Origin of the sequence: Zestosphaera sp., assembly GCA_038843015.1 — an archaeon.
Lineage (GTDB): Archaea > Thermoproteota > Thermoprotei_A > Sulfolobales > NBVN01 > Zestomicrobium.
Genome location: JAWBSH010000002.1, coordinates 115,343 through 173,013, shown reverse-complemented (window position 1 = coordinate 173,013; position 57,671 = coordinate 115,343). Strand labels below are relative to the sequence as shown.

Below are 57,671 nucleotides of genomic sequence, written 5' to 3'. Positions count from 1 at the left end.
CTGAGTGGTCAAAGCTATAGTCTATTCTACGAAAAACATCATAGACTACAGCATAAGAAACATCTCCTATAGTTGGGTCTTCGCCGTCTAGCGGGGCTACAGCTATGGAGATAGATACCCAAGGTATTTGAGCGTCGTAGTTCATAGACCCGTCTACCGGGTCTACTACAACGACCCATTCAGGCTCACCACAAAAGCGACGTACGCCTGACTCCTCACTAACGAACAAGAAACACTCTTTAATTCTTCTTCTTAACTCATCGAAAATAATGTTTTCTGCTTCTATGTCAAAGACCTTACTAGTATCTCCACTAGAGTTAACCCTAACTATAGCAGATGGTCTGTGAGTCTCTGTCAAGTAGTTGGCAACCTTCTCAGCCGCAGCGATTAACGTGTCTTTCAAGTTATTCACTCAAATCTAAATCTAGGTCGCAATTTTTAAGTGTACGTTATTTATGTGAAGTGGGAGGCTAGGGAATGTCATGGCACTCGAAAGAAGTTCAGGAAGTCTTCAAAGAACTAAATACAACCCCAGAAGGTCTCTCGTCAAGTGAGGTTAGGAAGAGGCTTACCGTGTATGGTTTAAACGAGATAAGAGGTAAGCCTAAATCCCCACTCAAGTTGTTTCTTAAGCAGTTCACCAACTTCTTAATACTGATTTTGTTAATAGCTACGTTAATCTCAGGTTTTCTAGGAGAGTTAGTTGATGCTTTAGCTATACTACTCATAGTCCTCATAATGGGTGTTTCCGGCTTTCTTCAAGAGTTTAGAGCTGAGAAAGCTATAGAAGCTCTGAAGAAGCTAGTTGTTTCTGAGGTTAAAGCCGTTAGAGACGGGAAAGTCGTCGTAGTTCCTTCAACTGAGTTAGTGCCGGGTGACGTCATTCTTTTAGGTGAAGGCGATAAGGTTCCTGCTGACATTAGACTCATAGACTCCGTAGACTTGAAGGTTGATGAGTCCCCCCTCACAGGAGAGTCCGAGCCTGTCCTGAAAGACCATTCAGCCGTATTGCCTGAAGAGACAGGCATTCATTCAAGGACTAATATGCTGTTCATGGGTACCTACATATATTCTGGTAAGTGTAAGGGGGTCGTAGTCGCGACCGGGTCTAAAACTGAGCTAGGTAAGATAGCCGAGAAGCTAGGTGAGATAAAAGAAAAGAAAACATTACTTGAGGAAGAGCTTGACAAACTCGGCAAGAAACTTGGGGCTATAATACTCGGCATAAGCGTCTTAGTATTTAGTATCTCATATCTGGTAGTTAGAGAGCCCTTAATAGAATCGCTACTTCTAGCCGTCGCTCTAGCCGTAGCAGCTATACCGGAGGGTTTGCCCGCCATAGCTACGTCTGTGCTCGCTTTAGGAGCTTACAGAATGTCGAAGAAAAACGTGATAGTGAGAGAATTAGGAGCTATAGAGACTTTAGGCGCTTGCGATGTCGTGGCGTCAGACAAGACCGGGACTATAACTAAGGGTGAAATGACTGTTAAGAAAGTCTGGGTCAGTGGTGTGGAACTCGGGGTAAGTGGTGAAGGTTTTGAACCCGTGGGTGAGGTAGTCTTTACCAATTCTGGTAATGAAGCCCTCATATCTAAAGAGCTTGAAAAACTAGCAGAGTATCTAGTTGTTCATATTGGTGAAGACGCTAGCTTATTCTACGACAACGGCGTGTGGAGAATTAAGGGATCCCCTACAGAGGGGGCTGCCCTCGTATTCGCTCATAAAGTCTTAGGTAGCAAAAGAGTTGAGAACTTAAAGAAAAACACTGAATTAGTTAAGGTCATTCCGTTTGACAGGTTTAGAAAAAGAAAGACTACAATACACAAGCTTAGCGATGACGAATATTTAGTTATATCTTCAGGAGCTCCCGAATTACTCCTCAGTCTCTCGAGCTACGTCCTAATTGATGGGTCTCTCAAACCACTCAACGATGAACTTAAGAAAGAAATAAATGAGTATATAGAGTCAATAGCTTCTCAAGGTTTCAGAACGTACGGCTTTGCCTACAAGTTAGTTAAGTCTGAAGTACTTGAACAGAGTATTAAGGAGGTTGAGGAAGGACTTACTTTCTTATCAGTTATGGGGATCATTGACCCTCCTAGAGAGGGTGTTAAGGAGGCTGTAGAGGAGTTGCGTAGAGCCGGCATAAAAACCGTGATGATTACAGGGGACCATAGACTAACTGCTGAAGCTATAGGTCGTTTGATAGGTCTCGATGAAGGCTTAGTACTTGAAGGCAAAGACTTAGACAAAATGAGTGATGCAGAGTTAGAGAGAGTAATAGATGACGTAGTCGTACTGGCTAGGGTAACGCCAGAACATAAAAGAAGAGTTGTTAAGGCTCTTCAAGCAAGAGGTCACGTAGTCGCTATGACGGGAGACGGAGTGAATGACGCGCTAGCACTTAAAGAAGCTGATCTAGGCATTGCTATGGGTATTAAAGGGACTGACGTGGCTAAGGAGGTATCTAAGCTAGTTATTAAAGATGACAACTTTGTTACCATAGCCGCAGCTGTTAAGGAGGGTAGAGTAATATTTGAGAATCTTAAAAAGCCAATAAACTATCTTTTACCCGCTAATCTAGGTGAGATAGCAACTATATTGTCGGCTGAGCTAGCTATGCTCCCATCACCCTTAACTCCAGCACAACTATTGTGGATAAATGTAACGACAGACGCTTTACCGGCTTTAGCTCTCAGTAGTGAGCCTCCAGAACCTGACCTGATGAAGAGACCTCCGAGAAAGAGGCAAACACCTTTCTTAACTAACAGAAAGATAGCATATTTTGTGTTATTAGGTTCCCTTATAGGGTTGGTTAACTTAGCCATATACACGTTTACTCTTGGCGCTTACATGGACAGAGACCTAGCTAGGACACTAGTCTTCATAGCTATTGGAATGAGCGAGTTTGGGAGAGCGTTAGTCTCAAGATCCGAGAATATGCACTTCTGGTTCAGACCCTTTAATAAGTGGCTCATTCCCTCAATAATTGCTTCACTGGCTTTGTTGTTGGCTACAGTGTATGTACCGCATCTCTCGTCAGTATTTAAGACTGTAGAGTTGCCTCCAGAACTTATCTTTTTAGCTCTTTTGACTTCAGTACCAATAATGTTAGTTGATGAGCTTAGGAAGACTCTAGAAATAAAGATTTAGAGTCTGGGAAAAGCTTAAAGGTATCTTAAATTTCTTTATTCTAGGGTGGATAGCTACTGAGTAGCGGAAGCATGCTAGCTATAATCCTTTTTTTCTCGAGTTTAGGAGGAGTCTTCAAGATTTTAGGAGGTATTCTTTACGGCTCTAAAGCTGTCTTTGTTGATGCGATGACTTCCATAGCTAACTTGCTAGCGTTGTTGCTAGCTATAAGGTACTGGAGGAACAGTCTTAAGCCTCCAGATGAGGACCATCACTTCGGTCACTATAAATTAGCTTTTGGAGGCTCTATATCTACTTTAATGATCTACTCTTTCGTTGCTGGTTTGGTAACGCTTAAGTTGATTGAGTTAAGAGAGTATACGGTATCTTTAGAAGCTCCCTTAATGGCTTTCTTAGGAGTACTGTGTTACGTGGTCGCAATATCTGTTTCTAGGAGATTAAAAGGAATTTTTATACACTACTCTAAGTTTACGGTAAGCGAGTTAATCGAGGGTGCGGTAGTTGTTACTTCCTCTCTTGCCGGCGCGCTACTTAGTTACTTGATAGACTATGTTGGTGCGTTAATTCTTGCGTTATACATCTTTTACGAGTTAAGAGAGGTCTTCTCTGAGGTCATGAATTACGTGGGTGATACTGCCCCTTCGTTAGATGTGGTGAGGGTTGTTGAAGAAGAGTTTAGCAAAAATAACTTGAGTTTAGGTAGCATACGTTTAAGAAATGTTGATGGCTCACACTATCAAGGCGCCGCGACAGTTTTAGTTAGTCCCGAAGACGATATAGTAGTCTTAAGTGAGAGAGTTGGTAAGGTTAAAGAGGCGTTACACGGTCTCGGCATTGATTTAACAATCGAGTTTAAGTTACGTACTCCAAAGGTGAGTATTGAGTATGGTGAGTAACAAAGACTTAAACGATAGGTTTGAGAAACTTAAGGACCTTATAAGAGAATTCATAAAGCTTATTGGGGACAACCCCGATAGACCTGAACTCAAGGACACGCCAGAACGAGTGGCCAGGATGTGGCTTGAAGAACTAGCTCTAGGCTATGGGAAAGACCCGGACGAATACTTAAAGTACTTCCATGTTAACTCGGCAAATTACATAAGCACTAACAGACTCGTTGCTGTGCTCAACATACCTGTTAGGTCTATATGTGAGCATCACTTACTCCCATTCTATGGGAATGCTTACGTGGTTTACGTCCCGAGTGGTGAAGTGTTCGGGCTGAGTAAGTTTGCTAGAGTCATTAACGTTTTTGCTAGAAGGTTGCAAATCCAAGAAAGATTAACGGAAGAAATAGCTGACTACTTATTCGGAAAGCTTAAAACTAGAGGACTCTTGATAATGATAGAAGCTATACATACGTGTGCTTTGATACGGGGAGTAGAAGAACCCTTAACCATGATCACTCTCACAACAAGAGGCGAGTTAAGTACAGACAGAGAATTACGTGAAGAAGCATTAAAAATCATAAAAGAAAAGAAGACCCCAAAAAAGCTTACGACCTCCTAAACCCAGAAATTATGACCTCTTTTGTTTCTGCTCTTGCGTAACCCCACGGCATTGCCTGCGTATTGTAGGCGCCGTATGCGTTACCTCTATAATCTAGTGCTATGAGCCCGGCAGTGTCTTTACCATATATAGATGTATGGTACTGGATAGCTAAGCGAGCAGCAGTGTCAGCTAAGTAACCCTCACTAATCAGGTTTACTGCCTTAAATGATAACATACTCATTATTATTGTCTCACCTATTCCTGTAGCCACTGCAGCGCCATATCTGTTAGCAAAGAATCCCGCGCCAGGAACCGCGGAGTCGCCGACACGTCCTGGGAGCTTTAAGATTACGCCGCCAGTAGACACTGCTGCAGCTAGTTTACCTGCACTATCTAGAGCGACTGCACCTACAGTGTCGAAATATCCTAGTTTCTGAGCTAACTCAAAACTCTTCTTGAATACTGCGTCGCCTGATAACGCTTTCTTGAGTACTTCTTCATAACGCTTCTTAACTCTTTCAGATAGTCCTGGGTGCTTAGAAAGACCTAACCTGGCTGCTAGTTCATCAGCAGCGTTGCCAGCTAATAAAACGTGGTCTGTTAATTCAAGAACTTTGCGAGCTAAGAGTACTGGGTTCTTAGGATACGTGACCGCAGCAACAGCCCCTGCACGACTACTCCACCCATCCATTACTCCAGCATCCATTGATATGCCGCCCCTTAAGTCAGGTACCGAGCCGAGACCGGCGTTTAGAACTCCTGAATCCTCTAATGATATAGTAGCTTCGACAACCGCGTCTAGAGCTGAACCTCCACTTTCTAGTACGTCAGTACCTCTTCTCAGCGCATCTTGTATTACTTTCCTTATAACTTCTTCATCAACGCTCCTCCAAGTCCCGGCTCCGCAATGAACTACTAAAACACCCTTCATTCGCGAATCCCGAAACATTTTTAATAATTATTAAATAAGTTTTAGTATTTAGCCCTCTTCCCCGTCCTGAAGAATCGCTTCGAGTTAAGTATCTTCTCTAAAGAAGTAAATGACTATCGTGTTAACCCAAACTTATTGAGTAGTAACTCGTATGCTTTGTTTTTAGCTATGTTAGGAGATCCTCGGGGTCCCGGTCTCTTCATGTAAAACGCATTAACTTCGTATACAGTCCCTCTCAACCCTTTATCTATGGATATCTTGCCTAACCTTATTAGGTCACACAAGATTCCTGCTAGGGCTGGGGAGTCATTTATTCTAGCGTTTATGTATATTGAGTCTCTGAAGCCGTTAAAGCTTATATATTCTATATGCATAGCGACATACTTCTTATCTCCTAGAGGTTCTAGGTATCCCGTAGGCTTTATGAACGCAGGAACTTCATAGCCTGTAATGTCTTTTATCATGCTATTCTTAGTAAGTTCTTTCATGTGGTTCCTGTCGTGCCTTGTAAGAGCGTAGAAGTCTGTATTACCTCCTATGTTAAACTGCACTATGAATTCTATCAGCCTATTTCTTTCTGCTAAATGCTCTATCAGGTCAGCTGTTAAGGGAGTTGCTCCAGTAGCTCCGTCATCACCAAAAACTACAACACCTGACTCCTCGAGGAGTTTGAGTAGCCCCGGGTTGTTTGCTACAGGTGTTGGTATTGCATTGACGAAAGCTACACTACCTCTAGCTTTAGCGTATAGAGAGGCTACATACGCGTAAGAGTGCGTGGCTGGCACGTCTCCCTTCAAGATTCTGTCAAGAGCTACTGACTCATCAAAGTACTCCTCACCATACTCTGTAGTTATTACGTTAACTATGACGTCAGGTCTTAAATCTAGCCACTCACCTAATAAAGTTTTTAAGCTATCCTCGTAACTCATTAGGTCGTCTAGCCCCTTAGCCCGCATATTTAACCCGTCTGTAGATTTTCTTCTTATCCCTCTCCTAATAGTTATTGTTTTAAGCTCCTCAGGTACTGGGTACTCACTACCCATGACTTCCTTAGCTACATCGTATAGAGTCTTACCAACCTTACCTTCGTCAACATCATAAACCCCTACTATCTCAATATCTTTCAGGTCATACGGAAGCACGTATTTAGCTAGGGGTATTCCGTAAGGCTCGACAAGCCCTTTCTTAAGTCTTTCTAGTCCTGTAGCTAAGTGAGCAGTGACGTACCCGGCACCTAACATCACTACTTTTATCGACATATTTATCCCAATAAATATTGTATCGACATAAATAAAGCTTTCACGCGTCACTTCAGCAGGTTACCCCAACTAGAGGGAACAATCACTAAATAGTTAAAATTAATAAAATTTAGCTTATTAATGGTATAGGTGATTGCGTGGCGCTAGAGCCGAAAGTAAAAGTTAAGAGGTGGAGTCCCTCTATCGAGGAGGAGTTACTCGAGAAGTGGGAGAAAGAATTTGAAGAGACTGTGATTGATTTTCTAAATGAAGATAAGTACGTTGTTATAGATACGCCGCCGCCTTATCCTTCTGGAGAATGGGGGGTTGGTCAGGCAGCTCATTATGTTCAGATAGATATGGTAGCTCGCGCGTTGAGACTACTCGGGTATAAAGTTATGCTACCTTTTTACGCAGACAGGAATGGCTTGCCTGGTGAGGTAACAGTAGAAAAACGGTACGGGATTTCAGCACATGAGATAGCTAATACTCCTGAGGGCAGACTCAAGTTTCTTAAACTAGTTAGTGAGGTCTTGGACGAGTATGAGGCCTCCTTAGTTAAAGTGTGGAAGAGATTAGGGTGCTCATACCAGTATTGGACTGACGGAACAGACTCACCCAAGTATAGGAGACTAACTCAAGCCACGTTCATTGACTTATGGAATAAGGGTCTCATATACGAGGCTGAGAGACCAGTGATGTGGTGTCCCAGATGTAGGACGTCACTTGCTGAGGCAGAAATAGAGACGAAAGAAGAGGACGGTAAGCTATACTATATCAGGTTTGTAGTCGCAGAAACTAACGAGGATGTAGTGATAGCTACTACTCGACCTGAGCTACTTAATGGATGCGGCGCTGTTATTTTCCATCCCAGCGATGCCAGGTATAAGTATCTTGAGGGGAAGCACGCGGTCGTGCCCTTATATAATAATGTAGTACCTATAATGCCTAGTACGTACGCTAATCCGGAATTCGGGACAGGCCTAGCTATGATGTGTTCTTACGGAGACACTAGAGATATCTGGTTTTTTAAGGAGCAAGGACTTACTCCTAAGATACTCATCAACTCAGACGGTACTATGAACGAGAACGCAGGATTTCTTAAGGGGTTAAACGTTAGAGAAGCTAGGAAGGTTATAGTAGAAGAGTTACGTAAGAATAATTTCTTAATTAAAGAAGAAGACTTGAAACACGAGGTTCCTGTCTGCTGGAGATGTAAGACGCCGGTAGAGTATATCCACGTTAGAGAGTTTTTCTTGAAGCAACTAGATTTTAAAGAAGACGTGCTCAGAGTAGGCAACATGATGGATTTCAAGCCTTCTGAGCATAAAGTGAAGTTTGATACTTGGGTGACTTCACTAAAGATGGATTGGCCTATTTCTAGAACTAGATTCTACGGGACTGAAATACCTATTTGGAGGTGCAGGAAATGCGGACACGTAGTCTTCGGCAGGTACGGGGAGTATGTAAGGCCATGGATAGATCCACCACCTTACGAGAGATGCCCTAATTGTGGTGCTCCACGAGAAGAACTAGTGGGTGAGTCTAGAACTTTCGACACGTGGTTTGATTCATCTGTTAGTGTCTTATATGTAACTAGGTGGCTTGAGGATAAGGAAGCAGCCCTTAAAGCACTAGATCACGCGCTCAGACCTCAAGGATACGATATAATAAGAACCTGGCTCTACTACTCCACACTGCGTGTCTGGTTACTCACTGGTAAGCCTCCTTTTAGGTGGGTCAGGATCTCTGGCATGGGTTTAGACCCTAAGGGTAGGGCCATGCACAAGTCTCTCGGCAATATTGTCCCGCCACTACCGTACGTCGAGAAGTACGGTGCTGATGCGTTCAGGTATTGGGCAGCAATTTCTGGAATGCTTGGAAGCGATTATAGATGGTCAGAAGACGTGGTTAGGAGTGGACTAGCTTTCGCAACTAAGCTAGTTAATATAGGAAGGTTTATTTCATTCTTCGAAGAACCTCCTTTAAGGGATTCTGTTTTAAAGGACCTGGATAGAGCTATGCTTAAGTACTCTATAGCAGTGATTAAGAGAGTACTTAAGTATTATGAGGAATTTGATGTTTTTAGACCGATAAATGAGCTGTACGCTCTAGCGTGGGATGTTTTCGCGTCGAACTATCTCGAGAGTGTTAAGTCGAGGGCTTATGGCTTAGGAGATTATGACATTAAGTACGTGAATGGGGCTAGGTACGTCCTACACAGAGTCTTCAAACTGATATTGAAGGCCCTGCACCCGATAATGCCTTTCGTTACAGATTATTTATGGAGGTGTATGTACTCTAGTAGTGGGTTAAGAAATGTTACGATAACTGAGGAAGACTTGAGAGACGTAGGTGGTGATGAGAAGCTAGTAGAGTATCTAATAACAGCTAACTCAGCTATATGGAAGTATAAGAAAGAGCGGAACATATCGTTCGCTGAACCATTAGAGGGCACACTTTACCTATCAGAGGAGTATAAGGCGATAGCATACGACATCAAAGACTTGCATAAAATTAAATCGGTAGTTGTAGGCGCTCCCGCCAATATAAGTAATGCCGTGAAGCTAGCTGAGGGTATCTTCCTAGTAGTCTAGGAACCCTACTTTCATAGGGTCTAGTTGATGGGTCACGCGCTAGACACGAGCAGATGTGACGACTTAGGTTGCTGGATAGGTAAGCTTCCGGAAGGATGCAACTTATGTATTAAGGGTTTAAAGAGTGTTTTTTTCGTGACTGGAGCATGTAATGAAAAGTGTTTCTACTGCCCTATATCAAACTCTAGGAGAGGAAAAACTAACGCGTATCTTAATGAAGTTCTCGTAAGTGGGAAAAACGATATTGTTTTAGAAGTCTTGGCTTCTGGGTCTAGAGGTGTTGGGATAACTGGGGGAGACCCTCTTCTCGCTATAGATTATGTAATCGAAGTAATAAGAACTTTAAAGAAAGTACTAGGAAAGAGCTTCCACATACACATGTACACTACCGGGAGGAACCTTAAAGCAGAACACCTAGATAGGTTAAGTGATGCAGGACTTGATGAACTGAGAATACACGTGACAGGACCTTACTCATGGAGTGCTTTAAAGCTCGCACTAGATCATAGTTTTAATACAGGCATAGAGAACCCAGCAATACCAGACTTCAGTAAATTGAGAGACCTCGTCAGAGAAGGATATAGGCTCGGCGTTCAGTTCATAAACCTAAACGAGATGGAAGTTAGTGAGTCTAACTATGCTGGAATCTTAAGTAAGGGGTTTAAAATAAACCCTGACGGACTTACAGTCAGTGGTTCCAGAGAAGCAGCTTTACAAGTCATGAATTGGGTGTTAGAAGAGGGCATTACACTAAACATTCATTATTGCCCGGCAAGATTCAAAGATAAGTATCAGTATAGGAGGAGACTCATAAAAAGATTCAAGAGAACAAGACTACCTTATGAAATCATAAGTAGGGAAGGCACAGTTAGATGGATTGAAGCACCCTACGAAGACAATCAGTTAATCAATTACTTAGTGTTATCTAGTCTCGCGTTAAAGAAGGGTGGAGTGATATATTTAAGCACGAAACTCTTCAAGAAGTTAAAAAACGTAATCTCAACACATCAGCAAATCAGAGTAGTTGAGGCTTACCCTACTACACCTAGAAAAATACTGAATATAATGTACTACTAGTATTAACTGATAGAGTTCTAGTAGGTAGTACTCAGGAGATGTTTAAATAATTTTTAAAGTAATGTTAACTGGAGGGACTTAATAAATGTCTAAGATTCTCCTCTTAAGAAGTAAAGAATTAGAAGAGTTATTGAGTCCTGAGGTCTTAATACCTGAGATCGAGAATGCGTTCATCAAGTACTCTAGAAACGAAACTGTAACACCGCCTAGGACTGTTATGTGGGTCGAGGGTAACTGGTGGGGTGTTATGCAGTCTTACGTGCCTGGTTATGGGGTTGGTGTGAAGGTAGTCAACCTAATACCTCAGAACCCTAGTAGGGGTCTTCCAACCATTCAAGCTTTAGTAACTTTATTTGATGGATTAAACGGCTCTCCTCTTGCGGTCATGGAGGGCGGTGTCTTAACAGCCCTGAGGACAGGGGCTGCCAGCGCTGTATCAGCTAAGTACTTAGCTCCTAGAGAGGCTGGTCCTATAGGCATTATAGGGACTGGCTATCAAGCTAGGTATCAGTTGAGATTTGTATCTTCAGTATATAGGACTGATGAGGTCGTGATATACGACATAAGACCTGATCAAATGAAGTCTTTTAAAACTTGGGCAGAGAACGCTGGTTTCAGAGTCGTTGAAGCTACATCAAATGAAGATCTGGTTAAGAAATCCAAGATAGTTATAGAAGCTTCAACTACTAAAGAGCCCGTGATTCTGGGCAGATGGTTAAGTAAGGACCAGCACATAATAAGTATAGGTGCTCACGCTAAAGATTATAGAGCTTTAGATGATGAAGCAATGATTAAGTTTAGCAAGGTGGTGGTTGATTCTAGAAGAGCTGTGCTTGACGAGACAGGCGACATAAGAATACCGCTTGAGAAAGGCTTAATTAAGCAGGAAGACGTAGCTGAGTTAGGGGAGGTTTCTGCCGGGCTCAGGAAAGGTAGAGAGGGTGATGAATTAACGCTGTTTAAGAGTGTGGGTCTCGCTATACAAGACGCGGCTACTGCAGCGTTAGCTTACAGACTAGCTAAGAGTAGGGGACTAGGTATTGAGATAGAACTCTAACTCTAGTTTTATTGTATTAACTAGCTACATAACTGCTTATTAATTCTTCTAATGCTTTACGTAAGCGAAGCAACCTCTCTACTAGCTCGTCAGGCAATCCTGAGAGATTTCCCCTCTTACGTATCTCTTTATAGGCTTCTAGGAACTCTGTAAGTATCCCTGCAGATTTCGTTGCATGAGGTAGTGTTTCTTTAAGGAAAATCTCAAGACCAGTGCTAGTTATCTCGTACTGTAACCTCCTAGAATCACTGCTGTTCTTTGTAATAAGACCCTCATTAACCATATCATTTAATGTTCTGTAGAGAGTCCCGATTGAAGGTCTCCACACAGATTGCGTGACATACACTATTCTCTTGTAGATTCCGTAGCCGTGAAGCTGCGGGTTAGTAGCTAGGACTGCTAGAATCAAGTGTCTAAGTACCTGTGTCCTCCTTCTCTTAACCATGCTAGCACCCTCTCTACATTAATAATTTCGACACTTAAGTATTTATGAGTGACTCCTTTTCCCGTCCTGAAAGACTAGCCAGTAATAGTAGAGTCCTCGGTAGCTCTGCTTATAAGCTTATAACTATATTTCTAAGGAATATAGTGGTCGCGAACAGCGGGTGTCGTGAGTGGTTCGCTCTTCAGCAACGACCATAGATAGATATAGGAGTGAGATAGTCAACGGACCTATAATTAAGACTTTATTATGGTTGGGATTCCCACTCATGCTGGTTCAGTTAGTGAATGTGTCTTATAACGTAGCTGACGCGTTCTGGTTGAGCAGGTATAGTGATGTAGCTATGGCAGTACCTAGGCAGGCATGGCCCCCCTTCATGTTCTTCAATGCTTTCAACATGGCTATCTCAACCGCTAACATGGCGCTCCTCTCTCAATATGTTGGTGCTAGAAAGTATGAGGAAGCTAGTAATGTTGCTTCTAAGTTTTTCACTGTAACTTTGATAACTAGTTTAGCTTTCGGCTTAACATACTTCTCACTGAGATATCCTTTGTTCTACTACGTGATTAGAGTCCCGCCAGAGATATTTGATGATGTAATGAGTTATTCAGGTATAATATCACTTGATTTAATGCTTTCCGGACTCTCAATAACTTACTCTACGATACTTCAGTCTGTGGGAGACACTAGAACTCCAGCAATAGTGGGAGGCTTCTCAGCTCTGCTAAACATTGTTTGGGATCCTTTCCTGATACTCGGCATACCTCCTTTCCCTAGGATGGGTGCGGCTGGTGCAGCTCTCGCCACAGTACTTTCTAGACTTGGCGGTATTGTTGTGTTGATTTACTTAACTAAACGTAAGTTTCCTGACTTGAGAATACTTCCTACGAAGAGTATTGATAGATTGTGGATTTTAAGGAATATTCGTATAGGGGGTCCCGTATTCCTGTTTCACGCTTCTAATAGCTTAGCTTTCATGTTTCAGAACGCACTCATAAATTCGTTTGGGGTGGTAGTGTCAGCAGCTTTCGCTATAGGGTTCATAATAATGGATCTCGCTGACGCCATTATGTGGGGCTTGACTATGCCAGTAGCTATAATGGTGGGGCAGAATCTAGGCGCTGGTAACATGAGTAGGTCTCGTGAGATAGCTTACAAGTCATCACTGACTATAGCCTCACTCACGGCTCTTGGTGCTTTAGCAGTATTCTTAATAAGGAGTCAGCTAATCTCTGTATTCACGTCTGACACAGCGATCTTTGAAGAGGCTTTAAGATTTCTTGAGACTTTTGTCTTCAGTTTACCATTCTTTACTATGTTTTTCGTGGGCATGTCTGTAGGTAGGGGATCAGGACACACTACCGTGCCTACAGTGCTAGGCGTGATTAGGTTATGGGGGATTAGGATAGGTTTAGGTTACTTCCTAGCCTACATATCTGGTTTACAGTCTTACGGGATATGGCTTGCCATGGCCTTAAGCAACGTGGTAGGAGGTCTGGGAAGTGTTGCTTGGATAAAGTTCGGGAATTGGACAAAGCCTATAATAAGATAATTATCATTGAGTCCTTACTGAACTACTGAATAGTATAACTGCTTTAGACCTTAATTTGTTACGTTATATTTAATATTGGGGGTTGTGCTCATGGTCGAGAGAGTGAGGAGCGGTATTCCAGGTCTAGATGAGCTACTCTTTGGCGGAGTCCCGAAGAGAAGTATAGTCTTAATTTCAGGAGGTCCAGGAACTGGGAAAACTATTCTGAGTCAGCAATTCCTATATTTTGGACTGACTTACGGCGAGCCTGGTGTCTTAGTTACTTTAGAGGAGCACCCTATCCAGATTAGGAGAGAAATGAGTGAGTTTGGTTGGGATATAAGGAAGTACGAAGACGATGGTTTTTTCGCCATAGTAGACGCCTTCACGGGCGGGATAGGTGAGGCTGCTAAGAGGGAGAAGTACGTAGTTAAGAGTGTTGACGATATCGGAGAATTTCTAGACGTAGTTAAGCAAGCGTTGAAAGATACAAAGGCTCAGAGAGCCGTGATAGACTCTGTCTCAACACTATACTTAACTAAGCCTTCTATAGCTAGGAGTGTTTTGATGCAACTAAAGAGAGTTCTCTCAGGACTTGGCGTGACGACATTTCTAGTATCTCAAGTAAGTGTCACTGAGAGGGGGTTCGGAGGTCCGGGAGTTGAGCACGCCGTTGACGGAATAATAAGACTAGACCTAGACGAGCTAGACGGCGTCTTAACTAGGTCAATACTAATATGGAAGATGCGAGGAACTAAACATGACATGAGGAGACATCCTTTCGAAATAACAGATAAGGGCATAATAATATATCCAGACAAGATAGTTAAGAGAAGAGAAGTAATAGCTCTAGAAGCATGATCTTTAATTTCATAAGAGCTAAGTTTTCTTAACTCTAAGAGAATTAAAAGAGTGTCATATACGACGTTATAATTACGTATATTGATGGCAGTAAAGTGTTGAGAACCGTGAAGATTAGAAGCAACCCTATCTCTGTCTTCTTAGCAAGTACGTGAAGACTCTCGATCAACGTGAAGACCTTATCTCCCATTACTCTCACATTATCTAATTTGAGACTCACTACCTTGTAAGAAGCTGGCGCTTCATCTTCTGAAGCCTTATTAAGCGAGTTTAATACTGCTTCAATAAGCCCGCCACACTCTTTAACTACCTCGTACGGAGACTCTTTTAATGAAGCAGCACACGAGTGGTCATCTGGCGTTACTATCTCAAAATCTGACAGGTCTGTTTTCTCTCTAATTATGTTGTCTAGCTTAGCTCGAAATTCCTTATCTACGTTGTTCCCGTAGAGGTAGATGATCCCGTACCTTTTATTCTTTATTCGTATAGTTAAAGTCTTTACTCTCGTGTCACACAACTCTACGCAAGTATTAGGGATCCTGATTTCTCCGTATCCCACTAGAAACTCACTAGGTTCTGAACACTCATAAGTTTCGGCTACCTTATCTAGAAGGTTTTTAAGACTGTTGAGTTCTCTGATTTTGTCGCCCTTGCATGAGTGTGCGTCAACTATCATAGTATTTGAGGGAGTTTTAGGGTGCTTGCTCAAGTAGTCCCACGCATCGTAAGGTATGTCATCGTTACCTAATGTCTTATTAAGTATGAGCGGCGCTATGAAGTCTCTACCTCGAAGAGTAAGAGCCTCCCAACCATCGCTTAATCTAGTTCTGTAAGGTTCACACATGAGTTCCTCAAACGAGTCACTTAAAGAGCTCCTCACTTTAGTAAGTATTTCGTGAGCAATTCTCTCTGCATCTTTATTGCTAGCTAGGTTATGCTCGTGAGATCCTGCTGTATGGAATGTGAATACTCTGAACTCAGGCTCTGCGAAGCTGTCAACGTAGTGTATGAAGCTAGAGGAACCTATGTTGTTGAAGGGACCGAAATGAATTCGCGGGAATACCATGATTATGCTGGGCTTTGACTCACGCTTAATGATTACGGCTTTGACTTCTATACTTTCTTGAGACCCTATATGAGCAAAGAGTTTCTCGAGTCTTTCAGGCTCGCCAGTAAACCACGTGTTGAGAAAAGCTCTTAAGGCTACTATGGGCGAGACACCGCTTAACTGTCTCCCCCTGCTATCAATGTATCGAATAAGCAGAATCCCTAAAAGTACAGAGACTGACTCAACCATTAAAGCACTAACTAATTGTACACGACTTAATACTTGCCCGAGCAGTACAGTATTGACTAAGACAAGAGTCAAGATGGGTATTGTTAGAGAAACTGCTAAGGCCTGACGTACGCTCGTGAAAGCAGATAAGATTATGAGTATAAAGCCTGAAGTGACTACTAGACCTAACCCTCTCAACTCAGTAAGTCTATAAAGAATTATTTCCGCGATTAAGGAGATAGCAAAGGTGACTAGAGAGAGTCCAAGAACTCTCTTAACGTTGAATAATTTAGTGAGCATTAGGGGTAAGTACATAAAAGTCAACACACTTCCTAAGAGGAAGTACGTACCTATAGAGATAAGAACATCTCCTGCAGTGAAGCGCCCTGAATTAACAATGCCGATTAGGAAGACCAGGGAAACATATATGACTACTAAGAACCTCCTCCGAGGCAGTAGACTCAAGTGTCTGTAGTACCTTCTAGTTATTCGTTCGATGCTCATCACTGACTATCCTAGACTCTATCTGCTATAGGTTTTTAACTTAACGGCGAGAATTGTTTTCTTTGTACTAGCTTAATTTTTATATTATTTATTGAAAAAAGCTTAAACAACTTAAGCGAAATAAATAGTAACATTTATATTGTTCAATATAAATTAATTTAGGGAGTAAGGTGTTAAATGTAGTTGTTGGAGGGTTCTTCGGCGATGAGGGTAAGGGTAAGGTAGTTGCTTACCTAGCTCTCAACGATGAAGTGAGTGCGGCTGTGAGAGTAGGCTCTGTTAACGCGGGTCACACAGTACTTTGGGGTGGTAAGGAGTTTAAGTTGAGGATAATTCCTTCAGCGTTCGTCAACGGGAGTTGCAAGCTTTATATTAGTGCAGGGTCTTTAATCAGGCTTGACGTGTTTTTCAGAGAAGTTACTACTTTAGGTGTTGCGGGAAGAGTTTTTATAGACAGGAATGCTGGAGTCATAGAAGATAAGCACGTAGAGGCTGAAGTGAGAGACGAGTACCTTAGGAATTCCATAGGTTCTACTCTTCAGGGTGTTGGAGCAGCTATGGTTGACAGAGTAATGCGTAGACTAAAGCTTGCTCAAGACTTTCCTGAGTTAGAGGCTTACCTAGTAGACTTAGTTGATGAAGTTTGGAAAATCATTAACTCAGGAGGCAGTATATTGATTGAGGGTACTCAAGGCACTTACTTGTCGTTATATCACGGTACATACCCTTACGTAACTAGTAGAGACACTACAGCAGCAGGCATTTTATCAGAGGTTGGGTTAGGACCTAAGTACGTTGATGAGATAATCGTAGTTTTTAAGTCTTACGTTACTAGAGTTGGGGGCGGTCCTCTACCCGGTGAATTATCTATCGATGAAGTCATTAGTAGGGGCTGGATGGAGAGAGCCTCTGTCACAGGAAGAATAAGAAGAGCTGCCCCCTTCGACTACAACCTAGCTAAGAGAGCCGTAATACTTAACTCAGCTACTCAAGTAGCGCTCACGTGTCTTGACAAGGTTTTCCCGTCTTCGGCTAGGGTTAGGGAGTGGAGTAAACTACCTCCTGAAGCCAAAAGATGGATAGAAGACCTAGAGGACGCGGTGAAGACGCCGGTGACGCTCATAGGCACGGGGGATGACGTTACTCACATGATTGATAGGAGGAAAGACTTAGGTGTTGTGACGTGAGGGACTTCGATGTAGCGATAGTTGGCGGAGGACCTGCGGGACTCATGGCCGCCCTAGAGATAGTGAGCAACGCAGGAAGTAGCTTGAGAGTAGCGATCTTCGATAAAGGAAAGAAAGTGACTGACAGGAAATGCCCGCTAGCCATCAAAACGAATAACGGGAACTCTCACATACCAAACAACAAAGCAGAGTGTCTTAACTGTAGAGTATGTAGCGTGACCTACGGTATAGGAGGTGCTGGCGCGTTAAGCAGCGGGACACTTAATTTAAGACCTGACATTGGGGGAGACTTAGACAAGCTAGTTAATGACTGGGATTACGCCGAGGAACTAGTAAGATACGTTGACAGGATCTTCGTATCTTTTGGAGTACCTGAAGACACTCTCTACGTGCCGGACAAAGAAAAAATAACTCTGCTTGAGAGGCTTGCTGCTAAAGCTGGTGCCAAATACATACCAACACCTCAAAGGATTGTAGGAACTGACGTCATGATTAGAGTCATTGATAACTTAAGTACCTACCTAGAAAAGAAGGGTGTGCGGATATTTACAGAGACAAGTGTTGCTGAGGTAATGAAGCATGATAGCAACTTCAAACTGAGTACTAGTCAGGGGGAGTTCACAGCTCGTAGAATTCTCTTAGCACCAGGTAGGGGAGGAATCACGTGGTTTCAGAAAATACTTAAGACTCTGAACATAGAGTACGAGCCAGGACCTCTAGACGTTGGTGTTAGAGTAGAGGTCCCCTCATACGTAACTGAAGACGTGACCACAATAAATCCAGACCCCAAGATAGTGCTTTACACGAAGTTTTACGACGATAAAGTCAGGACTTTCTGTACAAACCCTAGAGGATTCGTAGTACAAGAAAAATACGAAGACGGTACTATCGGAGTTAACGGGGTTAGCTATAGAAATCTGAAATCCAGAAATACTAACTTCGCTCTATTAGTCACGATAAAGCTTACTGACCCTTATTCTGACGCTACAGAGCTTGGCAAGTCTATAGCTAGGATGGCTACCCGAGTAGGTGTAGGTAAACCAATAATTCAGAGACTAGGTGACTTAGAGAAAGGTAGGAGGAGCACGTGGGAGAGGATAGAGAGAAGTATTGTGACACCTACTTTAAAGAATGTAACACCTGGAGATATAGGGGTTGTCCTCCCCTATAGGGTTATAGTTAACTTGCTCGAAGCTATCAAGAGACTGAATATCCTGTATCCAGGGCTTTACTCGCCACAAACGATACTCTACGCGCCTGAAATTAAATACTACAGCCTAAGAGTTAAAGCTGACAGAAACCTACAGACTAGCGTTGAAGGCATTTTCGTGGCTGGTGATGGAGCAGGACTCTCAAGAGGCTTAAACATAGCTGCTGCTACGGGGGTTATTGCTGGTAGAGCCATACTTCAGAGCTTTTAGGTTTTTTACTGAGTCCTGTTAAGAGAGGTGTTATGCTTCTGCATAAACTAATTAACTTGTTCATGTTAATTGAAGTGAGTCACTACACGTGCTGGAGTCAAACATTTAATATTATGTGTGATTAAATTATAGGAGGGATTAGAGTGGGGGGAGAATTTACTGGCGGGATTCTTGTGATAGACTTAGGGGGCCAGTACACTCACTTAATATCTAGAAGGTTTAGAGAATTAGGAGTCTATACTAGTGTTGTTCCCTATAAGTCTGTAGATAGGACTATTATTTTAAGGTCTAAAGCCTTAGTCTTGTCAGGCAGTCCATTAAGTGTTAGTGAGCTTGAGGAAGTCGAGCTTAAAAAGTTTAGTGAATTAATCCTCGGTAGCAACAAGCCTATTCTCGGCATATGTTTTGGTCATCAATTATTGGCTAAGCTGTTTGGAGGCACTATAGAAAAGAAAAGAGAGTTTGGGCGTACCAAGATAAAAATAGTGAAGCGTGACCCCATATTTGATGGTTGGAATGAATTCGAGCATGTTTGGATGAGTCATAACGAGTGTGTTACTTCACTTTCTAGTCTAGGTGAGGTTCTCGCTTTAACAGAGAACGAGTGTGTTGCGGCTTTCAAGGTATTTCATGAAGGTAATGTGATTTATGGGGTTCAGTTCCACCCTGAGGTTAAGCATACTGTGAAGGGCTCGCAACTACTCGAGAACTTCCTCAAAATAACTGGTGCTGAGAGAAACTGGTCACTCGGTAATTACGTCGAATACGTGACTAAAGAAATGATGAAGGAGGTAGGAACCAATGATAAGGCGTTAATCGCTGTTAGTGGTGGTGTGGATTCTACCGTATCTGCCTTGATAGCTAAGAGAGTATTTAAAGATAAGTTAATTGCGGTTTTCGTTAATCACGGGCTTTTGAGAGAAGGTGAGGTAGAGGAAGTTTTAAGTAACTTAAGAAGCTTAGGTATAGAGCCGCTCTACGTAAACGCGGAAGATAGATTCTTAAAGCTCCTTGAAGGAGTTTCTGACTGCGAGGAGCGTAGGAAGCTAATAGGTGAAGAATTCGTCAGGATCTTTAAAGAATTAATCGAGAATGACCCAGAGATTAAGTACTTCATTCAGGGCACCACGTATCCGGATGTCATAGAGAGCGGTGTCGTGAGTGGCTCAAGAAAAATTAAAACGCATCATAATGTTGGGGGAATACCTTCTTGGTTTAAGATAAAGATACTTGAGCCGCTAAAGTACCTCTACAAAGATGAGGTTAGGGAGGTAGGGAAGCTCTTAGGCATTCCTGAAGCTCTACTGAAGAGACATCCTTTCCCAGGACCTGGTCTAGCTGTGAGGATTGTAGGGAAATTCACTAAAGAGAAGTTAGAGATAGTCAGGAAAGCTTCTAAGATAGTTGAGGATACGTTAAGAGAGTATAACCTTCACGACTCAGTATGGCAGGCCTTTGCAGTCGTTGGCGACGATATGTGGGTAGGAGTTAAAGGTGATGAGAGAGATCAAGGGTATATTCTGACGATAAGGATAGTGGAAAGCTCTGACGGGATGACGGCTGACTGGGCTCGAATACCTCACGAAGTTCTTGATATTATGTCTAGAAGAATAACTTCCAGCTTAAGTAAAGTCACTACTGTAACGTATGCTATAACGTCTAAGCCTCCCAGCACTATAGAGCCGTGTTGAGGGAGGTCTCAATGGAGGTTCTCTACCTGCCTTGGAGTACTGCCTTAAGCATGTGTTATAGGCTGGCTGAGATCATTCTTGACTCAGGAGAGGATTTCACCACCGTAGTAACTATATCTAGGGGTGGATTAGTTCCCGCACGCATAGTTAGTGACGTGATCGGGGTAGACGACTTTCACGTCGTGAGGTCTAGGTTTTGGGGCGTTGGCGGTAGGATACTAGAAGAGCCTGAAATTAGCTATTATGGTGGGATAGAACTCAAGAACAAGAAGGTCCTGATCGTTGATGAGGTGGTTGACACTGGAACTACGATGTCGAGAATAGTTAGGTTAGTTAATGGGTTAGGCGCTCTCAAGGTTAAGACTGCAGTACTACACTACAAAACTTCTAGTTCTTTCGTGCCTGACTACTACGTCGAACGTGTTGAGAAGTGGGTCTGGATATATTACCCGTGGTCTTTTAGCGAGACATTATTTGAGCTGGCTAGACAAGAAGACGAGAATAAAATACTTGAAAAAGCTTTCGAGATACTTAGAAAACTAAATGCTAGCGAGCTTTATTTAGATCCGCAGAGAATGAGTGAGTCTTTAAGCGCTTATTTGAAGAGATGGGAGGCGGGTAAGCGAGAGTCCGGCTAGATAAGGTTTAGTATATTAGTTGTCTAATCATCAAGTTTTTGGTGAGTAGTGATAAGGAGAACTGTAAGGCTACCTGTTGAGGCTGGGGAAACAGAGCCTCTTACTCTAGTTATGAGTAGGTTAAAAAACCAGAAATATCACTTAATAGGTTCTCACTCAGCTGTGAAGAAGTGTTTATGGGTTCATAACGCCTTAACTCAGGGCAGGTTTTGCTATAAGTGCAAGTTTTATGGAATAGAATCACATAGGTGTATACAGTTCACTCCAGCCACTCTCTGGTGCTGGAATGCATGTCTTCATTGCTGGAGGGTGAGGCCACAAGACCTGGGGTTAAGAGATGAAGACTTAATGAGGTTGCCTAGCGTAGACGACCCTGAAGTGATAGCAGACTTAGCCATAGAAGAACATCGAAGAACTGTTAGTGGCTACAGGAACGTGGCCCCTAAGATAATGTGGGAAGAAGCAATGAATCCAAAACACGTAGCTATTTCACTCACCGGCGAACCCACGTTATATCCCAGGTTGGGTGAGTTGATTGAGGTTTTCCACGGTAAGGGTCTGACCACGTTTTTAGTAACTAGAGGTATAAGACCTGAAGTGTTAGCGTCTCTTGAGGAAGAACCTACTCAGCTATACGTGTCTTTAGAGGCTTGGAGTAGAGAGATGTATAATTTCTTTAATAAGCCTCTAGTGAGTAGAGGCTGGGAGAAAACTCTAGAGACTTTAGAGCTACTGCCGTCTTTCTCATCACCTACAGTCTTAAGAATAACTTTAATCAAAGGATTTAACATGAGTGAGGAAGACGTCAGAGGGTTCGCCAAATTAATAGATAAGGCTTCACCAACCTACATAGAGCCAAAAGCTTACATGCACGTAGGCGGCTCTACTGAGAGATTAAGTAGAGATAATATGCCCTCGATGAATGAAGTCTTAGACTTCGCGGGAAGGCTGGCTAATGAGACAAGCTACAGAGTAGCGTCTTATTCTATACCTTCAAGAGTCGTGTTATTAACTAGGCTTGCAGGCCCTATAATAAGATACGGCAAGGGATGTCCTGAAGCCTGGAGAACCGAGGAAGTAGGTGACGAGTTCTCAGGCGAGTACGGAGTAACCGACTTCTAAGAAAAACTATATGTAGGGTTTAGTCAAATTAATATTTCTTGCAAGCACATACGGTGCTCTAATAGGTGTTCTGACTTCCCACCACGTGACGTCATACGTTTGCCTAGTCAATTCTTCAATACTATTAAGTAGTTCTGGAAAACTAGTTGCTATCCTTATTCTGCCGACATTACCTACTATCTCGCCATCTTTGACTAATAACGTGGCGTCACGCGCGACCGTAGAGAAAGTCCCCTCAACGTAATTCTGTAATCTAGTATACCAGTTGTTCGTTATTATTACTCCGTTTCTCAACTCGCTAACTAACTCATCTTCTCTAAGACTTCCAGGCTCCATGTACAGATTCCACGGGTTAGGCATTATCCACCCAGCATTGCCAGTCGATTTAACTCCAAGCTTAGTTGCCGTACCTGAGTTGTGGAGTAAGTTATAGAACACTCCTTTCTCTATTATGGGTTTGTTGTAAGTAGGGACTCCTTCATCGTCAAAAGACGCTACATTAGGTAGGGTGGGGTCTCTTGGCACATCTACTAGCGTGAGTTTCTCTGAAGCTATCTTATCTCCGGGTTTAAACCTCATGAACATCGAATAACCCATTAGGACTGCTAGTGCTGAAGACATGAACGCCACATAATTCATTAGGTTACCTACTACAAGCGGGGAAAGAACCACATCATACTTGCCTGGTTGCAAGTCCGCTCTACTGTTAGTTATTGAAGCATATAAGCCAGCCTTCCTCCCGACTTCCTTAATTTCCCCCTCGTTCACATGTGTTGATCCGTAAGCCCAATGACCACTGAATTCGTTCTTAAATACTCTTAAGTAAGCCTCAACTAACGTTTTCTTTTCACTTTTCTCAAATCCCTTGCTAGTAACTAAGACTCTTTCATCACTGCTTAAAGTTAGAGTACCTGCAATTCTCTCAGCACCCTCAGATAAAGCTGCATCAACCATTAACTTAGTTAGTATACCTGGGTCCTTCATCGCGTTAATTACTTTAGTATCAAAGAGTCCCTCGATAGGCTTAACTTCCTGCGGTTCTGGTAGGGGGGCATAGAGTTCTGACTCCTCAACCCTCTCAACAACACTTGATATCTTCTCAATAGCTTTAAGGACTTCCTCAGGTCTCCCAACAGAGAATTCTAGTATTAATACTTTCCTCGCTTTAGTTAGTAGCAAGGACACGTCCGTAGTTAGCCAACTCTGAGTTACTGAAGGCTCGGTATTCCAAAGCTTCACCATAACTCTATCGCGAGTTCTCATAAGGACTGCTACGTCATCATAGCTTTCTCTCAACTTACTAACTACTTCCCTTCCTAGCTCAAGAGCCTCACTCACCGTGCAGTCACCCCCAATCTAATTTTAGCGATCCTGACGTTCGGACCGCCAAACCATACAGGGACCCCCTGTGAGGGTTCTCCCTTACCACAAGTACCTGGGTAGAACTTTAATTCTTTGTCGACGGCTACCACGTTGCTGTAAAATCCTTGAGTAGTTATCTCTAATGCGGGATTTCTAACTGGCTCGGCTAACTCGCCGTTTCTTATCATGTAGGCTTCTAGACCTACATATCTTTGATTCCACCTTATGTCGTCTATGTTCCACTCCATGTAAGACTTTATGAAGACACCTGTGCTGATGTCTTCTATAAGTTCTTCGAAACTCATTTTTCCAGGTTTGAAATATGTGTTACTCATACGTATTATAGGTTCTGACGCATAGTTCATTGCTCTTGCTGCAGCATTACTTTTAATGCCGAAAATATTTGCGGTGTGTCTGTTATGTAGTGCCTCATTTATTATGCCCTCTTTATAGAGATATCTAGGTCTCGCCGGGACTCCCTCATCATCATATAAGTAAAAGCCGTTACTACCGGGTATTGTAGGGTCCTCAATTACTGTAGCCAACTCATTGCCTATCCTGAATTCACCGATCATCTCTGGCTTAACGTACGATTCTCCGGCTTGCGCGGCTTCACGTCCTAATATTCTGTCAGCTTCCATGGGGTGTCCGGCTGATTCGTGGACTAACAACCCCACTATCTCAGAGCCCACAACCACGTCGACAGGCTCTTTAGGAGGTTCAGTACCATTTACTAAGACTACTTCAAGTTTCTTGACTTCCTCTGCTAAGGCATCAACAGGCTTCCACACATCAAGTAATTCGCCTCCACCAGAACTACCAAATTCCTTCATTCTCTGTAAGGTGCCCTTCTGTGGGTGGAGGAGTACCAGATTAGTTGAGACATACATCCTAGGAACTCTAGACTTAACGTAAGCGCCGTCTGATGTAATGATTAGTTTTTCTTGAGTGTGAGTCTCAGCACTGAACACACAGACCGGAAGCTTAACCTGACTAACAGACTCGCTTAAGACTTTAAATACTTCCTTACCCAAACTCATCAAACTCTCTACACTCACGTCCTCTAATTTTATCTTTGTCACGACTTCGTAAGAAGCTCTACCAACTCTCTCCTCACTAAATCTGATAACGTTCTTTCTTAAAGAAGCTACTGACCTAGCCCTCACAATAGCTTTCTCGAGAGCTTTGCTAAGACCCTCTGCACTTAGGTTGTTAGTTGCCGCAAATCCTAAAGATCCATCAACTAAAACTCTAATCCCGACACCCTCTTCTTTAAAAGACCCTACACCTATTACTTTACCGTTTCTCATAGAAACTAAGACTCCATAATCACTCTGGTAACGCGCTTCCACGTAAGAAGCCCCTGCAGCACTTCCCTCATCGACCAACTTAATTAAGAGGTCCTCGCTAAAACTCAGTTAAGACACCTCTCATATATATTCTTGAAAAACATAGTTAAAAATAAGTTATGAGTAATTATATGATGCTTCAGGTTCATCTTATTTTTTATTATCTTTTCAGCATTTTGATTTGGGTGATTATTTGGGTAAGCGTGAGTTGCTGATATCTGTAGTTTTCTCGGCATTATTTTCGTTAACTTTAGTGTATGCGTCAATAGAAGTTATTAAGGTAGTTAATAATTGGATGCTTGGTTTTATTCCTGACTGTATACTCTTGTCAGATTTTCCTAGGTGTCAAGAGTTAGAGTCAGGTTTAAGAATCTTTGGTTACGTGGGGTTAGTGTGTGTTGTTATTATTATAGGTGCCGGGTTTCTGCTTAATAAGGTTAAGTTGTCATTGCTTGGTTCATTGACTCTCTACTTGCCAACAATAGGGCATTTCGCCTTCACGATGTTCTTCCTAGCAGGTATTGGTGTGTTGAGGCTACTGTGGCTTCCGTTTATAGATTCGGAAGTCTTTATAAGACTTGGTTTGATTACGTATGTTCCCATGTGGGCAATCAACACTTTAGTTACGTGGGTAGCTAAGTTAGTAGTGCCTGAGTTAAGCGGTGATTTTTTCGTTCCGGTGTGTTTCGCGATCATGATAGTCGGGTTGACAGTCTTCTTCTTGGGCGTGATGACGTGGGTAAATGATAGACTACAAAAAAGAACTCTTAGTGTTGGGGGAGTCTACAAGTTCTCAAGACATCCTCAGTATTTAGGATTCATAGTATGGAGTTACGGTTTTCTGTCTCTGGCTAGTGCAGTTGAGGAGGGCAGAGGATGGTCTCCGCCAGTGCCTGGCCTGCCTTGGGTAGTAGCTACCGCGATTATTCTGGGTGCGGCGCTAGTTGAGGAAGTTGAGTTGAGGAGTAAGTTAGGTGATGAGTATATTTGCTACTTAGAGCACACACCCTTCATGATCTTGATGCCTAAGGTTCTAAAGAATGTAGTTGCATACCCTGCGAGAATCCTTATAGGTAAGGAAATGCCGACAACACGGAGAGAGGTATTTACTGTGGTATTAGCTTATCTTGCGCTGATTATGTTTACTTCATTCTTAATTTCGTATCTCATTACATAAGCATTATTTAGCTAGAATCTAAGCATCTAGTGCTAGTGAGTGAATAGACTCAGAGAGAATCTCTCGAAGCAAACTAATAAAGTTTTAGGATATGCATGAACGTACTTTTAAGGAATACGTTACCTCAAGGTGAGTTATGAGAATGTGTATGTGGGAATATAATAATTCTGACTGCAAAAAGAAAACTAATACGAGAACTCTTCTATGGAGTTCATGAATATCTCGTCTATCTCATCTACCTTATCTCTCCAGCCAATCCTCTCATAGAATCTTCTTATCGCTTTCAAAGTGTTGATTACCTTATCTTTGTTTCTCGTTTTAGTCACCAAAACAATTGTCTAAAAAGGGTTTTTATATTTTGTCGAAATACAGGACAAGAAGTCTTGCTGTTTCAGTGAGTTGCTGAGACTTAGCTAAGCTTATCAGAAAAGTAAAAAACTAAATACTAAACTAAGGAATTTACTATCTAAAAATTATTCTTCGTATTTCTTTATTAAAGATATAAGTAGCTTATGATGTTCTTCTTCGTTCTTAGCTAGAGACTCTGCTAATTCCTTGAGTACTGTGTACGGCATTTCTTGCGCTAGCTTCTTATAGTTATCAATCATTTCACTCTCTATGATTAAGTGTTCTCTGAGAATTTTTGTTATGATGGCTTTCTCTTTAGCAGAAGGCTTCATCTCTTCTAATTCTTTCATAATTTCTGCTTCTTTTTTAATAGCTTCCTCGTAAGCTTTAAGCACTCCTTTCATTAATTCTCTGTGAATTAGAGTATCTATAGCTACTTTCTTAACAACTTTCTCAAGATCCTGTAGTTCCGTGCCTTGAAGCCTGAGTATTCTGAGAGCGTGGAAGTAGGAGCTAACAGCATTCTCTTCTATCTCTTGAGCTTTCTTAATTAATTCGTACGACATTATTTAAAGTCACCAATGTATTTACTACGATAAAGTTAATAAGTCTAGCATTTTCTGTTTAGATCTCTAGCCACCTGGAGTTCCATGAAACATCGCTTCCCGCCAGACTAACTCCCACAGATTTGATTCAGTAAGAGCTTCTTTACGCACTATCATTTCAAGAACTTGCTTAAGTAGTGCGTGATGATATAACTCGTCTCTGAGGAGAGTCTCTAAGAAGAACTTCATAGCTTTATTCTCAACTCCTTTCTCCAAGACTTCTCTCAGGTATTTAATCATTTCTTCTTCAGTTCTTATATGGTGCTCAATCTCACCAGCTATTTCATCTAACTCGGTTTCGCTAATCATGGGTCTTTCTTCCTTAAGCAACTCTGCTATTGCTTCGTATATCATAGAATGCTTAAGAGAGTCTTGAGCTACGGCAGTCATGACAGTCTTAACTACTAGGTTTTTGACGTTTTTAGCCGAGTCAACTAATCTTTTAGAGTATTCCTTCTCAAGCTTGCTCATATCCTCAAATGAAGGACTCTTCACATAACTTCACCACTAAAATATCCTTAATAGAAGTTATTAAGTTGCTTTCCAAAGATTTACAACCAACAAATAAATACTGGAATGATTAGATTTGGGGGAGTGTGTTGAGTCGGCGTAGTAAACTGTATGGTTCAGTTATAGTAAGACCTCCAGTCAAAGAACTTACTAAGTGTGTGTCGACTCACCCGTTAAGAACTACCGTAGATTACAGGTTAGCACTTAAGCAACACGATAATTATGTGAAGATCCTCCAAGAAGAAGGTATTGAAGTTTATAAATTACCGCAACTTGAAGGCTTCCCGGACTCGGTATTTGTTCAGGATACTGCTGTCGTGAGAGCTTCTCTTAAACATGCCTTAATCTCTAGGTTTGGAGAACCTAGTAGGAGAGGAGAGGAATCGAGTGTCCGAGAGTTTTTGAGTAAGAGGGGGTTCACTATCACAGACGTCGTAGAACCAGCTACGCTAGAAGGCGGTGATGTCTTAATCACCAGTGAAGGAGTAGTGTTTGTTGGGATTACTAGCAGAACAAACCTGGGTGGAGCTGAGATTTTGAGGAGCTTCTTCAGAGAGTTCAAAGTTATTGCAGTGCCTACTAGTAAGGTGTTTCATTTACTCTCAGCCGTCAACTACGTTGGTAATAAAACCCTAGTCATAGTGCCTGAGTATGTTAACCCATCATATTTTGATGGTTTCAGACTCGTTCGCGTGGATTTAGAGGAAGCTTACGCTGCTAATATGTTGTACTTAGGCGATAATAGGGTGCTCGTTCCTGAGGGGTATCCTAGAACTGCTGAGAGAATGAGGAGAGAAGGCTATAGAGTCATTGAAGTAGATGTTTCTGAGTTTAGGAAATGCGATGGCGGCGTAACGTGTTTAAGTCTCCCACTCTACGAACTCTAGCACACTCAAAAACTTTTTAAGTTAGTGCTACGTAATTAATTATTGATAATACCAAATAAGGTGTTACGCGTGAATAGAAAAATCCTTAAGCTAGTCATAGTTTTGCTAGTAATAATAATTGCTTTAATCGCTTATACACCACCTCAAGCAGAGTTTATGCCTGAAGATAAGAGGTTCCCCTACGTGACGTTCCCACTACTGCCACCGTTACTAGCAATAGCTTTAGCCATGGCTACTGGGGAAATCATTCCTGCTTTGTTTGCTGGTGTGTGGGTAGGTGCTTTAATGATTGCCGGGTATAACCCGGTAGGCGGCACGATACAGCTGATTGACTGGTACATACAAAACGCGACAGACCCTTGGAATGCTGCGATACTCTTATACGACTTCATCTTAGGAGCGTTTATGGGACTTCTATACACGTCAGGCGCTGTACACTCAGCTGCTAAGTCAATATCTAAAAGGATTAAGAGTTCTAAAGGAGCTACTTTCGGAGCTTCACTCTTAGGTGTTGCAGTATTCTTTGACGACTACGGCAATACAGTCATAGTAGGTAATTCTATGAGGCCTGTAACTGATAGACTCAGAGTTAGTAGGGAATTATTAAGCTATATAGTGGACTCTACAGCAGCGCCAATAGCCGGCATAGCGTTAGTCTCGTCTTGGATAGGATATGAAGTGGGATTAATAAAAGACTCCATAGATACTTTAAGAGAGCAAGCTGCGGCAGGAGTAATAAGTGCCGCGCCTGAGTATGAGGCTTATATGATGTGGCTAAATGCAGTTCCTTACCACTTCTACTCTATACTAGCGATAATACTAGTGTTCTTAGTAGTGCTCACTAGAAGACATTACGGACCCATGCTCCAGGCTGAGTGGAGAGCAGTAAAGGAAGGAAAAGTAATCAGAGACGGCGCAACCCCTCTTTTACCTACAGAAGAAGTCTTAGGTGCGGAACCAAAGTATAGGAAGCAGGCCTCAGGATGGTTATTCGCGATAGCTATGATAGTTTTAGTACTCGTTACCTTACTAGGAATGTGGGCTACGGGCGCCGAAGAACTTAGTAGGTTCTGGGAGACACCTTTCACAGAAGCATTAATGAATGCAGACACTGCTAAAGCACTCTTTTGGGCTGGCATGGCGACATACCTAGTCACGTTTGCTTGGGTGCTGTTAGGACGGATAATGAGTTTCAGAGAAGTAATGAAGCAGACTATTAGGGGAATGTACTTAATGGTTTTACCTAACACTATCTTGCTTCACGCGTGGTGTATTAAATCAGCAACTGACGCAGTAGGCACTGCCGAGTACGTAATTCACGGGGCGGTAACAGTAGGGCTTTCAGCGTTTCTAGTCCCGCTAATAATATACATGGTCTCGATGTTCATATCATTTACTACAGGCACTAGCTGGGGAACTTTCGGCGTCATGATGCCTATAGCTGTGCCCATGGCTTGGCAATTAGCGCTACTTCAATATCCAGACAACGTAGGTGTTGCGTACTTAGTCACTTTTGCTTCTATAGGAGCCGTGTTTGGAGGCGGCATCTTCGGAGATCACTGCTCGCCGATAAGTGACACGACTATAATGTCGTCTATGTTCTCTGCCTCAGACCACATAGACCACGTCTCAACGCAATTACCTTATGCAGTAACAGCAGGATTCGTAGGAATAGTGCTCTACGCGTTGCTAGCTTTAGGGATAACGAGCTCGCTAATACTGCTACCAATCGGAATAATACTGTTGATTATACTTCATAGAATATTAAATACTATCTACTCAAGAAGAGCTAAGCTACCTCCAGCAGTACCTAATTATCCTTAAAGACTTTATTAGACTAAAAATAAATAGGTTATTTTTCAAGAATTATTTGACCTAACTCCTCGTAAGTGTTAGCGTCAAATATCTTTATGAGATTCGGTGAAATCGTGAACAATTCATCACCTACGTAAGCTACCCGTAAGCAGTATTCGTGAGGAAGCACCGCCTTAACTCTCAGCGTGTCACTCTCGTAACTCACTACTAAAGCACCACTAGATACGTAATATGTAGCATAACTAGTTATGGGAATCATGAGTAGCTCTTTCTCTGGATATATCGTTACTGCGTGATGATCGTGTAGGGCTTGAGACCACGCAGAGTACACTGTAATCTTTGAGATCTCACTCATGTCGGTAGGGTCTGTAACGTTAAAGAGTGATATCTTCAAGTTAGACCCCTCAACACCTATACCCAACAATCTGTCTCCAGATAATGGGTGCAGGTACTCACTAAAACCAGGCATTTTAAGAAAACCTAGAACGCGCGGGTTATTAGGGTCTGAAATGTCTATAGCGAATAACGGGTCTACCTGCCTGAACGTGACTAAGAAGAAGATACCGCCTACTAATCTAGCTGAGTATATCCTCTCTCCACGAGCAAGACCTGTTAAAGAACCCACTATTTGGAGACTCATTAAGTCGACTACGAACACGTTGTTGCTGGTTTCACCGACGACAGACACGTACACGATCAACGCAGGTCTGGTGTATTCGTAGGGGGCTTGCGGCATGTCCCACTTAGTTATAGGAATGTTTCTCGACACACACCCACTAACAGAGCATTCCTGAATGACTATTTCTTGAGTCTTTACTTCCCTGCTGGTCGTGGTGTAGGTCTTGACTAGAGGCTCAAACAATACTACTACCGAGTAATTATTTTCTGTCGTAGCAGTTATGAAGTAATTGTCTGCTTCCTCCATAGCAAACTGGTCAAGGAGGTGTCCTGAGACGTTGAAGAATCCTCTTAAACTTATCGTAAGTCCCTCAACAGAGAAGACGTAAAACGTGGTCGTGTCATACTTAGGTTCTTTATTGACATCACTAACTACCTTATTAAGTAATTCTTTGCGGCTCTCCTCATCCATGCTTAAAAGATAGTCCTCAACTTTTTCACGAGCTACGTCTAGCCAACCCTTATTTATTAGCTCAATTACTTTGCTCGCTGTCTCGTTAGGCATGTAGTTAGCGAAAGTCCTTAACGCGAGTATGTACGCGTTAAGAAAGCTAAACCTACTCTCACGAGCTACGTAGAGGTTATTGAGAGACATGTAGAGCCAGCTACCACCACCGGTTAAGAACGTGTAGGTCGCGTAATCCAGTCTCTCAAGATTCAACGCCAGTATTAGCGTGTATGAGCTGGGTATAACATCCACTACTACTAGAGTTTCTAGCGGCACAGGCTCCTCATTAACTAAAGGCAATATAGGTTCGCCAACATACGTGTTGGTTACCACATACAGGTGGTTTCCTGAAAGCCTCGAACTCAACATACTACCAGTTATGGTAATCTTACTTAGTAAGACTGGGTTGCTAGCATTACTGATGTTGTATATATACGTATACACGTTAGGAGTTCCAGGAGGTATCATGAAACACCTACACTCTAAGTCGGGAATTATCGGATATCTCGTCTGTGCTTCAGTAATGACTACTAGCTCGTCCTTGTAGAGGAATAAACCACTCACATACTCTTCTAAAACAAGAATACTCAAGACGGTTTTTCCGGCGACACTCACAATAAATACCTTATTACCTGAAGCGACTACCATTAACTCACCGTTGTTTTTCACTATGTCTGGTTCGTCAATACCCTCAACCTGAACGTTAGTTTTAGAAGTTACTGCTTGTTGTTGTGAGATAGTGTAAGTAGTCGCAACCTCTGCTAACATCGGCACGCCCACCACTCGCGGCAAGTTATAAGGGTAGACTAGTTGATTAACTAGTGTATTTAGACTCAATGAAGAGCTCAAATACTGAGCTAACTCCTCATAACTACTAAACTTCCTTAAATCTCCTGATGTTAAGGAAACGTTTATCTGTTGACCGCCGTAAGAGCTACTAAACTGATATGCCGGTACAGTTCTAGTTTCTACGGATTTGTAAGTCTCGCCGAAAATACTACTCATAATGAGAGGTAGAGACGCGCCAATAACTAGAGACATCACGGCTAGTGTTATGAAGATTTCTCGCTTCATTACATCACCTCAACAAACTTCTTGGTTTAAGATTAGATAACTCTATACCTAGAACACTATTGTTCGAATATTAGAACACTGAGGAAATTCAACCTCTTTTTTAGTGAGAGTTACGTAACAATATTAGTGGCATAGTTGATGAGTGCTCAAGTTGAAGACTTAAGTAGGACTGCTCTCAAGATATATGTTTATCTCCTTGAGTCTAAAGACCCTAGAGGAGTTAGAGACATTGCTAGATCACTAGATATGCCTGTGAGTAGCGTGTACTACCATCTTAAGAGGCTAGAAGACTTAGGAGTTATTGGTAAGAGGGGGGATGGCTACGTAGTCGTTAAGATTATTCCTTTAGAAGGTTACGTGTTCTTAGGGAGGAAGCTAATGCCGAGACTCTTAATCTATTCATTGTTTTTCTTGGGTGTTAGCCTGAGTCAAGCATACGCAGTTATAGTTGATAGATCCATAACTTCAGATAAGATATTGTTACTAGTCTTAAGTATAGTAGCTTTCATTCTATTCTTTCTTGAAGGCCTGAATATGAGGTCTAAACTTAAGGTCTCGTAGAACAAAACTACTTATGCTTTCTACTCTTTAAGTATAGAAAAACAAAAACCAAGACTGAAATGATTACTACTGAGACTGCAATGACGGTTGTAAGGTTGCCTTCAGCTCCGGGCTGGCTAGGAGGTAAGCTAGTAGTGGCATGTGTAGCCGGCTGAAGCATCACGACCGTAATCTCCACTACCTCACTCCCCTTATACTCTAGCAGTAAAGTCTCACCGACTAAGTCTATCACTGGATTACCAGAGTATGTTAGTAGCAGGAACTCTCCAGGCACATATACGGTGCAGTCACCTTGAGGTCTCAACCTAAACTTAAAGACGACGTCGTCAGTTATTTCAGCGTTGTTGACGATGACATACAAGAGTTTAACCCACTCAACACTACTCACCACATTAACGACTGCCTTATCCCCAACTAAGTCAACCGGTAAGAAAGCTCCATCCGAGTCTACGGCTTGAAGTGTTGACGCGTCGAAACCTTGCTCTAGTGAGACTTCCAGAACCTGTTGTGAGACATTCGAGAATATCAACTCAACTAGCACAGACCCGTCTGTACTCAGATAGTAGTTAGTCATGCTTGGCTGTGTAGCAGCGTAGTAAGTATTAGCTGATAATAGATTAGCAAGCAAGAACAAACTCAAGAAAACACTTACTTTAAGACGAGCGCTCACTTACTACATCACCGCATTTTACTAAGTAGGTGTTCTTTATAAGTAACTTGCTACTTTGTTAGTATCATAATACATAAAAAGGCTCAGGCAAGAAGGAAGTAGGGGGTCTCTCTGCCAGTAGTCTGTGTTTCAGGGTGTTTCAACAAGTGTTTCAGAGGTGATTATTTTGGGTTGGAGGAAATATAGTTACTGGCCTAAGAGTCTCACTCCAGACCAGAGATTTCCTTATAGGGACTCAGAATGGGTTTTCAGGGGTTGCTACTGGAGGTGGTTGGCTCCTAAAATACTTGAATCCTATAGCAAGGAGGAAGAGATAATGTACCTCGAGGGACTTTTGTCTTTCCTTCGTCAACGCATAAAGAAGATAGAAGAGAGGATTAATGAGTTAAGGAGCTCTAAGAGTTAGAGTCGTGTATTGCAACGTATTGCAGTAGCGTTTCACAGTATTACTAATATTAAATACTGTAGAGAACTTTAGTGAGGTGAGACCAGGTGAAAACTAGTAAGAAGAAGCTCGCAGGTCTTGCTCTGTTGCTAGTTATTGGAGCTTCAGTCATCCCAGCATTCTCGTTAATAGCAGCTGCTCAGGGTACTGAGACGGTCGGGGAGACTCGCAGAGGACCCGAACACGCTGTAGAAGTCTTGATATCTAGAGTTGAGTTGCTAATAGGTAGGATTAGAAGCTTCGCTGAAGCCTATAACATATCCCTAGATAACAACATGACATCACTTATTGAGGAGGCAGAGAACCTTATAAATGAGGCGAGAGAACTTAAGAACACGAACTTAACTGAGGCTTTGAGTAAGGTGCTTCAAGCTACTAGGCTAGTAACTCCCGTGTATGTTTACGTAATCCAGAATCTACCTCCGACAGTCAAGGACGACTTCGCCGTGAGAAGAACTGAAGCTCAGTTTCGCGTGAGAGAAAAAGTGATACTAGCACTAAACGCGACAGTAAAGTGGTTAGCTGAAAGAGGTATAGAAGTTCCTGAGTGGGTTCTAAACAACATATCTAAAGCACTTGAGTTAGTTGAGGAAGGTAAGCAAGCACTAGCCGAAGGCAACGTAACAAGGGTTAAAGAAATCATTGTCGAGGTTGACAGGATTATTAAGGACGTTAATAGAGCGTTGAGGATAGAATTAAGAGCTAAGTGGGTTATTGCAGTATGTAATGAAAGAGTTTTAATGTCTCTAGTAGCTCAGGTCAACGCGTTAATTCACATAGTTAATGAATCGGCTGAATCTATAGAAGCGTCAAACTATGAGGAAGCTATGGAACACCTTAACGCCGCCTCTAAGAAAACAGACTTCATACTAGCTTTAATTGAGCGTTTAAGACCATACGCGAGCAATGACACGGTTTCCTCTCAGATCCTAAACATAAGTGAGGAAATAGCTAAGACTTTAAAGAACAGCGTTAATGATGCTAGAACTGCTTTAGAAAATAACGATCCAGATACTGCTCTCATAATACTCTCTAACGCATTAGAGGAGGTGCAGCCTCTCTTCGACCAGTTAAAGAGTTTAGCTAGGTGGAAGCAAAGCGAGTTAGAAGAAATTAAAAACATAGCCTGGAGAGTTAGAGAACGTGTTAAGGAGCGTGTGCAAAGATTAATTGGGGTCTACGTAGGGACATCACTCAAGCTTAACTGGAGAATAACTGTTCTTGAAGAGTCATTAAATACGTTAAACGTTTTACACAGTAGTGGGAGAATCTCTTGCCAGACATACTTAAACATATTGAAAGCGATGAAAACTTTTGTAGAGGAATTATTAGATGCCGTCCCGCAAAGCATGTACGTAGTTAGAGCCAGACTAAGCAACTTATTGAACGACATCAACGCATACTTAAGCAACACGACCTGCTAATTTTTTATTAAAAACAAAACAATTTTTATTAAAACACGTATTTTCTAACCTTAAACTGCCAAAGAACTAAACTTAACCTACTCCTCAGTACGTCCCATAAATCTCTATTTTATAATTTCTACTCGTTAGTATTAATATGAGGAGTGTTTTATGAGTCTCGCTCACGTTTCTGATAACGTATATGTTTTAGAAGGACGCACTAACGTTGGCGTGATCACAGTTGAGGACAAGGAATGCCTCGTCGTCGATACAGGGGTTAGTAGAGATCATGGGAGGAAATTATTCAATATCCTAAAAAACGCTGGTCTAAAAATTAAAGCTGTGATAAACACGCATTCTCACGCAGACCATATAGGTGGTAACAAGATAATTTTAGAGAGGAGTAATGCAACCTTCTATTCAACAATTACTGAGAAACCTTTTATTGAGTTGCCTTTAACTGAGGTAATATACTTGTACGGTGCGTACCCTCCAGAAAACTTGAGGAAACACGTGATTGAGGCTGAAGGCGTTCCTGTCGAGGATGTTAGTAAGCTGATTAAAGAATATCCTTTCTTGAAACTTGAGGACCTATCAGGCCATAGTATTGGTATGATTGGCATAGGAGTTGGTAACGTGTTATTCTCTGCTGACGCATTCTTCCCTAATGAGATTATAAAGAAGTATGTAGTCCCTTACCACTTAAACGTGCAAGAAGCCCTAAAGACTCTTAAGAAACTTGATACCGATATACTAAAGAATTATGAGGTATTAGTCCCTTCTCACGGTAATATGCTTAAGAAAGAAGAAGCTCGGCAACTAGTGAATTCAAACATTGAGGTCATAACTAATATAAAGAACGTAATCTTAAAGAACGTTAATAGCGGACTCACTCTTAATGAATTAATTAAACGCGTCTTAAGAGACTTAGCTTTAACTCCTCAAACTACGATTAATTATCTTCTGACTGTTTCAGCTCTTAAATCTTATATAGCGTGGCTGGTGAACGAAGACTTTATAGAACTGATTATCTCAAATAACGAACTATATGTTAAGAGAATTTGAGCGTTAAAAAATGTAGTTAATAAAATCACTTAGTAGTTCTTTTGCGAACCTGATGAACTCTTCTTTCTCTCTGCTTAGTGGTGGTCTTAGAACGGGTTCTATAGGTGCCCCCACAATCGAGAGTGATGCCTTAACCGCCGCTATAGTCGAGGTCCCTAACTCTATCAACTTAGAGAGTTTCAAGAGCTTCATGTAGAGGCTGTAGGACTTAGCTATATCTCCTGAAAGCCAGGCGTCGTAGATGCTTTTATGGAGCTTAGGAGTTAAATTAGATAGCGCTACGACACCCCCGTCACCACCAATCATTAAGTTAATTAAGAGGTACTGATCCAGACCTGAAAATACTGAGAAGTCACCCCTAACTTCCTTAACTTCCCATATCACTTGCTTAAGGTATGTAAGACTATCATGAGTTATTTTAATTCCTACTAAATTGCTATACTCAAGAGCTAACTCTTTGACTACCTGCACTGGCAGTGAGACCCCTGTCAACGCTGGGAAATGATATATAAAGAGAGGAAAATCTAACGACTCAGCGATTTTACCGTAATGTTTCTTAAGCTCTTCCGGCGTTGGCTTGAAGAAGTAAGGCGTTATTACTATGCCGCCATCAGCACCCAAGTCCTTAGCAAATTTACCAAGCTCTATCACTTCCAACGTGGTGTTGCCACCTATACCTGGCAGAACTTTAACTCTCCCATTAACTAACTCGACTACCTTCTCTATCAACTTCCTCTTCTCCTCTAATGAGAGACTGGCTGACTCCCCGGTAGTTGAGTTTGGAAAGACGCCGTTTACACCACCTCTAACTAAATGATTAATTAGCCACTCAACAGCCACATAATCTATCTCGTAGTTTTTATTGAAGGGCGTTATCATCGGAGTTATTATTCCCTTAAACATAGACTAACCCCCTAATACTATAGCGCATAACCTAAATATTTGATATCACAGGTATAGGTATCCAAACCTCACTTACTGGGGTTCCGTAGCTCTGATGTGTTTAGTTGTTTTGCTAACTCCGGGTTGCGATGACGGACTATCCTTAGAGTTGCTCGAGGATGAGTCTTGAAAGACGTGGATGCGCGCCTCACGTCACCGGGCTCGAAAGGTACTCATGATCCTGCGTAGAGCGACTATCATTGGTTATAAGATCTCGAATAAGTTTTTGAGCTCACCTAGCTTTTCTAGAGCTTCCTGATCTACGTTCAGGTTTATTTTTAGGGGGGTTATCGTGGCGCAACCCTCTTCAAATAAGCTCACGTCACTTTCAGGTTCTGCGACGCTCCTTATACCGGCCAACCAGTAGTACTCTCTGCCTCTAGGGTCTATACTCTTCTTGTACGAGGCCTCCCACCTAATTTTAGTGGCTCTTGCTACGTGAATGCAGTTCCTGAACTTGACTGGAATGTTAATTGAGAGGACGTCTACGCCGCTAGGTAGCCCTCTTCTGGCGACGTACTCCACCACTCTTCTAGCTATTGTGGTGCTTACCCTCTTGAAAGATTCCTGTTCAAAGTCTTCGAAACTTTCTACGTCTGAGGAGAATGCTATCGCCGGTATGCCCATTAGCGCAGCTTCAATAGCTATAGCTACGGTGCCACTGTAGAATATGTGTTGGAGTGATAAATTATCGCCTACGTTAATACCTGATAAAACTAGGTCAGGCTTGAACTTAAGTATTTCAATAACTAAATGTAGTGAGTCTATTGGTGTCCCGTCGCTCACGTAAACATGCCAGTTAAGCCACTTCTTCTTTGATAAGCGGAGTGGTCTATTGAAAGTTATTTCTCGGCCGGTAGCCGACCTAGGAAATTCTGTAGAAGCTATAACTACCTCACCCAAGTCTTCAACAGACCCTGCAAGTAAGTAAAGTCCAGGACTTAAGTATCCGTCGTCGTTTGACACTAGTATCTTCACTTGTATCCCTAAGCATCTAGGGAGTGAGAAATTAAAAACACTAGTACGTAATAGTTTAAATTAAATTTGTTACTTCATACTTAATATTTAGGTGTTAGAAGACTGCTAAGGATAGTATTTCCTGTTAGCAAGTATGAGGGCCTTCAATCACTAATTAATGAAAGCTTCAAAGACACACGTTATCTAGTTCTTGCTGAAGTGTCCGATGATGGGAGCGTTAACGAGTTGAGCTACGTTGATGTGAAAGATTATGAGTCTCCTGCGTCAATAGTGAGGAGAAAGAAGGGGAATGTAGTAATTTGTGACTTAATTGATGACTTTAGCAGAGCTTATCTGCTAGTTCTTGGTGTTGAGGTTATTCAAGGGTTTAAGGGCACTGTTAAGGAAGGACTCGAAAAATATTTGAGAGGTGAGCTAGCTCCTCCCTCCATCAAATACTGAGTAGACGAGGTATAGATATTGGATTGGAGAGGACACCTGGGTTTTAACCTCCTCGTTACGTCAACTCTTTTCTACTTGATAAATTTATCGGGAGTAGAGATTAACAGGATCTTGATTGCTTCCTCAGTTCTTTCTTCTTTGCCAGACATAGACTTGAGACTTGAGCTACCACATAGAAAAATAACTCACAATATCTTCTTCGGCTTAATTATTTCCCTGACGGCTGGCTACATAGCAAGCTACTTAGGTTTTAGCTTCGAGGTAGTAACTTTCTCGTTTTTAATTGCTTTCATAACACACCTGCTAGGCGATTTACTAACTAAAATGCCTTTCAGGCCTTTATATCCTCTCGTCAAGACGCCAGTGGCTCTCAGACTATTCAGGTCTAGTAGTAACATAATCAACACATTATTTCTTATTTTGGGTGTCGCGGCGTATTACGTGTACGTTAACAAGTATGGTTTCTCTATATGATTCCCGAGCGAGTGACGAATTTATTTACGTCGGATGAAAATTTTTATGGTGTAGTTAGTGTTAAAGGATGTAGCTCTGAGAGCCTTAAGAATAGCTGAGGTTTCAGGAGTTTCTTATGCTGAAGTTAGAACACAGTTAATCTTGTACGAGTTAATTACTGTTGATAATGGTGTCTTAAGAGAGTTTTCAAGGACTTATAGAGCAGGACTAGGTATTAGAGTCCTCTACAACGGTAGTTTCGGTTTTTCTTCTTCTAATGAGTTAGATGAAGATAGTATTAGAGAAACTGTTTCTAGAGCTATTGCAGCCGCCCGTGTTTCTAGAAAAGTTGGAGTTCTAGGTGAGAGAGAGTCTAGTAGGGGTAAATACACGTCTTCTTGGGAAATCAGACCAGAAGAAGTCCCAGATGAGGTTAAAGCAGAGTTTCTGATTAGAACTAATAAGGCGGGACTAAGCATTGAGGGAATAAAATCTTCTGTAAGTAGGCTCGGTATTCAGCGTGACTGGAGATACGTAGTGAGCTCTGATGGAGTAGAACTCGAGTATGAGTCTTACCTGACTGGAGTAGCGCACCTAAGTGTTGCTGTTGAGTCAGGCTCTATGGAGAGAGTTTATAATCAGGAGTCTTCAGTCTCGGGTTGGGAATTCATTGAGAGAAGAGATTGGGAGGAATTTGCGCAGGAAGTTAGTAAACTCGCCAAAGAAGCGGTTAAAGCTCCGCTGCCTCCTGCTGGGAGAACGCGAGTTATTGCTGATCCGGAAATGGTTGGGCTAATACTTCATGAAGCTTTCGGACACGCAACAGAGGGTGATCTAGTAGCTTCAGGTACTTCAATACTCAAGAACAGACTTGGCGAGGAAGTAGCTTCACCATTGGTTACGATAGTTGATGAAGGAGTCGTTAAAGGAGGTTATTACGTTCCGTTTGACGATGAAGGCAACCTTAAGAAGAGAACTGTAGTAGTTGAGAAGGGGTTGCTCAAGTCTTTCCTAACTAATAGAGAGAGTGCGGCACGACTTAATCTACCAGTGTCAGGTAATGGGAGAGCCCAAGACTTCACACACATGCCTATCGTAAGACAAACGAACTTTTTCATGACGCCGGGTGAATGGAGTCTTGAAGAGATGATTAGAGAAGTTAAGGAAGGCTTATACCTAGTTGGTAGAGGAAGTAACGGGGGTCAGGTAGATACGGGTGCAGGCACCTTCACCTTCTCAGCAGGTCCTTCAAGAGTTATAAAAAATGGCGAGTTAGGAGGACTTGTAAGAGGAGTTGTGGTCTCCGGTTCTATACTTGATACGTTAAGAGGTGTGGAAGCAGTGGGCAGAGACCTGAGAATAACTACGTCAGTTTTCGGAGGGTGTGGCAAAGACTCTCAAATGGTGAGAGTAGGTGACGGAGGTCCGCACATACTTATTAAAGAGCTAGTAGTGGGTGGTGGTTAATTATGGACCTAGAAAAAATCATTAGGAAGGCTGTAGACTTAGGAGTTTCTGAAGTAGAGGTATATCTAGCGAGAATATCTGAGACCTCACTCACTTTATCAGACGTGATTGAAACTTCTAAGTTCATCAAGCTCTCTTCATTAGGTATGAGAGTGGTTGTCAACAAATCCGTTGCTATCGTGGGCACTCAAGACCTAAGTAGCGAGAGTATCGAAAAATCTTTAAATTCAGCTATATCCATCGCCAAAGTTAGTTCTCCCGACCCTAACTGGATTAGCATGAATAAGAAGGTTTCGCAGACTCATGTAGATGACTTATTTGATAAAGATACTGCATATGCGACACCCGAGGATCTAAAGCAGGTAGCTACAGAACTTCTTGAATCGGTTAAAGAGGGGTACGGAGGTGCGAGACCTGTTAGGGGTGCTGTGTCAGCTAGGTCTATTGAGGTTACCTACATGAACTGCTATGGAGGTCCCCTAACTAGATCTGAGACGATATCAAGTCTTTATATTTACGCTAGAGTTGATGAAGGGGGTAAGACAGGAACATATAGTGAGCACGACATCCAGAGAAGCTATAAGAAGTTAAGAGCTAAAGAAGTTGGTTTTGAAGCAGGAAGTAGAGCTAGGGAATTTATTTACGCGCAAGAACTTCCTAGCGGCACCTACGAACTAATCCTGTTTAATCGTGTAGTGAGCTCTATAGTGCCTGTCATGATTGCTCCTGCAATCTCGGCTTTAAATGTCCAGCAGGGCAGGTCCCCACTTATTGGAAAGCTAGGAGAAGAGCTAGTCTCTGAGCACGTAAGCATAGTGGACTTAGGAGCCTCACCTGAAGTATTAGGTTCTAAACCCTTTGATGACGAAGGTCATCCAACAAGAAACACTATTCTCTTCGAGAAAGGCGTTCTCAAAACGTATCTCTACGATACTTACACAGCCTTAAAAGAAGGCAAGGAATCTACAGGTAACGCTTCAAGAACCTTCTCAACAGCTCCAGTACCGCAACCACACCACCTGCGCTTAATGCCTGGTGAGGCACGATTAGACGAGTTAATCAGTGAGACGAGAGAGGGAGTGCTGGTAATGGATACTATAGGTGAGTGGCTCTCTAATCCAGTGAGCGGACACTTAAACGCTACTATAACACACGCTTATCTAGTCCGTGAAGGAAAGCTAGTCAAGCCTATTAAGGGTGCGGTAATCACCGCAAACGTTTACGAGCTACTTAAACACCACATAGAAGCTGTAGGAAGAGATCTGAGAATAGAGTATGGGGTCTCAGCACCCTCACTGAAGTTTAGTAAGGTTAAAATAGCTGGCACGTAATTCCGCGTAGGTTGATTTAACAGAAATATTAGTTTTCAAAGAAATAACTATATGCTATGATGAGTTGAACTCCGCTGAAAGATGATTGGGGACTCGAGCACTGAGCACGTAAGCTCCTTAATTTGCTTGAGCCTCAGTAGAGGAGGATTTAAGCGTGTTAAGCATATTAGGAGTAGGAGGAGCTTTAATGGTTAAAGTGAGAGTGACTTACATAGGCTTTTTGGCTGAAGTAATAGGTCTTCACACAGAAGTTGTTGAAGTGCCTTCAGATAATACTACCGTAGAAGACCTGATTAAGTTCCTAAGCTCTACGAGACCCTCTCTCAAGAAGCTCGTGAATTTCGTACCCCTGATACAGATCTTCGTGAATGATGAGGAAGCTACATTAAGCAAGACTCTAAAAAATAATGATAAAGTTACCCTAATGCCGCCACTATATGAGGGTGGCTAATACCCGCACCCACACAGAGACTTAAATAATAGGAAAACTCTTTAAAACGGTTATGACTCCTCAGATCTATTAAGGGGAGTCATAACTAGTGTGGCTGTTGCTTTCATCCGTATATGTCGCGTTTTTAGGGCTTAGCGATATAGTTATTGATTTAATAGCAATTAATTATTATAAAGTTAACGCCGTGACTTTAGGACTTCTTAGTAGTTTGTGGATTTTTGTATACGTAGTAGCCTCAAGACTTGCTTCAAGAATAGCTGAGAATAAGGGTTCTAGACCTCTAGTAGTTACCTCGGTATTAACTACGTTACTGTTATTCTATTTCTTATTCACGCTCGGGGATTTCTATTATCTTCTTATATCTCAAGTACTCCACTCACTTAGTGTGGCTTTAATTAGGAATAGTATCTCAATAACAATACTTAATAGCTTAGAAAGTGAGGAGTGGGATAGTACTAACAGGGTGTTCTTCCAATTTTCTATGTTTTTCGAGGGAGTTTTTCTTTATGTCACTTCCTTCTTCTCGCTAGCTTCATTGGTTAACTCAGTGACTCTTCTTTCAGCCGCGTTCCTCACAACGAGCATCTTTCTGCTCTTATTCATGCCGTCTAGCAAGTTATCTTTTTCTAGAGACCTCTTTAGAGCAGAGAAGAACATTAATTCATCGCTTTCAACAGTCAGTATTCTCTCGTCTATAGGTTATGAACCGCTTTACACGCCTTCTAAAGCGAGAATGCTCTCACGCATGCTAGAAACTAGACACACTCTAACTATTGGTGACGTGCTAGCGTCTGTTGCCGGTTTTAGATTGAGCAACTCTTTCTTTTTTACTCCTCTAGCGTTCATATTCCTTAGAGTCTTAGGATTGAGTAGCGATTCTGTGCTAGCTATCTACGGCCTCGCGAAGATAGTAGCTTCTATCTCTTTGAGTTTCTTTCCTAAATACTTGGGCAAGAAACTAGCAATGATAGTACTGGCATTCAGACTTTTAATAATGACTCTATTAGTAAGTTCTCTCTTAACACGTAGCTATGAATTAATAGTTGCATTAACATTAACTTACTTATTCAATATAGCTTTAGATACTAAGTTATATTCTCTTTATATAGAGGCATCACTAGCTAGTAACCCGTCAACATACTCAATAGTATCTGAGTTTTCGAACATGGTGGGTGCTTTAATGTCCGGTTATTTAATAACCTTAGGAGGCTTGCCAACAACTCTAGTCTCCATATTAACAACAACACTAGTTTCTTCGAGAGCTATTATTAAGACTGGTTCCTGAATAGCGAGACCTCCTCAATCACGAAGAGAGCCTAACGCAACTGTTTCTGGTTTCGTGAAGGTTTATAAGGTTTGGTATCCATGCATTCGCCACGAGTACACCGAGATATGGGGGCTTCATCACAGCTGTGAACCTAGTGAGGAGCTATGGATTGGGATTACCCTGAACGGGTGGAGACTGATGGTGTAGGCACTGATGATTGGCGCTCCGAACACCTAACTAGCAATCCTTACTTCTTGTGGGAATTAACGTATTTTTATACTTGACGATTAACTTCTATTTAGTGAGCTATATGAGTGTGGACCTCTCGCTCATCTTGCCGGGACTGCAACTTGGAGATCCTGTAGAGCTCTCCATTAGGTTGTTATTCCTGGTGTGGGGGTTTGCTCTACTTATTCTAGGTCTTAAGAAGATAGAACCCTTGCTAATGATTCCTTTAGGTATTGGAATGGTCTTAGCTAATGCTCCGGCTCTGCATCTAGCTAAGTATGTGTGTGAATCTTTCACGACTAGCGAGTTCGTAAGTAGTGGCTTAAGCAGTGTTTCAGGACTCGTACAAGTATATAATATCTCAACGAGCGCAGGCCCCCTCATTAGAGTTTGTGTTCCTGAATCGACAGCTCTTCTAGCGTGGGTCTACCACCTCATTGTCAGGACAGAGATAGGACCTATACTCATATTTGTTGGTATAGGAGCTATATCAGATTTTAGACCACTACTTTCTTACCCAGTAGGTGCTTTAATAGGTTCGGCAGCCCAGTTAGGCATTACCGTCGTGACGTTAATAGCCTTAACTACAGGTTTCTTCACACTACCAGAGTCTCTGGCCATCGGTGTCGTAGGAGGTGCTGACGGACCAACAACCATATATACAGCAACAAACATAGCTCCTAATATCATAGGTCCTCTGACTATAGCCGTTTACAGCTACATAGCCTTAGTACCTATAATACAGCCACCTATAGTTAGGGCACTCGTACCTCGTAGGATTAGGGGCATGAAGATGCCTAAGCCTAGAGAAGTTTCTTCAAGCGAGATAATAATCTTCTGGTTCATAGTGCTTCTAGTGATTGCTTTCTTAGTGCCGGCAGCTCTGCCTCTAGTAGCTGCATTAGCCTTAGGTAATATTGTGAAGGAGTCGGGAATCAGTGAAGTTGTCGCAAGATATGGCAAAACTATAGCAGACCCACTCCTAGATACGGCTACCATATTAACAATGATTGGTGTTGGGTCAACTCTCTCCTACGACTTCCTGGGTCAATTCGTGGAGGTCCAGACAGCTGAAGCATACTTAGCGTTCGTAGGTAAGGCGTTCGTGATCCTCGGTCTTGGTCTAGTAGCCTTCGCAGTGTCTACGGTGGGCGGCATAGCTTTTGCGTGGCTACTCAACATAGTAACTAAAGGTAAAGTAAACCCTGTCATAGGTTGCGCGGGCGTTTCTGCCGTACCAATATCTGCTAGAGTAGCTCAGAGAGAAGCTCAGTCGGTAGACCCGTCTACTTACGTGCTCTTCCACGCGCTAGCACCCAACGTTGCTGGAGTAATAGGGACAGCCATAGTTGCCGGCTACTATATATCATACGTGAAGTACTTCTACACGCCCTGAAAAGCTATGTCCCCAAACTAAGACTTATTTTTAATCTTAAGTGTGAATACTATTATGTGATAAGTCATGAGTTCCCTAAAAGGAAGAGACATAGTTTCAGCTTTTGACTTCGAGAGAAGCGATCTTATTAGGCTCTTCGAGCTTGCAGAGGAACTTAAGAGAGAAATAATTAGCAAGGGCACCTTAGACTACGCTAAGGGTAAGGTAATGATTACAGCGTTCTTTGAGCCTAGCACAAGAACTAAAATAAGTTTTCAGTTCGCCATGACTAGGTTAGGAGGGTTAGTGATCGACTTCATAGAGGAAGTCTCAAGTCTTAAGAAGGGAGAAACTGAAGAAGATACTATGCGGATACTAGATGGTTACGGACCTGACGTTATAGTTATAAGACATAGCAGACCCTTCTTCCCCCACAGCGTTAAAGACTTTGTTAAAGCACCAATAATAAGTGGCGGCGACGGGACGAACGAGCACCCGACGCAAGCATTGCTAGACGTCTACACTATGTGGAGAGAGTTTGGTAAGGTAGACGGTCTTACTGTAGGAATAATGGGAGACTTGAAGTACGGCAGAACAATACCCTCACTCTCATACATGCTCACAAGATTCAATGACATAACGATTTACTACATAGCACCTAAGCAACTTCAGGTTAGGGAAGAAATACTTAAGAAGATTGAAGGGAAGCTCAACTACTACTTAGTTGAGAATGTTGAGGAAGTTATTGAGAAGCTTGACGTGCTATACGTCACTAGGTTACAGAAGGAGAGATTTGAAGATCCGCAAGAGTATGAGAGACTTAAGGGCTCTTACGTAATTACGAGGAGCTTACTAGAAAAACATAAGAAGATCCCAATAATAATGCATCCTCTACCTAGGGTGTGGGAGATAACGACAGATGTTGATACGTTACCGCAAGCTAAGTACTTTGAGCAAGCTCAGAACGGCATGTACGTTAGAGCAGCACTGCTTAAAGAAGTTTTAGGTGTCTAACTAGACATTAAGTAGGATATAGAACAATGTCTTACAAATACTTAATAACTGTTTCTGGGGAACTCCCTCTTAAGTCTTGGCGTAGTAGGCCAAGATTTTATAGGACATTAATCAAGAACATAAGTGAAGTTCTTCGAGAGTATGGCTCTACTAACTACAGTTTTAAAATTATTGACGCGAAGATCTTCCTAGAATCCGATGTAGACGTGTTAGAAGACTTAAGTAAAGTTTTCGGCGTGATGAAAGTAGGTGAGGTTGATCTAATAAACTTCAGTGACTTGAGAGACCTTGTTAGTAAGGTAGGCGAGCATGCGACAAGTCTAGTTACTGGTAAAAAGTTTGCTGTTAGAGTTAAGAGATTCGGTACTCACCCGTTTACGTCACTTGATGTAGCTAAGGAGTTAGGTGCTTTCCTGAAACCATACTCGGCAGGAGTTGATCTTGAAAATCCTGAGGTAGAGATAAACATAGAGATCAGAGGTCCCATAGCATACTTCTACAAGAGATTAATTACTGGAGTAGGGGGGCTACCTATAGGTACTGAGGGCCGTGCTCTCTCCCTATTTTCTGGAGGAATAGACTCACCCGTGGCCGCCTGGCTTACAGCTAAGAGAGGAGTTAAAATAGACTTTCTTCACTTCTTTATGGGTTCTCCTAGCGCAACCCGCCTGGCTTTCACAGTAGCTAAGACACTCACTTATAATTGGTTCTACGGACATAACCCGAGATTCTACTTGGTTGACTTAACTAACGCGCTAGACTATATTAGGACAGACGTGAAGTGGGAGTTTAGGCAAGTAGTTCTGAAAACGCTGATGTATCACCTAGCATCCAAAATAGCTGCTGGAAGTTATGACGCCGTCGTAACAGGCGAGTCCATTGGTCAAACATCAAGCCAAACACTAGCTAACTTGAGTGCTGCACAGGCAGTGTCTGGTTTACAGCTCCCTGTTTTAAGACCCATTGTAGGTCTTGATAAAGAAGAGATAGTTAGTATCTCTAAGAAGATAGGTACTTACGAGACATCAGTTATGGTGGGTGAGCCTTGCTCGATAGCCCCTTCACGAGTCAGAACTAAAGTGACTGTCGAGGAATTACGTAGCGAATTTATGAAGCTTCCTGAAGACCTAGTAATTAAGACTCTAAAGACTCTCAGAGTTCTTGAGGTCAGGACTTCTAGTCTTGATGACGTAGTGCCTGATAAGACTGTTGTCATCGAGCACATACCTGAAGATGCGGTAGTAATAGACCTTCGTGATTTAGACGCGTATCTTGAATGGCACTATCCAGGAGCTCTACACTACGAAAACATCAACTTAGAAGGGTTAAGAGACAAGACATTAGTCCTATACTGTGATAGAGGGAATAGAAGCTATATAGAAGCCTTAAGACTGCGTGAGAAAGGATTTAAAGCATACTCATTCATTGGCGGGGCTGAGAGTCTTAAGAGACGCTTGACTTAATCCGAGAAACTTCGCCCTAATATTGAGGAAACCCAGCGTTATCGTCTTAACACTATATCCAAGCACCTCACACATCTTAGATAGTGAGTTTTCTACACGCCTCTTAACTATACTGCATGAAGACATGAGGTCAGCACTACAGTAAAGTACTGCTTCTACTAAGTTGTTCCCCTCAGTTCTTATCTCTAAATCCTCAACGCATTGATTTCTTGGCTCGTCAGCAACTATGAATAATTCAGCGTACGTTTTAAGGACGCTTGCTAAGTCGTTATTTAGTTGATTTAAATTTAAGTTACTTATGTTTGGGAGTTTCATAAAAATGCATCCTAGTTTCTGAGAATTAAGGTATTGATTGACGCTACTGAATAGTTCTTGAATAAGCAGATCTTGGGGTATTTTAGTGAGTGAAGCTATCGCGTCAGAATTTTTGAGACCTAGTTGTAGTACTTTCGACACGTGATCTCTAGATTGCTTGTCTTGACACTTAAGCGAGTTTAGAAGTTCAGCAGGGTTTAAATACCTTAGCAAGGTGTCGTAAGCTTTCAATACTGAGAGTTGCTCAACAGATTCTAAAGATCCCTCCCTAAGCTTTCTTATTCGATCTACTGATTCTAGCCAGTTTTTCCCGTGCTTACGGATAAGGTACGCTGCAGCTACCGTGGCAGACCTCCCGTAACCTCTGGCGCAATGAACATATACCCTGCCGCCTGAATCAATCCTGCTTAAAATCCACTCAACAATGAATGCTAAATCGAGTAGTGGCGGAGACCTGAAGTCAGGAACTGGAACCTCTAACACCTCAATACCTAAGCTCTTCAGAAAGTTAACGTCATACTTAACTTCGTGAGGGTATGTTAGAGCAACCACGTGTGTATACTCTCTACTTAACTTGCTGAACTCAGCATTAGTTAGGGCAGGTCCAAAAGAAAACCACTTATCCAAGACTACTACTTTATTATTCACCCCCTCACCACCTATTTACTCTATACTATTAAATCTTATATCACGTCAATGAAAGAACCTACTTCCTTATTTGCCTGCCACGTAGTTGCCTCTGACCGGTATCCGAGTATTACACCGAGGACACTTGTAGATACTCCCGTCTCTCACTAAGTTAAACTCAATCACTCTATAATTATAGCGTGTTATGAGGGTTTTACCACATTTAGGACATTTAGTCGTTTCAAGTTCAGGGATTCCAACATTACCTACATACACGTATTCTATTCCTTCTTTCCTAGCCTTATCGCGTATCTCTAGAAGCTTCCTTAAAGGAGTCTGCTCTTCTCTCCATTTATGTGCTGGATAATATTTGTTCACATGTAAAGGGACCTCGGGTCCTAACTCACTCACATGCTTGTCTATAATCCAGTCTACGCATTCCTCACTATCGTTAGTCTTAGTTACTACTAGGTAAACCATCTCCACGTGCCCCCCACTGTCAAGAACTAACTTCGCGTTCCTAAAGATCTTGTTGTGGTCTATGTTGGGCAACGCTCTCTTCATGTTAGGACATCCCTTTATGTCTATACTCCAGCCGTCGAACCCAGACTCTATTAACTCATTTAGAGCTTCTAAACTCTGGTACCCGTTAGTCACTATAGTTAAGTAAAGACTTTCACGCTTAGCTAGCGTAGCAACATCTATTAAATACTCGTAATTAATCGTAGGCTCATTAAAACTTGCTGAGAGCCCCTCATCTCCTAGAGACTTAGCTAATCTAACTAGGTATGATGGCTGTACTAGAGGTTCGTCACCCGGATGCCTAAAACTCAGGAAGTGATTCTGGCACCAAGGACAGTAAAAATTGCATCCAAAACCAGAAAATGTCAATGCAGTGCTGTTAGGCCAGTAATGAAAGAGGGGTTTTATTTCTATAGGTCTGCTTTCAACAGCACTTAACTTTCCATACCCTATTGAATACAGTTTGCCGTCTAGGTTAACATAATTCCCACAAAGACCTTTCACACCCTTCCTCAGCACACATCTTCTCTCACAAACCAGGCATACTACTGAGTCCTGCTCAGTGAGCGACCGATATAGCCTGCCTTCAATCATAGACTTAGACCACGACCCCGTAAGAGAATCCGTAAGAAGTCTTTTAATCTATTTAGAATAAAAGGAAATCAAAACACATAATCGTTGTGCGAATATTACTTAAACATAATTTAAATTTATATTTATACTAAATCTAGATATGGTGCTTTACTCATGATAGAGTTTGAGGAAGCTCTGAAGGAAAGTGTTCTTGAAGTTGCTAAGATGATGGCACTCTCTGCTAGAACAGCTCCTAAGGCCAGAGGCGTAGATAATATTGAGGTTAAGATTCTTAATACTAGAGAGGAACTCGAGTTACTAGCTAGTAAAATGGAAGAACTCTCAAAAGATTTTGGAGATTTCTTTCTCAGAGATGCTCAGAACGTGAGAAACAGTATTGCGGTAGTATTGATAGGTGGTAAGATCGTGGATTTAGGACTTAAAAATCCTAAGAATTGGGGACTTGATGCCGGCTTAGTGTGCTCTCTAGTAAACCTAGGTATAGCAATAGGGTCTGCTGTTAAGACTTCATCACTACATAACGTAGACAACAGAGTGATGTTTACTGTAGGTGTAGCCGCGCAAGAACTAGGTTTAATTAAAACTGACTACGCTTTCGGAATACCTCTCTCAGCCACATCTAAGAACATCTATTTTGATAGGAGATGGCCCCCGCCTAAATAAAGCTTAAAATGTCAGGTGTTTCATGTGAGATTTTCTTTTAAAGTAATCGTACTGGTTGCTACGTTATTTCTTTTCTCGTACTTACTCATGAGTTCATCTACTATACCTCACACCCCCTTAGGAGAAGAAGTAATTAAATTTTGGTGTAGCACAAGAGGTAATTATGCGTTAGCTACATGCGAGGAAATGCTGAGTTCTCCGAGTGGTATTTACCACCAAGTCTTATCACTCGGTCTCTTCTTGTTAGTAGTGGGTCTCACAGTAACTTCCATGAAGTTACGGTATTCTGCTGCTTTTCTTTCAATAGCCTTGCTAGTTTTTGCTGGTGTGATTCCTCCTCAAGAACTAATATCTGGTGTTGAGTGGAGACTAATCCTCTTCTTAATAGGCAGCATGACTTTTGCTTACATACTACGCAAGCTAAGAGTATTCGAGTATATAGCACTTAAGATCTTGAGTTTAAGTGAGGGTTCGCCACAACTTCTAGTACTATATTTGTCTCTCTTCGCCTGGTTTCTAGCATTAACAGTAGATGAAGTAACTAGCATAGTTTACGTAATCATGCTAGTTCTCGACATAAGGAAAATAACTAAATACGATGTGAGACCCCTAATAATACTCGCAGTTCTAGCCACTAACACTGGTAGTATGGCGTTACCAGTAGGTAACCCTATAGGTATATACGTGTCTTACGAAGCTCAACTTACTGTCAGCGAGTTTCTCTATAGAGCGCTACCTCTTTCATTCATTACCTTGTTAGTAATGACGTCAGCATCATACATCATACTTAGGAGTTACTTATCAAGACTGTTTCTCAAGTTAACTAAGGAAGACATAGAAGCTATAAAGACTAAATCATTTGCTGACCTGACCCTGCAGGAGCGTAGAGCTATTAAGTTTGGTATTGCCCTACTCATAGGCTTCCTGACAGCGATAGCCTTAAACAGCCCCCTCTCAGAACTAATATCATTAGTGAGTGTTTCTTACGTAGACCCTCACTCTCTTCTCTCATTTACTCCCTACGTATTTATACTTTTGTCATTAACTCAAATTAGAGCTGAAGAATTAGAAGTTTTCATAACTAGAGGTGTTGAGTGGCCTTCTATATTATTCTTCATAGCTTTATTTATGTTAGGTCACTCCCTGCTTTGGAGCGGTGCCGCACCCAAGATAGCCTACCTAAGTCTATCAACTGTTGCTAGCAACTCTGGCATAAATTACAGCCTCCTCTACATAATCTTCTTGTCTTTAGCAGCAACACTTAGTTCGGTACTTGATAATTTGTCTGTTATAGTAGCGATGACTCCGATAGCTAAAATAGTGAGTAGTCTATCAAACTCTAAGTCGATATTCTGGGTGCTCTTATATGGGGGTACTTTAGGCGGCAACTACACACCGATAGGCTCCACAGCCAACATAGTAGCTTTAGGGATGTGTGAGAGAGCCAAGATAAGTCTAGGGTGGTCTTACTGGCTCAGAATAGCTCTCTTAGCAACAACGCTACAGATAATCATAGCTTCGCTGTGGTCATATCTACTTCTATAGGTACTGCGTCCGAAACAAATCTGAGAGTCTGTTCTTCATAACAAGAGTGTCTTCAAAACATCTTAAGTAGTTAAGGCCTTAACAAGTCCTGGAGGAGTATCTATAGGTCTTCCAAGCTTGCTACCTAACCTGTAAGACAATAGCTGAAGAGCTACGACAGTCGCGATAGGCGATATAACTTTATCAACATAAGGTACTTCTATTAAATCTCCAACTCCTCTCCCGTCAGAAGTTATAGTGACCACTTTAGCATCCTTAGATAGGACTTCTTTAGCCACCTTATTATAAAGGTCTAAAGCTGTTTCTTCGACAGGCTTTATAAGTATTATCGGGTAACCCTCTTTAACTAGAACCATAGGACCGTGCCTAACCTCACCTAGTTGTAGTCCTTCAGCGTGTATTAAGGCTGTTTCTTTGAGCTTGAGAGCTCCTTCAAGAGCTATAGGGTAGTTTATGCCACTACTAGAGACGTAGAGACTCTCCCAACCCACTAGTTTATCCGCAATTACAGAAACGTTATTGTCTATTAAGGGCAGCATGCTTGATAAGTCTTTAGCAAAACTCCTTAACTTATCATATAAGTTTTCTAAGTCTTTCTTTTCTGCTAAGCCCGTGTGGAGTCCTGTGTAAGTAGCAAGTATGGCTAAAGTAGCTAGAGTTGAGGTGAAGGTCTTTGTCGCCGGCACAGCCATTTCAGGACCTGCACCAATAGGTAAATACACGTTAGACTCTAGTGAGAGTCTTGAACCAACCACATTAGTAATCCCAATTATGACAGCTCCTCTCTGCTTAGCTAACCTAATACTCTTAATGACGTCACTAGTCTCGCCGCTCTGACTTATAGCTATGATTACTGTTCCTGTAGATACATTATCTAACGCGTAGTATGGAAACTCGGCAGCGCTAATCACGTTAACAGGCGTATCTGAAATCTCACTGAAGTAGTAAGCCGATACTAAACCGGCGTGGAGGCTAGTGCCTGTACCCACTACATAGACATTCTTAGCCCCGTAAATTATCATTGAAGCTAACCTGAGGTACTTGTCCATGAGGGTGTAGGTAGTCTTCATTAAAGCTTCTGGTATTTCATAGATTTCTTTCAACATGTAGTGAGGATACCCGGCTTTCTCAAAGGTTCCTGGAGAGTACTTGATTCTCTTATGCGTGAGTTCCTTAACCTCACTTAACGTCCTTACGTCAAAGACCCTCATCGCGTCAGCTCCTATCTCAGCTAGAGTGTCATCCCCCAACACCAGAGCGTCTTCAGAAAAGCCGTAGAGACTTGGCATGTCACTTGAGATATAGTAGCACCCGTCTCCCTTACCAATCACTATTGATTGCTCATTGTTGACTACGTATATTTTATGAACGCCTCTAACTAACAGAGCTATAGAGTAGACTCCTCTCAACTCTTTAGTAGCCTTAGCAATCGCTTCTAAGAGGGTATTCCCCCCTTTCACGAGGTCTTCAACCAAGTGTGCGAAGACTTCCGTGTCTGTCCTAGAAGCAAATACATGACCTCTCTTTTCCAACACTTCCTTAAATTCCTCAAAGTTTTCTATGATTCCATCACCTACGACAGCTATTCTACTTTCGCAATCAGTTAGAGGGTGTGTGTTCTCGTATACAGGCCTACCTCTACTAGCATATCTCACGTGCCCTAATGCTATGCTCGCCGGGATGTAATCTAGGTTGATGTCTCTGGAGGCTTCATTCAGTGATTTAGGCGACTTACGTATGATTATGTTACCTGTCTCGTCAAGGTAAGCAACTCCAGTCCCATCATAACCTCTATACGTTAACCTCCTCAACCCTTCTCTAACTACACCTGCAGGTATTTGAGAAGCACACACTACACCGAAAATCCCGCCCAAAGCAATCACCTAAGAATAATTAGAGTCTCCTTAAATTAAGTTAGGGATGTTTTCTTCTTGATGTTTGTTTGGTCTGCCTATATGTTTTGGGGATCATCTACGTTTTCTTAAACACACCCCTGCTTCGTCGTAATGAGATGAGTGAACTGCTGGCAACCGCTGGAGACGCGCTCTCGCAGGCGGGGCGAGAGAAGAATAAGCCGTTGAGAAGTAGAGGGCTGGGAGGCCAGACACGAAAAACATGAAAGCCAACGAATAGCCATCCACCGAGAAACAGCTACTACCAGCCTACTCAGTAATATCTCTAACTAAGGCTTTAGTGAGTCTGATTAAGTCTTTTGTCTCTATCTCTACTAGGGCATGAGTACTGCCGCCCCCGCCCACCACTCTTTCATGTTCTAACACACTCTTATCTACGTACGTCGTTATTCCGTGCCCAACGGGTGGTAAAGCCCCGACAGCATATCCAGTTATCTTCTCTACTTCTCTAGCTTTAGCCATCCTTACCCTACTGCCGATGATTATAGAGAGTCTGTTTAGATCTAGCTTTTTATTACCGGGTATGATCGCTATGAACGGCTCGTTCTTCTCACTAACTACTACTAAAGTCTTAATTATCTTCTCAGGACCTACACCTAACTGCTTAGCAGCAGCCTCTACAGTCATAGTATGCTCAGAAAACTCGTAGAAATGATGCCATACACCCGAATCTTCAAGAAACTTTCTTAAAAATTCATGACCTCGTCGTTGATGCACTTCAGCATTACCTCACTACATATAATAAGGATAAGGAACTACTTAAGCCTGCTCTTAATTCCCTCAACTAGTTAGGGCTGTACATAGGGTTTGGGTTTCATGTTGTTTGATATCGACCCTTGGCTTCACTGACCTCAGGCCCCCTTTCATTGGAGGTCTTATCATTGGTCTCCACCCGTTCAGGGTAACCCCACCCACAGCTCACCCTCATCGGGTTCATTGCTGTGGGGAAACCCCCACATACTGGCTTTAGATACCCCACCTACTCGAGTCTTCACTACACACCCACATCGTGAGCAAGCTCAACCCACAATAAAGCAACCTACATCAACTCATTACAAACCTTTACAAAACCCAAAACAGTTGCACTAGGCACTAGTCTCTATGGTAACAGTATAAAGGAAATAAGGAAAACGTTATTAGTAAATCAAGAATGAGTCAATCCTCAATTGTTGTTTTACTGTATACTCTAACAGCTAGTAAGACCAGTACGGAAGTCAGTAGACTCAACACCCCAACATCAATTAGAGGATCAAATCTAGAAGTATTAGTCAGCCAGTATCTCATGCCGTCTACCGCGTACGTCATTGGATTAACGTAAGCTATCACTTTCATCCATTCAGGGAGATTATCTATTGGGTAGAAAACACCGCTCATAAAGAGAAGTGGCATAGTTATTAAATTTACTATCATTTGGAACCCTTCACTACTTGATAGCTTTAAAGAAAGCATTATCCCAAAAGATGTGAAACCCATAGAGAGTAATAACCCGTAGCAGAAGGCCGGGAGAGCACCCATTAAATTAATTTGGGGGGCTATGAAATACATCAAGACTAGTATTATAATTCCCTGTGAGACCGTAACTAGGGAGTCCCCGAAAGCTCTGCCAAGTATCACTTCTGCCCTAGAAACAGGCGCTACGAGAGTCTCCTTAAGGAAACCGAATTGCTTATCCCATATCACGGAGACTCCACTAATGAAAGACCCCATCATTATCGTCATAGCTACCATGCCTGATGCTAAGTAAGTAAGGTAGTCTAGACCGCCAAATATTGTTTTAGCGCCAGGGAAGTTAAACACGTTGCTCCAGCCGAGACCAAAGAAAACTAGCCACATGACTGGGTTGACTATAGACATAAGTACTCTAGACCTAGCATTAATGAATCTCTTCAACTGCCTGTAAGTCATTGTCAAGAACCCATTCATTACTGCCACCTCCTAATACCTCGCGGAACTACTTGATGCGTCTCATCTAACGAATCTCTCAATTCCTTACCTGTTAAGTGTATAAAGACTTCATTAAGTGTTGGTCTCCTATAACTAACCTCAACTATCTTGAGGTTCATTTTATTGGCTACATCAAAAATCTCAGGAATTGCGGAAGCAGCATCCTTAACCACTAGCTCCAGCACACCATCCTGAATTTTACTGCACCTATCTATGATGCGAGACTCAAGACACGACACTCTACTACCGTCCATGAACTTAACATACACTACATCAGAGCCTAGAATCGATTTAAGTTCTTCAGCAGTTCCCTCAGCTATTATTTTTCCTTTATCCATTATAGAGATCCTATCACACAGCTCTTCAGCTTCATCCATGTAGTGAGTTGTCATTATTATAGTAATGTTTTTCTCTTTCTTGATGCTCACTATATAATCCCATATCTTGGCTCTAGTCTGAGGGTCTAGACCTATTGTGGGTTCATCAAGAAAGAGAATCTCTGGCTCCTGAAGTAGCGACCTAGCTATTTCTAGCCTCCTCCTCATACCTCCTGAGAAGTTCTTTACCTGTTTGTAAGCAAACTCGCTTAAGTCAACAAATTCAAGTAGCTCAAAGATTCTCTTCTTCAAGGACTCTCCACTCAGTCCATAAAGTCTCCCATGTACGTACATATTATCATACGCTGTTAGCTGATTATCTAAGCTAGGGTCTTGAAACACAATCCCTATCTTCCTCCTCACCTTATCTGGTTCTCTAAGCACGTCATATCCAGCCACGTAAACTCTGCCTGATGTCGGTCTAAGAAGCGTCGTCAGTATGTGAATAGTCGTGGTTTTCCCAGCACCGTTAGGTCCTAACAACCCATATATCTCTCCTCTCTTCACGACGAAAGATATATTATTTACTGCTATGACGTCCTTGAAACGTTTAACTAGCTCCTCAACCTCTACTACCTCACTCACTCTGAAACACCCCTAGACGTCACTAATATCTCGAGAACTCTTGCTTCGAACTCTGTTATTGCTTTTCTGAGCTCCAGTAATTCTGCGTCATTAAGTCTCCCAGCATTCAGTATTATCTCTTTAACAAGATCAAGAAGCTTATCACAGCCTGCTAATCTGAACTTCTTGAAAGACTCAGCAAGTTTTAAGGCTTTCTTAAGATCACTCTCATGCAATTCTAAATACTTGAGACCCTCTTCACTCAGTTTATACACTTTCGTTTCTTTGCTTTCAGTTGATAAAGTCTCTACACTTACTAGCCCATCACGAATTGAGCTCTTCAGAATAGGATATATAACTCCGGTGCTTGGCCTAACACCAATCAAGTCTTCAAGTGATTTAATTAATCCATACACGTGTTTAGGCTGATCTTTCAGAACATAAAGAGTTATTAGCTTCATATAACCTCTAAACATACTTCTTCTCGGGAACATTCTATCTACCTATATATCTATAGATATATAGTTATTTAAGCTTTTCTAAATCTTCTAGTACGTAATTTGTGCTGACGCTCGAAAACCTT

At 42.1% G+C, this 57,671-nt stretch carries 52 protein-coding genes (1 of these 52 cut by a window edge); 31 read left to right on the top strand and 21 right to left on the bottom strand.

Features of this window, described 5'->3' with window-relative positions; genetic code table 11:
- A protein-coding gene (locus QXL29_02385) for an inositol monophosphatase family protein (protein MEM2283440.1) crosses the window boundary here: on the bottom strand, positions 1-412 show its 5' end (the start). Its footprint begins 425 nt before the window's first position; only the first 412 of its 837 coding nucleotides appear in the window; its start codon is at positions 410-412; its stop codon lies beyond the left edge, outside the window.
- A 65-nt stretch (positions 413-477) separates the two neighbouring features.
- On the opposite strand from QXL29_02385, the gene QXL29_02380 reads away from it, so the two are divergent.
- The 3 genes from QXL29_02380 (at position 478) to folE (ending at position 4,662) form a co-directional block, all read left to right on the top strand.
- Positions 478-3,153, top strand: coding sequence for a cation-translocating P-type ATPase (locus QXL29_02380; GenBank protein ID MEM2283439.1), 2,676 nt, complete (start codon positions 478-480; stop codon positions 3,151-3,153).
- A gap of 71 nt (positions 3,154-3,224) precedes the next feature.
- Positions 3,225-4,049, top strand: coding sequence for a cation transporter (locus QXL29_02375; protein ID MEM2283438.1), 825 nt, complete (start codon positions 3,225-3,227; stop codon positions 4,047-4,049).
- Complete coding sequence (folE, locus tag QXL29_02370) at positions 4,042-4,662, top strand: GTP cyclohydrolase I (protein ID MEM2283437.1); 621 nt, start codon at positions 4,042-4,044, stop codon at positions 4,660-4,662. Before QXL29_02375 ends, folE begins: the two co-directional genes overlap by 8 nt.
- On the opposite strand, the gene QXL29_02365 is transcribed toward folE, so the two are convergent.
- Positions 4,649-5,575, bottom strand: coding sequence for an isoaspartyl peptidase/L-asparaginase (locus QXL29_02365; GenBank protein ID MEM2283436.1), 927 nt, complete (start codon positions 5,573-5,575; stop codon positions 4,649-4,651). The two genes, folE and QXL29_02365, sit on opposite strands and share 14 nt — an antisense overlap.
- 113 nt (positions 5,576-5,688) lie before the next feature.
- Positions 5,689-6,834, bottom strand: a complete 1,146-nt coding sequence (locus QXL29_02360; GenBank protein MEM2283435.1) for a myo-inositol-1-phosphate synthase — start codon at positions 6,832-6,834, stop codon at positions 5,689-5,691.
- Between the two features lie 137 nt (positions 6,835-6,971).
- Between QXL29_02360 and QXL29_02355 the strand changes: the two genes are divergently transcribed.
- The 3 genes from QXL29_02355 to QXL29_02345 all read left to right on the top strand — a co-directional run bounded on the left by QXL29_02355 (position 6,972) and on the right by QXL29_02345 (position 11,544).
- Positions 6,972-9,410: a valine--tRNA ligase gene (locus tag QXL29_02355; protein ID MEM2283434.1), complete on the top strand. Its 2,439-nt coding sequence runs from the start codon at positions 6,972-6,974 to the stop codon at positions 9,408-9,410.
- A gap of 27 nt (positions 9,411-9,437) precedes the next feature.
- Positions 9,438-10,487, top strand: a complete 1,050-nt coding sequence (locus tag QXL29_02350) for a radical SAM protein (GenBank protein ID MEM2283433.1) — start codon at positions 9,438-9,440, stop codon at positions 10,485-10,487.
- Between the two features lie 85 nt (positions 10,488-10,572).
- Positions 10,573-11,544: an ornithine cyclodeaminase family protein gene (locus QXL29_02345; protein MEM2283432.1), complete on the top strand. Its 972-nt coding sequence runs from the start codon at positions 10,573-10,575 to the stop codon at positions 11,542-11,544.
- A 16-nt stretch (positions 11,545-11,560) separates the two neighbouring features.
- On the opposite strand, the gene QXL29_02340 is transcribed toward QXL29_02345, so the two are convergent.
- On the bottom strand, positions 11,561-11,989 hold the full coding sequence (locus tag QXL29_02340) for a PadR family transcriptional regulator (GenBank protein MEM2283431.1): 429 nt from the start codon (positions 11,987-11,989) through the stop codon (positions 11,561-11,563).
- Positions 11,990-12,158: 169 nt separating this feature from the next.
- Between QXL29_02340 and QXL29_02335 the strand changes: the two genes are divergently transcribed.
- Positions 12,159-13,538, top strand: a complete 1,380-nt coding sequence (locus QXL29_02335) for an MATE family efflux transporter (GenBank protein ID MEM2283430.1) — start codon at positions 12,159-12,161, stop codon at positions 13,536-13,538.
- Positions 13,539-13,628: 90 nt separating this feature from the next.
- On the top strand, positions 13,629-14,378 hold the full coding sequence (locus QXL29_02330) for a KaiC domain-containing protein (protein ID MEM2283429.1): 750 nt from the start codon (positions 13,629-13,631) through the stop codon (positions 14,376-14,378).
- Positions 14,379-14,421: 43 nt separating this feature from the next.
- On the opposite strand, the gene QXL29_02325 is transcribed toward QXL29_02330, so the two are convergent.
- Entirely contained in the window at positions 14,422-16,158 is a 1,737-nt protein-coding gene (locus tag QXL29_02325; GenBank protein ID MEM2283428.1) for a DUF2070 family protein, read from the bottom strand.
- A gap of 170 nt (positions 16,159-16,328) precedes the next feature.
- Between QXL29_02325 and QXL29_02320 the strand changes: the two genes are divergently transcribed.
- The 5 genes from QXL29_02320 to twy1 all read left to right on the top strand — a co-directional run bounded on the left by QXL29_02320 (position 16,329) and on the right by twy1 (position 22,217).
- Entirely contained in the window at positions 16,329-17,345 is a 1,017-nt protein-coding gene (locus QXL29_02320; protein ID MEM2283427.1) for an adenylosuccinate synthetase, read from the top strand.
- Positions 17,342-18,766, top strand: coding sequence for an NAD(P)/FAD-dependent oxidoreductase (locus QXL29_02315; GenBank protein MEM2283426.1), 1,425 nt, complete (start codon positions 17,342-17,344; stop codon positions 18,764-18,766). The genes QXL29_02320 and QXL29_02315 overlap by 4 nt, the downstream gene beginning before the upstream one ends.
- A 143-nt stretch (positions 18,767-18,909) precedes the next feature.
- Positions 18,910-20,457, top strand: coding sequence for a glutamine-hydrolyzing GMP synthase (gene guaA / locus QXL29_02310; GenBank protein ID MEM2283425.1), 1,548 nt, complete (start codon positions 18,910-18,912; stop codon positions 20,455-20,457).
- The gene (locus tag QXL29_02305; GenBank protein ID MEM2283424.1) at positions 20,454-21,095 is read left to right on the top strand and encodes a phosphoribosyltransferase; all 642 of its coding nucleotides are present in this window, start codon (positions 20,454-20,456) and stop codon (positions 21,093-21,095) included. Before guaA ends, QXL29_02305 begins: the two co-directional genes overlap by 4 nt.
- A 48-nt stretch (positions 21,096-21,143) precedes the next feature.
- On the top strand, positions 21,144-22,217 hold the full coding sequence (gene twy1, locus QXL29_02300; GenBank protein ID MEM2283423.1) for a 4-demethylwyosine synthase TYW1: 1,074 nt from the start codon (positions 21,144-21,146) through the stop codon (positions 22,215-22,217).
- A gap of 6 nt (positions 22,218-22,223) precedes the next feature.
- Here the strand turns inward: twy1 and QXL29_02295 are convergent, their stop codons facing one another.
- Together QXL29_02295 and QXL29_02290 are read right to left on the bottom strand one after the other, a co-directional pair.
- A complete protein-coding gene (locus tag QXL29_02295; GenBank protein ID MEM2283422.1) occupies positions 22,224-23,555 on the bottom strand; it encodes a TldD/PmbA family protein in 1,332 nt (443 codons plus the stop codon).
- Positions 23,552-24,967: a TldD/PmbA family protein gene (locus QXL29_02290; GenBank protein ID MEM2283421.1), complete on the bottom strand. Its 1,416-nt coding sequence runs from the start codon at positions 24,965-24,967 to the stop codon at positions 23,552-23,554. Before QXL29_02290 ends, QXL29_02295 begins: the two co-directional genes overlap by 4 nt.
- 154 nt (positions 24,968-25,121) lie before the next feature.
- Between QXL29_02290 and QXL29_02285 the strand changes: the two genes are divergently transcribed.
- A complete protein-coding gene (locus tag QXL29_02285; GenBank protein ID MEM2283420.1) occupies positions 25,122-26,105 on the top strand; it encodes an isoprenylcysteine carboxylmethyltransferase family protein in 984 nt (327 codons plus the stop codon).
- Positions 26,106-26,290: 185 nt separating this feature from the next.
- On the opposite strand, the gene QXL29_02280 is transcribed toward QXL29_02285, so the two are convergent.
- From QXL29_02280 to QXL29_02270, 3 genes are all read right to left on the bottom strand, one after another.
- Complete coding sequence (locus QXL29_02280) at positions 26,291-26,431, bottom strand: hypothetical protein (protein ID MEM2283419.1); 141 nt, start codon at positions 26,429-26,431, stop codon at positions 26,291-26,293.
- A 147-nt stretch (positions 26,432-26,578) separates the two neighbouring features.
- Positions 26,579-27,019, bottom strand: a complete 441-nt coding sequence (locus QXL29_02275; GenBank protein ID MEM2283418.1) for a ferritin family protein — start codon at positions 27,017-27,019, stop codon at positions 26,579-26,581.
- A gap of 66 nt (positions 27,020-27,085) precedes the next feature.
- Positions 27,086-27,553, bottom strand: a complete 468-nt coding sequence (locus QXL29_02270) for a ferritin-like domain-containing protein (GenBank protein MEM2283417.1) — start codon at positions 27,551-27,553, stop codon at positions 27,086-27,088.
- Positions 27,554-27,657: 104 nt separating this feature from the next.
- Between QXL29_02270 and QXL29_02265 the strand changes: the two genes are divergently transcribed.
- Together QXL29_02265 and QXL29_02260 are read left to right on the top strand one after the other, a co-directional pair.
- Entirely contained in the window at positions 27,658-28,455 is a 798-nt protein-coding gene (locus QXL29_02265; protein MEM2283416.1) for an arginine deiminase family protein, read from the top strand.
- Between the two features lie 69 nt (positions 28,456-28,524).
- Positions 28,525-30,279 carry a Na+/H+ antiporter NhaC family protein gene (locus QXL29_02260; protein MEM2283415.1) on the top strand — a complete coding sequence of 585 codons (1,755 nt, stop codon included), beginning with the start codon at positions 28,525-28,527 and terminating at the stop codon, positions 30,277-30,279.
- A gap of 28 nt (positions 30,280-30,307) precedes the next feature.
- On the opposite strand, the gene QXL29_02255 is transcribed toward QXL29_02260, so the two are convergent.
- Positions 30,308-32,470 (bottom strand): beta-propeller domain-containing protein, encoded by a 2,163-nt coding sequence (locus QXL29_02255; protein ID MEM2283414.1) that lies wholly within the window; start codon positions 32,468-32,470, stop codon positions 30,308-30,310.
- Positions 32,471-32,608: 138 nt separating this feature from the next.
- On the opposite strand from QXL29_02255, the gene QXL29_02250 reads away from it, so the two are divergent.
- Positions 32,609-33,031, top strand: coding sequence for a winged helix-turn-helix domain-containing protein (locus QXL29_02250; GenBank protein ID MEM2283413.1), 423 nt, complete (start codon positions 32,609-32,611; stop codon positions 33,029-33,031).
- A 7-nt stretch (positions 33,032-33,038) separates the two neighbouring features.
- Here the strand turns inward: QXL29_02250 and QXL29_02245 are convergent, their stop codons facing one another.
- The gene (locus QXL29_02245) at positions 33,039-33,701 is read right to left on the bottom strand and encodes a hypothetical protein (protein ID MEM2283412.1); all 663 of its coding nucleotides are present in this window, start codon (positions 33,699-33,701) and stop codon (positions 33,039-33,041) included.
- Between the two features lie 166 nt (positions 33,702-33,867).
- Between QXL29_02245 and QXL29_02240 the strand changes: the two genes are divergently transcribed.
- From QXL29_02240 to QXL29_02230, 3 genes are all read left to right on the top strand, one after another.
- Positions 33,868-34,107 (top strand): hypothetical protein, encoded by a 240-nt coding sequence (locus tag QXL29_02240; GenBank protein ID MEM2283411.1) that lies wholly within the window; start codon positions 33,868-33,870, stop codon positions 34,105-34,107.
- 86 nt (positions 34,108-34,193) lie between these two features.
- On the top strand, positions 34,194-35,570 hold the full coding sequence (locus tag QXL29_02235) for a hypothetical protein (protein ID MEM2283410.1): 1,377 nt from the start codon (positions 34,194-34,196) through the stop codon (positions 35,568-35,570).
- 150 nt (positions 35,571-35,720) lie between these two features.
- A complete protein-coding gene (locus tag QXL29_02230) occupies positions 35,721-36,614 on the top strand; it encodes an MBL fold metallo-hydrolase (GenBank protein ID MEM2283409.1) in 894 nt (297 codons plus the stop codon).
- Between the two features lie 3 nt (positions 36,615-36,617).
- On the opposite strand, the gene dapA is transcribed toward QXL29_02230, so the two are convergent.
- Positions 36,618-37,517: a 4-hydroxy-tetrahydrodipicolinate synthase gene (gene dapA, locus QXL29_02225; protein MEM2283408.1), complete on the bottom strand. Its 900-nt coding sequence runs from the start codon at positions 37,515-37,517 to the stop codon at positions 36,618-36,620.
- 243 nt (positions 37,518-37,760) lie between these two features.
- A complete protein-coding gene (surE, locus tag QXL29_02220; GenBank protein ID MEM2283407.1) occupies positions 37,761-38,534 on the bottom strand; it encodes a 5'/3'-nucleotidase SurE in 774 nt (257 codons plus the stop codon).
- Positions 38,535-38,732: 198 nt separating this feature from the next.
- Between surE and QXL29_02215 the strand changes: the two genes are divergently transcribed.
- From QXL29_02215 to QXL29_02175, 9 genes are all read left to right on the top strand, one after another.
- Complete coding sequence (locus tag QXL29_02215) at positions 38,733-38,975, top strand: hypothetical protein (protein ID MEM2283406.1); 243 nt, start codon at positions 38,733-38,735, stop codon at positions 38,973-38,975.
- An 18-nt stretch (positions 38,976-38,993) separates the two neighbouring features.
- Positions 38,994-39,449, top strand: a complete 456-nt coding sequence (locus tag QXL29_02210; protein MEM2283405.1) for a metal-dependent hydrolase — start codon at positions 38,994-38,996, stop codon at positions 39,447-39,449.
- A 57-nt stretch (positions 39,450-39,506) separates the two neighbouring features.
- Complete coding sequence (locus tag QXL29_02205; protein ID MEM2283404.1) at positions 39,507-40,895, top strand: TldD/PmbA family protein; 1,389 nt, start codon at positions 39,507-39,509, stop codon at positions 40,893-40,895.
- Between the two features lie 2 nt (positions 40,896-40,897).
- Complete coding sequence (locus QXL29_02200) at positions 40,898-42,226, top strand: TldD/PmbA family protein (protein ID MEM2283403.1); 1,329 nt, start codon at positions 40,898-40,900, stop codon at positions 42,224-42,226.
- Between the two features lie 187 nt (positions 42,227-42,413).
- On the top strand, positions 42,414-42,677 hold the full coding sequence (locus QXL29_02195) for a MoaD/ThiS family protein (GenBank protein MEM2283402.1): 264 nt from the start codon (positions 42,414-42,416) through the stop codon (positions 42,675-42,677).
- A 97-nt stretch (positions 42,678-42,774) separates the two neighbouring features.
- Positions 42,775-43,962 (top strand): hypothetical protein, encoded by a 1,188-nt coding sequence (locus tag QXL29_02190; GenBank protein ID MEM2283401.1) that lies wholly within the window; start codon positions 42,775-42,777, stop codon positions 43,960-43,962.
- Between the two features lie 292 nt (positions 43,963-44,254).
- Positions 44,255-45,568 (top strand): sodium ion-translocating decarboxylase subunit beta, encoded by a 1,314-nt coding sequence (locus QXL29_02185; protein ID MEM2283400.1) that lies wholly within the window; start codon positions 44,255-44,257, stop codon positions 45,566-45,568.
- A 66-nt stretch (positions 45,569-45,634) separates the two neighbouring features.
- Positions 45,635-46,561, top strand: coding sequence for an aspartate carbamoyltransferase (gene pyrB / locus QXL29_02180; protein ID MEM2283399.1), 927 nt, complete (start codon positions 45,635-45,637; stop codon positions 46,559-46,561).
- Positions 46,562-46,587: 26 nt separating this feature from the next.
- Positions 46,588-48,024, top strand: coding sequence for a THUMP domain-containing protein (locus tag QXL29_02175; protein MEM2283398.1), 1,437 nt, complete (start codon positions 46,588-46,590; stop codon positions 48,022-48,024).
- On the opposite strand, the gene QXL29_02170 is transcribed toward QXL29_02175, so the two are convergent.
- Positions 47,980-48,987 (bottom strand): dual specificity protein phosphatase family protein, encoded by a 1,008-nt coding sequence (locus tag QXL29_02170; GenBank protein MEM2283397.1) that lies wholly within the window; start codon positions 48,985-48,987, stop codon positions 47,980-47,982. The two genes, QXL29_02175 and QXL29_02170, sit on opposite strands and share 45 nt — an antisense overlap.
- A 66-nt stretch (positions 48,988-49,053) precedes the next feature.
- Positions 49,054-50,007, bottom strand: coding sequence for a radical SAM protein (locus QXL29_02165; GenBank protein MEM2283396.1), 954 nt, complete (start codon positions 50,005-50,007; stop codon positions 49,054-49,056).
- Positions 50,008-50,235: 228 nt separating this feature from the next.
- Between QXL29_02165 and QXL29_02160 the strand changes: the two genes are divergently transcribed.
- Both QXL29_02160 and QXL29_02155 read left to right on the top strand, forming a co-directional pair.
- Positions 50,236-50,745 (top strand): DUF2148 domain-containing protein, encoded by a 510-nt coding sequence (locus QXL29_02160; GenBank protein ID MEM2283395.1) that lies wholly within the window; start codon positions 50,236-50,238, stop codon positions 50,743-50,745.
- Between the two features lie 87 nt (positions 50,746-50,832).
- Complete coding sequence (locus QXL29_02155; protein MEM2283394.1) at positions 50,833-52,290, top strand: SLC13 family permease; 1,458 nt, start codon at positions 50,833-50,835, stop codon at positions 52,288-52,290.
- A 62-nt stretch (positions 52,291-52,352) separates the two neighbouring features.
- On the opposite strand, the gene glmS is transcribed toward QXL29_02155, so the two are convergent.
- The 5 genes from glmS to QXL29_02130 form a co-directional block, all read right to left on the bottom strand.
- Positions 52,353-54,173, bottom strand: coding sequence for a glutamine--fructose-6-phosphate transaminase (isomerizing) (gene glmS, locus QXL29_02150; protein ID MEM2283393.1), 1,821 nt, complete (start codon positions 54,171-54,173; stop codon positions 52,353-52,355).
- A 279-nt stretch (positions 54,174-54,452) separates the two neighbouring features.
- Complete coding sequence (locus QXL29_02145; GenBank protein MEM2283392.1) at positions 54,453-54,920, bottom strand: aminoacyl-tRNA deacylase; 468 nt, start codon at positions 54,918-54,920, stop codon at positions 54,453-54,455.
- Positions 54,921-55,358: 438 nt separating this feature from the next.
- A complete protein-coding gene (locus QXL29_02140) occupies positions 55,359-56,126 on the bottom strand; it encodes an ABC transporter permease (GenBank protein MEM2283391.1) in 768 nt (255 codons plus the stop codon).
- Entirely contained in the window at positions 56,126-57,109 is a 984-nt protein-coding gene (locus tag QXL29_02135) for an ATP-binding cassette domain-containing protein (protein ID MEM2283390.1), read from the bottom strand. The genes QXL29_02140 and QXL29_02135 overlap by 1 nt, the downstream gene beginning before the upstream one ends.
- Positions 57,106-57,582, bottom strand: coding sequence for a PadR family transcriptional regulator (locus QXL29_02130; protein MEM2283389.1), 477 nt, complete (start codon positions 57,580-57,582; stop codon positions 57,106-57,108). Before QXL29_02130 ends, QXL29_02135 begins: the two co-directional genes overlap by 4 nt.
- Positions 57,583-57,671 lie beyond the last annotated feature (89 nt).

Excerpts from the sequence above, each read along its gene's own strand:
- QXL29_02380 (MEM2283439.1), top strand. The coding sequence starts at position 478 with ATGTCATGGCACTCGAAAGAAGTTCAGGAAGTCTTCAAAGAACTAAAT.
- QXL29_02375 (MEM2283438.1), top strand. The coding sequence starts at position 3,225 with ATGCTAGCTATAATCCTTTTTTTCTCGAGTTTAGGAGGAGTCTTCAAG.
- QXL29_02365 (MEM2283436.1), bottom strand. The coding sequence starts at position 5,575 with ATGAAGGGTGTTTTAGTAGTTCATTGCGGAGCCGGGACTTGGAGGAGC.
- QXL29_02360 (MEM2283435.1), bottom strand. The coding sequence starts at position 6,834 with ATGTCGATAAAAGTAGTGATGTTAGGTGCCGGGTACGTCACTGCTCAC.
- QXL29_02350 (MEM2283433.1), top strand. The coding sequence starts at position 9,438 with ATGGGTCACGCGCTAGACACGAGCAGATGTGACGACTTAGGTTGCTGG.
- QXL29_02345 (MEM2283432.1), top strand. The coding sequence starts at position 10,573 with ATGTCTAAGATTCTCCTCTTAAGAAGTAAAGAATTAGAAGAGTTATTG.
- QXL29_02340 (MEM2283431.1), bottom strand. The coding sequence starts at position 11,989 with ATGGTTAAGAGAAGGAGGACACAGGTACTTAGACACTTGATTCTAGCA.
- QXL29_02330 (MEM2283429.1), top strand. The coding sequence starts at position 13,629 with ATGGTCGAGAGAGTGAGGAGCGGTATTCCAGGTCTAGATGAGCTACTC.
- QXL29_02325 (MEM2283428.1), bottom strand. The coding sequence starts at position 16,158 with ATGAGCATCGAACGAATAACTAGAAGGTACTACAGACACTTGAGTCTA.
- QXL29_02275 (MEM2283418.1), bottom strand. The coding sequence starts at position 27,019 with ATGTCGTACGAATTAATTAAGAAAGCTCAAGAGATAGAAGAGAATGCT.
- QXL29_02255 (MEM2283414.1), bottom strand. The coding sequence starts at position 32,470 with ATGAAGCGAGAAATCTTCATAACACTAGCCGTGATGTCTCTAGTTATT.
- QXL29_02250 (MEM2283413.1), top strand. The coding sequence starts at position 32,609 with ATGAGTGCTCAAGTTGAAGACTTAAGTAGGACTGCTCTCAAGATATAT.
- QXL29_02230 (MEM2283409.1), top strand. The coding sequence starts at position 35,721 with ATGAGTCTCGCTCACGTTTCTGATAACGTATATGTTTTAGAAGGACGC.
- dapA (MEM2283408.1), bottom strand. The coding sequence starts at position 37,517 with ATGTTTAAGGGAATAATAACTCCGATGATAACGCCCTTCAATAAAAAC.
- QXL29_02200 (MEM2283403.1), top strand. The coding sequence starts at position 40,898 with ATGGACCTAGAAAAAATCATTAGGAAGGCTGTAGACTTAGGAGTTTCT.
- QXL29_02195 (MEM2283402.1), top strand. The coding sequence starts at position 42,414 with ATGGTTAAAGTGAGAGTGACTTACATAGGCTTTTTGGCTGAAGTAATA.
- QXL29_02185 (MEM2283400.1), top strand. The coding sequence starts at position 44,255 with ATGAGTGTGGACCTCTCGCTCATCTTGCCGGGACTGCAACTTGGAGAT.
- pyrB (MEM2283399.1), top strand. The coding sequence starts at position 45,635 with ATGAGTTCCCTAAAAGGAAGAGACATAGTTTCAGCTTTTGACTTCGAG.
- QXL29_02175 (MEM2283398.1), top strand. The coding sequence starts at position 46,588 with ATGTCTTACAAATACTTAATAACTGTTTCTGGGGAACTCCCTCTTAAG.
- QXL29_02160 (MEM2283395.1), top strand. The coding sequence starts at position 50,236 with ATGATAGAGTTTGAGGAAGCTCTGAAGGAAAGTGTTCTTGAAGTTGCT.
- QXL29_02155 (MEM2283394.1), top strand. The coding sequence starts at position 50,833 with ATGAGTTCATCTACTATACCTCACACCCCCTTAGGAGAAGAAGTAATT.
- QXL29_02140 (MEM2283391.1), bottom strand. The coding sequence starts at position 56,126 with ATGAATGGGTTCTTGACAATGACTTACAGGCAGTTGAAGAGATTCATT.
- QXL29_02130 (MEM2283389.1), bottom strand. The coding sequence starts at position 57,582 with ATGTTCCCGAGAAGAAGTATGTTTAGAGGTTATATGAAGCTAATAACT.